We start from the raw sequence: 45,587 nt of genomic DNA, 5'->3' as shown, positions 1-45,587 counted from the left end.
GATCATCCTGAGTTTTAATCTGACTGGCTATTTGATCTACCAGTTTTTCGTTGATTTCAACGCTCATTGTTATTCTCCATTTTGGAGTATTAACGACAAGCGTTTACACAATTTAAATTACATTCCCGAAGAATCGCTTTTATCATTGTGTGCTGAAGTTTTCTTCTTTTTTAAACGTCTCCAGCTTATTCTGTTTCTTACAAAATAACCCTTGATAACGTAGATATCTCTTTTGGTAAGTAAAGTATCAGGAACCCTGCTTCTGCTCAGAAAAAGATACCTTCTCACTTCGTTATTTTCACATTTCTTTATTTCTTCAAGGATTCGTTTTACTGTACAAGCTCTATAGGGCTCCTGAAAATTTATTTTTTTTGAAAAGAATAAGTTATTAATCAAGTGATATCTAACAGCCTGCATGAGCTTGCGATTGGATAATTCATTAGCCCTGAAAAGCCTTCTACCTCGTTTAAATAGCTTTCGCTGTTTCTTTGTCAGCTGCTCATCATAGGTTTTTTTGTTCAATTTCTTCTTTAAATCCTGAAGGTCAATTAACTCCCGCCCTTTAACCTTATTTTCACACTTATCCAGAAGAGGCTCACCAATCAGCTTAAATTTGAAAGCACAGATCAAATCAATATCGTTCAGTTCTTTTCTGCTCCATATCTGGCGAAAAGTATTGAGCAAATTAATACTTCGGTCAGAGAATTTACTATGATCAGAAAAGCCATTAAGCCCTTTGGCATTTCGTATTAATGTCTGTGTAACTGAGCTATCCCCCATAATTCCTGAAGGGCGTGCTCACACAATGACAGGCTTTGAAATAAGCACAGCAGAAGGCTGACCTGATAATCCAGAGCGGTTAATGTTTGAAATAGTAACTGATCCATCAGCCATAACACTTCCTGTGACCTTAAATAGACATACTTTCAGGTTACAGGGATTTTTTTCCATGTACAGCTGATGTCAGTCAAACTGACGGAACTGTTAGTCACTCTTTCGTAGCAAAAAGTCTAATACCATCAGAAAGCAGGAGCGGAAAAATTTCCGCCCCTTTTAATAGTTAACGCTGTGGAGCAGGTAGCAGGTTGATTTCTACACGGCGGTTCTTGGACCGACCTTCAACCGTTTTATTGCTGGCAATCGGGTCTGCAGAACCCCGGCCATAGGCAGCAATGCGGTCGCCGCTGACGCCCTGAAAAGCAATATAGTTAGCAACACTGTCAGCACGGTCCTGAGACAGGGGTACATTAATCTTATCTCCCCCAGTACTGTCGGTATAACCCACCACTTCAATCACGTTACGGTCATACTCCTTGAAGACTTTCGAAACAGAACCAAGCACTGGGTAGAAAGCAGACTTGATATCAGACTTGCTTGAATCGAACGTGATATTGGATGGCATGATCAGCTTCAGTTCATCGCCCTGACGGTATACCTGCACACCGGTTCCCTGCAGCTCAGCCCTCAGTACTGTTTCCTGTCGATCCAGATAGTGGCCATAACCAGCACCTGCAGCACCACCAATAATGGCTCCTTTCAGGGCACCATCACCACCATCAGCAATAGCACCAATGGCAGCCCCCGCCAGAACACCACCAAGGCCATATTTTGTTGACTTGCTGGCCTGTTGTTCACCCGTGTAAGGGTTGGTTGTCTGACAGCCTGCAAGCAGTACCCCCATCAACAGGGTTGCGACGGCAAATAACTTTTTCAATTGCATAATGATCTTCCTTAGCAAATCAGCTTAGAACTTTCTATCAGCTCAAGGCTGCTTAGCCGCGAATAATACTATTTTCCCGGATTTCTTCACCTATTGTGGTATCAGGGCCATGTCCAGCAACCACAACAGCTTCTTCGTCCAGAGTATAGAGCCTTTGTTTGATCGAACGCTCAATGGCTTTGTAATCACCGCCCCACAAATCCGTTCGTCCAATAGACCTGCGGAACAGCGTATCTCCTGCGATTAACAGCTTTGGCTTTTCAAACCAGAAACACATGGAACCAGGCGTATGCCCTGGGGTGTGCATGGCTACACCTTCACAGCATGGCAGCTCTTCATCATCTTTTAACCAGTAATCTGGGTCAGGTACCGGACGGTAAGGAACACCGAACATGCGGCATTGCATTTCAAGGTTATCCCAAAGGAACTTATCCCCCTCATGAAGATAGATTGGAGCACCCGTCTGCTTTTTGATATCGCCACTGGCAAGGAAGTGATCCAGGTGCGCATGCGTATGGATAAGGGCAACAACCTGTAAATCCAGCTCCCGAAGCTTTGCCATAATAACTTCAGGGTCACCACCGGGATCAACGACAAACGCCTTACGGGTTAACGGATCACCAATAATTGTACAGTTGCACTGCAGGGGCCCAACAGGGAAAGTCTGCCGAATAAAGGCTGTTTGGTTTGTCATTTGACCTTCACAGTAGTTTTCTATGTTCGGCCAAGATTCTAATATTATTTTTGAATCAGGTCTTTCCCTTTGTAGGCTGCATTAGTGAAGAAAACTGCTGTTGGATCTTATCCACAATCACAATTTACTTTTTCTGACATTACCGTTAACGAACTTTTGAACCTGGGAAACGGGAATAATCCGGTAGCCTGCCGTTTCCAGTCGTTCATTGCCCAAACCCAAGAACTCCTGAGCCAGAAGCAGTGGGCTACCATGACTGACAACAATTACGAACTGTTTATTCAGATCGCAATCGCTGTCATTCACAATGCTTTGAATAAGGGATTCCATCCTGCCCTGCATCTCAGCACGGGTCTCTCCGCCATAACTTTTGGGGTCTGCTGGGAACCAGAAGTCAGGCTCATTAAATTGGCGATAGTCCTGCCCTTCTCTGTCCCCGATATTCTGCTCAATTGCTCGCAGATCAACTTCTCGAAGAAAACGGGCTATCTGCAATTTACCCATCACAATATCAGCCGTTTCAATGGTTCTGGGTAAGGGAGAAACCACTACTTTACAGACATTGTCACCGTTGATGCCTGCATCAATAAGGCTATCAGATGTTTCCCGAACCTGCTCGCGACCATGCTCCGTGAGTTTTACGGGTTTATACCCGCTATTTTCCGGGTTACTGTTATAAATATGTTCAATATTATGCTCTCCTTCACCATGGCGAATAAGAACTATCCCTCCATCACTGCTTTCTTCTATTACGGGATCCATTGCTGAAGCTTCCATACATACCCCTGCACCAATTATTATCATTGTTAATAGAGTGAGATAAGTTACTTTTTTAATAACAGAGTTCATTTTTTAAAACTAACTAAAAGCGTGGGTTCAGGTACCTGAAACTGAGCGCTCCTTCGCCTTAAATAGGTCAGCTTCCCTCTCTGAAGCCTCTTTTTCTGCATCAGAGGCACACTCGCCTTAACCAAGCCAGCAGGGTCGACCAGGAGAAACTCTTTCTGCCCGGGGTAGGGAAAGTTCCATTCCTGGATGTACTCATCAGCATCATCCGTATCTTCTGTGGAGAAATCCTCAGGGATCAGGGACCACTGATAGATCCACTCTTTTTTTGTCGGCTTTGGCCTTGGCTCAGATATAGACAGTGAAAAGCGGGTTCGTCTCAACACGTTACTACTCCTCAGTAATTCAGCAGGCGTCACTTTATAGAATCATTAGTGTGCAGCTGCACAGGCCTTTGAGGTAGGTAGTGTAGTCAAAAAAACACTGGTCAGAAGTACCAAAAAGCATATTCCTCTCTAAAATAATAGAGGTAAAAACTATTCATTGATTCAATACAAAGCACTCTAAATAATGATAATTAGATGAATGAACCTATCTCTACCAATACAGCCTAAGTAAATACCAAAACAAAATAATAACCAGTAAAAATCGTGTCTATTATCATAATTCAATCCAGTAGACAGATTTCCAAACCTATGCAAACAAGCAAAAAAAACAAGGAAAAACAACCAATTATAAATAGCACTATGATTTTACTCATAGCCGGATTATTCGGGGTCATCACAGGATGGCTTGATCTTAATGAGCTTAATCAGGCCAGTGAGGTTGTATCCGACCTGTTTATTCGGATGCTGAAACTTATCAGCCTCCCAATTATCTTTTTCGCACTGGTTTCAACCCTTTCCGGTATGGGCAATGCTTCCGATGTTAAGCACCTCGGCGGCCAGGTTCTGAAATATACGGTGATCACGACTCTGGTCGCTGCCACTGTTGCCCTGGCTCTATACTTATTCATAGCTCCGGCGGGAAATGTAAGCCCATTAGCCGCAGCTGCCGAGCCTTCAGGCCCCTCAGGAAGTTATTGGTCCTATCTAATTGGAGTGATTCCTTCCAGTTTTATTGAGCCTTTCTATACCCATAATGTGATGGGCGTTTTATTTCTGGCTCTCCTCCTCAGTGCTGCCACTATGGCTCTGGAAAACCGGCACAAGGAGGTTCTGCATTCCTTTTTTGACAGCATGTTTGCTGCCATCATGAAAATGACCGGACTGATCCTCAAGCTCATGCCTCTCGCCGTATGGGCATTCGTTAACCAGTTCATCCATGATCTTCAGGGCCAGGCAATTCTTCAGGACCTTGCTCTCTATTTGCTCTGTGTGCTTTTGGCTAATATCGTTCAAGCTGGTCTGATATTACCCTTGTTTCTGAAATTCAAAGGGATTTCCCCCTGGCAAACCATGAAAGCCATGTGGCCAGCCCTGACAGTTGCTTTTTTTGCAAAATCATCAGCAGCAGCACTGCCCTATGCCGTTGAATGTGCAGAAAAAGACATGAAAGTTCAGAGCAAGGTGGCCCGTTTCAGCCTCCCCCTTTGCATCACTGTTAATATGAATGCCTGCGCTGCCTTCATACTGATTACGGTTCTCTTTGTCTCCCAGAGCAACGGCGTGATATTCTCACCTCTGGAGCTGCTCTCATGGATAGTGATTGCCAGTATTGCCGCCATTGGTAATGCCGGTGTTCCCATGGGCTGTTATATGCTGTCCAGCGCATTTCTGGCCGCTATGGGGGTGCCCCTTCAGCTACTGGTTATTATTCTGCCGTTCTATGCCTTGATTGATATGCTTGAGAGTGCCATTAACGTGTGGTCAGACTCTTGTGTGACCGCCATGGTTAACGCCGACCTGTTATCAGATATGAGTTTGAGAGAGGGAGAGAGTGATAAAGCGACTCAGGTGGATCACAATTAAAGTAATCCACCTTGAATTCTTAACCTTTAACCTGGCTTATCCAGTGTAAAAGCTCAGAGGTGGCGTACACTGCCTCTACGCCTTTGTTCATGTGATCATCACCGGAGCGTTTTTTCGCGTCTTCCACGCTATCCACCCCGATCACTTCATTGATCACGGGCTTTCCGAAGCGCTCTGTTACATCCATAAAACCTTCAAATACACCATGAAGCACCATCTCATCATGGCTGGTGATGCCTTTCAGAACCACCCCAAAAGCCAGGATAGCATCCAGACCCGGGTCTTTTTCAAACAGAATCCGTGCAGCAAGCGGAAGCTCCAGTGAGCCCGGGACTTTGTGAATAGAGATGTTCTCCGGCTTAACATCCAGTGCCAGGAGCTCTTTTTGAGCTCGATTAATCATGGCATCGACACAGTCACTGTGCCAGCTGCTGCCTATAATCGCCAAGCGTGCATGAGGGATTTTGTGAAACTGTTCCGGGGTTTTAGGAAGGCCTGCGCCCATCAGGGATACTCCTTTAAGTAACGATAAAATAATAGTTTGAAGATGAAAGTTAGCTGGCTGCCGGTCTTCCGGCAAACCTGTTTAACGATTAACCCGATGAAGCACTCGGCAAATGCTGCTACAAAGCGTTTTCAGCTCATCGTGGGAAATGACATAGGGAGGCATCACATAAACCAGCTTGCCAAAAGGCCGAACCCAAACCCCCTCTTCAACGAACAGAGGTTGAATTTCGGACATCACCACGGGTTCTTTCAGCTCTACGACACCAATACCCCCCAACACCCGGACATCAGCAACCGCAGGCATTTCAAAACAGGGCATTAAGCCTTCCCTGAGTATTTTCTCAATCGCCGACAACTGACCATGCCATTCGCCCCTGGACAAAATCTCCAGGCTGGCATTACCTGCAGCACAGGCCAATGGATTGGCCATAAAGGTAGGGCCGTGCATAAAAGGGCCGTGTTCAGAAATGGTTTGGCTGACCTCCTCTGAACACAGAGTTGCGGCCATCGTCATATACCCCCCCGTCAGGGCCTTTCCGACACACATGATATCCGGAACAACACCAGCATGTTCACAGGCAAACAGCTTTCCAGTGCGACCAAACCCCGTAGCGATTTCGTCATGAATCAGCAGTACCTCATAGTCGTCACACAACTGGCGCAGACGAACCAGATATTCTGGTGAATAAAAATACATGCCTCCAGCACCCTGAACAATGGGCTCAATAATCACACCCGCCAGCTGATTTCCCAGTCGATCCAGTATCTGACGCAGTTCGTCAATATGCCTTTCTTCAAAAGCTTCACCAAAACGACACTCAGGCCGGGGAACAAAATAATGCTGAGGAAGAATACCGGTAAACCAGTGGTGCATGCCGCCATCGGGGTCACAGACAGACATTCCACCAGTGGTATCCCCGTAATAGCCCCCCCTGACGGTCAGCATCTTATTCTTTTCAGGCCTGTCACGGGCTATCCAGTATTGCATGGCCATTTTGATAGCAACTTCAACAGCCACAGAGCCTGAGTCTGCAAAAAACACCGTTTGAATAGGCTCGGGGGTCATCGCCACCAGCTTCTTAGCCAGATCAATTGCAGGCTTATGAGTCAGGCCACCAAACATGACATGGGAGAAATCATCAATCTGATTCTTTAGTGCCGCATTCATTTCAGGATGGTTATAGCCATGCACCATGCACCACCAGGAAGACATGCCATCAATAACGCGACGGCCATCATTCAGATGCAAATAGACACCATCTGCCCCAACCACCGGGAACATATCCACGCGATTAATGGTCGTACTGTATGGGTGCCAGATATGTTCGGCATCAAAGATCAGCTCTTCCGGGGTTATTAGAGGGCTCAAGCCTGACTCCTTTTGACACGTAATGTGTTTGACCTTTCCGGATGGAGAAGATAATCGCGGCGCTGTTATGTAGCAAGCGTAAACAGCACTTTATACCTATCAAATTTACCAAACCCGTTATGAGAATGGTTGACGGAAGCGTAAGGCATAAGACAAAGGGAAGTGAAGAGCCATGGTTCTGGCGAGGAGCTTCAACACAGATTCAGGCTTCAGACAGTCAGTACAACAGGGATATAGAAAATACGATGGGCATTGTTTACCCCTTATGGCTGTTTTCTTAATCCTAACCTACTCTGCCCCTGTGGATAATTTGAATAGTTCGTTCCAAAATCAGATGATCTTCAAATCCATTCGTCACTATTGATGAGTGTTCTATGAGACATTTTTCAAAAGTGGCTGCAGCTATTGTGGAAGTAATATGCAGGCTCTGTTCGTAAACCAACTGTCGACCCTGGACTTCAGTTACCTCTGTCCAAAGCGCGGGTTGGTGGGTGAAACCTGGCTTGTGGATGTCATGCTGGGTGGCGAGCTTGATGAACAGGGCATGGTGTTTGATTTTGGGCATGTGAAGAAACAGGTTAAAGCAATGCTGGATAGCCTGTCAGACCACCGCCTTCTGGTTCCCCTGAACGCAGAAGAGACCTCCATTACCCATAACAAAGAGCAGTTAGTTGTTCGCTTTCAAACCTGCCATGGGATTATTACCTGTTCAGCACCAGCACAGGCTGTTCTGCTGGTTGATTCAGAGGCTATAACTCCGGAGTTGCTTACCCCCTTTCTGGAGGAGGCCATACACCGGGAACTGCCAGGCAATGTCACAACGGTTGAACTCCGGTTATACCCTGAAGACATTGGCGGGGCTTACTATCATTACAGCCATGGTTTAAAGAAACACGATGGGGATTGCCAGCGGATTGCTCATGGGCACCGCTCCCAAATCAGGGTTTTTGTCGATGAGCAACGGGATCAGGCTCTGGAGGCCTGGTGGGCATCACAGTGGCGTGACATCTATATAGCCACAAAAGAAGATCTACAGGCTTCCTTCCACGAGAGTAACGTGGAGCATTATCGATTCTGCTACACAGCCAACCAGGGGTACTTTGAGATCAGCCTGCCCTGTAGTAACTGCTACTTGATCGATACTGACTCCACTGTTGAACTGCTTGCTACCCACATTGCGCTCTGTTTGGCTGAGCGAAAGCCTGGCAAGACCATTCGGGTCGTCGCTTTTGAAGGGCTGAATAAAGGAGCCATTGCTATGCACTCAGAGCCTTCCGTGGGTAGAGAGTAGTAGCGGTATGCTTTGGTCTAACATTTTTAAATCGATTCCAGACTTTTTCATGGAAATAATAAGCCACGGTATTCACAGCAGGCTCAACCATCGCCAGTGCACCACCGATCATAATATCGCCAGTCATTAGATAACCTACTGAAAACGCAACACAAAAGTGTACTGCTGCAAAAGAAACTGTCTTAGCCATCTTGTCCTCCGGTCTTCGTAATCACTTAATCATTGTTGGCTCTTATTATATGAGAATGATTATCAATAAATAAAATAAAACAAACCTAGTTCATTAATAGTTAAAAGCTATCAATAATCTACTAACCTTTAGGTAATGGCCAAAAGGAGAACGTGCTATGTCGTCGTCACTGACGGATCAGATCAATAATCGCCCAGTCCAACCTGACCCCACCAAAGACCCTGAGATAGGCCCATCAGTCCAGGCTGCTGCCGAGGATAAAGTTGAGGCCAGCTTTACCAGTAAGCTGACCGAGCTCCCCAAAATGCTTGAAATGGATTTTAATAAGGTAGAAAACCTTCTGGCCAATCTGGCCGCTACCAACCCATTTCGTCCGGATATGGCGCTTGGAAAACAGCCAGAAGTTGCGGCCATTGATGCCAGCAATAATGTTCAGTCAGCGCCTGTTGCCCCCGTAGGCGCTGCTGTGGATGCAAGCCATGTCAGCAAACTGAGGCAAGTCAATGACACGCTGGCTGCGTATGACGTTAGGCTTCAGCAGGTATTCGATGAAATGGCACTTTCCCGTTCAGGCAGAAAGCCAGACCCTCGAAGCATAGGGATAGAGTATGAACGGTTGATGACGTTTGTCCGTCAAACTGAATACCATTTAACTCAAGCCATCAAACTGATCCCGGAATCACTCCCAGAGAATACAGGACAGCCAATAGCTCAATTAATGCCGGAGTTTACCCAAAGTCTGGTTCGCTATGACAGTGAGTTTCAGCAGATCTTCGGAGTTATTCAACATGAACTAAAGCAGGCAGAGATTGCCAGTAGAGCTTCAGGATCAGGGTCTCTCGAACATGTATTGCAAAAGGCTGAAGCCACCAGAAATGCTTCAGGGTCCGGATCAGCTCCAGCTGCCTAACCTTTAAGCAGACCTCTGAAAAACAGCACATTCCCATTAAAAGCCGCTGATCACCTTTAGAGATAGCGGCTTACTCCTTTCATTTATTGCTTATTCAGAATTTCATCAACCCCTTTAACAACAGGTTAATGATCTCAACTCTCCTTAATGAACATAAATTTGTGCAGCAATAAAAAACTCATCATTTCTTACTCAATTTCCGTTCTTATCAATACCTGCAGCAGAAAAAGAAAATGGTTAAGTTATGTAAATAATCAGGTAAGCTATGGCCGATCATAAATTTAAAGTACTTTAGTACTACTAAAAAGAGCCCAGCCTAAAAAGAAAAACGCTGGCTCAAAGGACTGCTCAAATGCTTTGTGGATATTTTTTGAGAAAAAGAGTTTTACTCCCTTTATTCTCAATAACGCTGTACACAGCCTCAGCTACCGCCGAAGACAAACCTCCTGTTGCTGTTCAAATACAACCGGTCAAATATCAGGAATATTCACAGCCCATCCAGACCAGTGGAATATTGTCGTACAAATCCCAACAAACGCTCTCGTTTAAGACCTCTGGCCCAGTGACGCAAATACGGGTCGAAGCGGGAAACACCGTCACCAAAGGACAACTGCTGGCCAGTCTTGCACTGGATGAAATCAATGCTCAGGTCGATGAAGCGGAAGCCAGAGTGTCACTGGCCAAAAAAAACCTGAAGCGTTTCCAGCAGCTCCATAAAACCAATGTGCTTTCTCTTGAGAAACTCCAGTCCGCTGAAACCGAGCTGACCATCGCTGAAAGTAAATTGCGCATTGCCAAGTTCAACCGTGCCTATTCAAGCATCCATGCATCTGCAGCAGGCCTGGTATTGCAGCGCCATGTAGAACCCAATGAGCTGGTATCACCTTACCAGCCTATCCTGGTGGTTGCTGATGAAAGCAAAGGATGGGTTATCCGAAGCAGTGTTACGGACCAGGATATTGTTCGTATGGCAATCGGCGACGCAGCTTCTATTTATTTTGATGCTCTGCCGGCTCAGGCGTTCGAAGGAACTGTCACTCAAATGACACCTCTGGCAACGAATACAGGTACTTTCGAGATTGAAATCAGTCTACCTGTCGGTAACTCACAGCTTCGCTCCGGCTTTGTTGGCCAAATTGATATACAGCCCTCCTCAGGTACAAAAGTTGCCCTGATTCCTGTAACTGCAATTATTCAGAGTGAAGTAAACGACCTGAAACAAACCGCAAAGGTCTTTCTTCTGGACCAGCAACAACAGACCGCGGAGCAACGTACCGTCTCCCTCACTTATCTTGACGGACGTATGGCAGCCGTCAGCGATGGTATTCAACAGGGCGAGCCGCTGATTACCACAGGAGCTGGATTGCTCAGGCATGGCGAAAAGGTCAACGTCATTGCCAGTGATGAAGCCTATATAGATACAAAAGTTCAGCAGGAGCAGTAACACCATGAAACTGCCCGCTATCGCCATTGCTCATCACCGATTTACCCTGGTGATCATTCTGCTGATGGTTGCACTGGGTGTGGTATCCCTGAACTCCATGCCCCGCTCGGAAGACCCTCAGTTCAAATTCTCAGCAGCCATGGTCCGGGTTGTTTATCCCGGCACCAGCCCACTGGATATGGAGAAACTGATCGTTGATCCTGTCGAAGAGGCCATTAACGAGCTGGATGACATAAAAGTCCTCAAATCGAATATTGAAGACGGGCTGGCCGTTATCCAGGTCGAGTTTCTGTATGGCACCGATCCACAGGATAAATACGACGATGTTGTTGCAGAAGTATCCCGAATCAGAGACTCGCTACCAGACGACATCGCCGTACTTGCCATTGACCGAATCTCACCGATTGATGTCAATGTTCTTCAGGTGGCAATGACCACCGAGAGCGGAAAAGCTGAACACGATTATCTCACATTAAAATTCCTCGCAGAAAAGCTGGAAAAACAGTTTGAACGAGTACCTGGCGTCAAACGTGCGACTGTTGAAGCACTGCCTGAGCAACAGATTCATGTCAAAGCCAACCTGATCAAAATGAAAGAGCTGGGTATTGGTTTGGAAGATCTGGTTCAGGCTATCCAACGCTCTGGCACCAACCTGCCTGGCGGACACGTACTGGCTGGAGAGCGTCGCTTTACTGTCCGTACCAGTGGTGATTTCCGTACTATCGAGCAGATCAACAGAACGGCAGTTCATTCCGCTCCCGGCAAGATTATCTATGTTGAGGATATTGCAGAGATTGAACTGACCAGCTCACTTCCGACCTATGAGGCTCGATACAATGACTCAAGGGCTGTTTTTATCAGCGTTGTTCAGCGGGAAGGCAGCAATATTTTTGATGTCATGTCAGGTCTGAATGCAGTACTGGATAACTTTCGCAAAGATTTACCTGAAGGTATTGATGTAGTACTTGCCCATGATCAGGCGGAGTCTGTTGATGAACGGGTTTCGCAGTTTTTTGACAGTTTGCTGCAGGGCCTTGTACTGGTTGGCCTGCTCACGCTTTTCCTGCTGGGTGCACGTTCAGCCATTGTCGTTATTCTGGCCATCCCCATTTCCGTGCTGATTGGTCTGGCCTGGTTGGATATTGCCGGTTTTGGCTTACAGCAGATGTCCATTGCCGGACTGGTCATCGCCCTCGGCCTTCTGGTCGATAATGCGATTGTGGTCACCGAAAACGTCAGCCGCTTTCTCAGGGAAGGCCTAAGCCCAAGAGAAGCAGCAGCCAAAGGTGCCAGTCAGGTTGGCTGGGCTGTTGTCAGCGGCACATTGACCACGGTACTGGCCTTTGTCCCGATACTGGGGCTACAGACCGGAGCGGGCATATTCCTCCGGTCCATGCCGGTTACCGTTATCCTGACCCTGATTGCTTCTCTGCTGGTTGCGCTGATGCTGACGCCGCTGCTCGCCAGCCTTTTCCTGAAAAGACATGCAGGCAAACAAACCGAAGATACGACAAATAAAGATCCGGTCTTGCTGCGACTGGTTCAATCGTTTGCTCGTAATGGTTACCGGACAGCGCTTGTTTACTCCCTGAAGCACCCGTGGCAGATATTGACCATTGCCATTATGGTGCTCGCTGGCTCGATACTGCTGGCAGGCCAGCTGGGAGTCAGTATGTTTCCAAAAGCAGAAAAGCCCATGTTCCTAGTGAATATTGAGCTGCCGGAAGGTTCTGGTTTTAATCAGACGCGGGACATGTCGATTCGGGTTGAAGAAATCCTGAAACCATACCCACTGGTTCGCTCCATTGCCACCAATATTGGCAAAGATAACCCACGTATTTACTACAACATTTTCCCTAAACGACAAGTACCGAATTACGCTCAACTGGTAGTGCGGCTTCATACCGGAAAGCTCAGTGAAGTAGAACCATTTGTGGATGATCTGAGAACTCAGTTTGCCCTGATCCCCGGTGCCCGAATTACTGTTAAGGAACTGCTTCAGGGGCCTCCCTATGAAGCGCCGGTTTCCATACGGGTTGTGGGTGATGATCTCAGCAAAGTACTCATTGCTTCACGGGAAGTTGAGCAGATCATGCTCGACACACCTGGCACTGTGAATGTTGACAATCCGATCGATAAACCAAAAATTGATCTGCACGTGAATATCAACCGGGAGAAGGCGGCCATGTACGGCGTGGCCATTCAGTCTATTGATGAAGTCATCCGGGCCAGCCTGGTTGGGATGACGGTCAGCCAGTTCCGGGATGAAGCGGGAGAAGATTATCCAATTATTGTGCGCTATCAAGGCCATCAAACAAGGGCTAGCAGTAATGACTCGGGATACCGTCCCAGAATAGAAGACTTCAACTATATGGTTGTGAAGTCTGCCTCTGGGCAGCTGATTCCCATTCGACAGCTGGTCACTCTGGAAATGAGAAGCGCCCTGCCCCGTTTTCAACACCATATGACAGAACGTATGGCCAGGGTAACAGCAGACCTGAAAGGTGATTATCAGGCTGACCCGGTGACTAACGCCATTGTCGAAAAGCTGGACCAATACGACTGGCCGGAAGGTGTGAGCTATCAGGTAGGCGGGGAACAGGAGCAGCGAAAAGAGTCCTTTGCCGGCATGACCAAAGTATTGCTGATTGCCATGCTGGGCATCTTTGCTGTACTGGTCTTACAGTTTAACTCCTTCTCACAGCCTGCCGTGGTGTTTACTGCCATTCCTTTTGCCGTGACCGGAATGGTCCTAGCTCTCTGGCTGGCAGGATACACTTTCTCGTTTACGGCCTTTATAGGGCTGACCTCTCTGGTGGGTATCGTGGTCAATAACTCCATTATTCTGGTGGATTATGCCAACCTGCTTCGTAAGGGCGGACATAGCCTGAAGGACGCAATCATTGAGTCAGGGCAAACCCGCATGCTCCCAATATTGCTCACCACCATGACGACGATTGGTGGCCTGTTGCCATTGACGCTGTCTAACTCGGTCATGTGGTCCCCCATGGGCTGGACAATTATCGGTGGACTGATGGTTTCCACACTGCTGACCCTGGTCGTAGTACCGGTACTTTACTACCTGTTCAGCAAAATGCAGGGAAAAACCGTATAAGAACCGTAAATATACCCGTACAAACTCTTAAGGCTTGTGTAGAATTATTCTTATAAATGATAAAAACGGGCTTTAGCTATTTGAGCAGCCATAAGCAGTTCAAACGACAGGAAATCGCCGAATTGGTGAGATTTCTATACCCAAAGGATTTGAAGTTGCTACGCGGCGACAAGTCAGTGAAGCCCCGTGAGCTTACGAAGAGTAAGTGATCGGGGAGAGCGAACGCAGCCAACAAAGTAGCAGCTTGAAAGGCGAAGGGTATAAAGTAGATAGCAGCCCCATATAGCCAAGAGGTAACAGTATGTCAGAGCACCCCGTCGATCGCTCAACCTTTGATCAGGTCATGGTTCCCAATTATGCGCCCCAGTCCATGGTGCCAGTGCGAGGGAAGGGGTCACGAGTTTGGGACCAGGAAGGGAAAGAATATCTGGACTTTGCAGGCGGCATCGCCGTCAATGCCCTGGGGCATTGTCACCCGGCACTGATTGATGCCCTGAAAAAGCAAGGTGAAGAACTGTGGCATCTGAGTAATATTTATACCAATGAACCAGCTCTTGAACTGGCTCAACAGTTAATCAACAGCACCTTTGCTGACAAAGTCTTCTTCTGTAATTCCGGCGCAGAAGCCAACGAAGCCGCTTTTAAACTGGCCAGAAAGTACGCCTATGATAACTTTGGTCCGGAAAAGCATGAGATCATCTCCTTCTATCAGTCTTTCCATGGCCGAACGCTCTTTACGGTGACCGTAGGCGGTCAAAAGAAATACTGTGAAGGTTTTGAGCCTGTTCCTGGCGGTGTTCTGCACACGACCTATAACGACCTTGATGCAATGAAAGCACTTATTTCTGACCGCACCTGTGCCGTTGTCGCTGAGCCCATCCAGGGGGAAGGCGGAGTTATTCCTGCCGACCCTGAATTTATGAAAGGCGTCAGAGAACTCTGTGACCAGCATAATGCTCTGCTGGTTTTTGATGAAGTTCAGTCCGGCATGGGCAGAACCGGCAAGCTGTTTGCCTATATGGGTCTTGGTGTAACGCCTGACATTCTTACCAGTGCAAAATCCCTTGGCGGGGGCTTCCCTATTGGTGCCATGCTAACCACTGACAAGGTGGCGGAAAGTTTTGGTTTTGGTACTCACGGCAGCACATACGGGGGTAACCCGCTGGCCTGTGCAGTAGCACTGGAAGTGATCAAAATCATTAATGATCCACAGCTGCTGGATAACGTCAGTAAAAAGCATGACCGCTTCCGGAAACACTTGGAATCCATAAACAGCAAATACGGTATTTTTGCCGACGTCCGTGGTAAAGGCATGCTGATTGGTGCTGAGCTGGTCGAGAAGTATCATGGCAAAGGCAAAGATTTTCTTGCTGCTGCCGCAAATGAAGGGTTGATGATGCTGGTTGCCGGGCCAAATGTCCTTCGCTTTGCACCATCACTCATTATACCTGACGAAGACATTGATGAGGGTATGGCACGCCTGGAGAGAGCGGTTGCTAAAGTAGTTTCCGCCTGAAAGCCCTGAGCACCTCTGCCCTTCAGCAGAGGTGTTTTAGCCATACATATACCCAAAGGATTTCAGGTTGCTACACGTCGGCAAGTAAGTGAAGCCCCGTGAGCTTACAAAGAGTAAGTCATCGAGCCGAGCTGGCGCCCCAGTTAGTGAGTGCAGTCAACAGTGTAGTAGCCTGAAAAGCGATGGGTATAGACCTCAGAATAAATAAAACGAGGCATACCAATATGGTTAAGCCGACAAGTAATATGCTTCCTCAAGAGATTCTCCCCTGGCTGGATTTACTGAATGATCAGCATGATGAAATGCTGGCCAGAACCATTGAACTGGCTGAAATCAACTCTGGTAGCCTGAACCAGAAAGGCGTTAATCAGGTTCTGGAAAAGCTGCAGGAGTTCACCACTCACCTATCAAAAGACTATGAACGTATACCTGTCACCCCGTGGGAGGTCGTAAACGACAGCGGATATATAATTCAACACCCGCTGGGTGATGCCTTAAGAATTCGCAAACGCCCTGAAGCCCCCCTTCAGGTTTTTCTGTGCGGTCATATGGATACCGTTTTCCCGAAAGACAGCCCTTTTCAAAAGGTTCGCTGGCTGGACGATGACACCATCAATGGCCCCGGTGTTACTGACTTAAAAGGCGGTATTCTTGTGATGCTCAAGGCACTGGAAGTGCTTGAGCAAAGCCCATGGGCTGATCAGATCGGTTGGGAGATATTATTTAACCCCGATGAAGAGATTGGCTCACCTGGTTCAGCCCCCTTGATTCAAGAGGCTGCGCAACGGGTCCATCTGGGCATGATATTCGAACCCTGCTTTCCTGATGGCAACCTTGCCGGTCAACGTAAAGGCAGCGGCAACTTTACCGTTGTCAGTCAAGGGAAAGCGGCTCACGCCGGTCGTGAACACCATCTGGGCCGAAACGCCATCCGAGCCCTCTGTGATTTTGTGTCTGCCATGGACGATCTGAATGGTCAGCGGCCAGGCATCACCTTTAACCCCGGCTATATTCATGGTGGTGGCCCGACCAACATTGTCCCCGACCGCTGTATTCACAAGTTCAATATTCGCCTTGAACAACCGGATGATGAACAGTGGTGCCTGCAGAAACTCGGAGAAATCATTGAAGATATAAACAGACGTGATGGCATTCAGCTGGAACTGCACGGCGGATTTACCCGCAAACCCAAAGTGCTTAGCCCTGCCAACGAACAACTGCTCTCCCTGGCCAAAAACATCGGGCATGAGCTGGGCATTCCACTGGACATTAAACCTACTGGAGGTTGTTGTGATGGTAACAACCTTGCTTCTGCAGGTATCCCTAATATCGATACCCTTGGCGTTCAGGGTGGGGCCATTCACAGTGATCAGGAATATTTAAACGTTAAAAGTCTGGTACCGAGAGCACGCCTCAGTGCTGCCCTGTTACTGACATTGGCCTATAACAGCGCAAATGGAGATCGGCTGGATTGGCTAACAGGAGGTGAAAAATGAAACTTACCATTGAGCAGTTACTGGATGCCATGTGGCAGGATTATCTGGCACTGACTCCGGATGCCAAACCTATCCACCAGCTATTTGCCAATCTAAACCAAGGTATGGTGGTCAATGACCATATTGCCCTTCGCACCTTCAATCTCGACAAAGTATCCCTGGATAAAATAGCAAAACCATTTCTTGATGCTGGCTACCAGGCCGTTGATGACTATCACTTCCCAGCTAAAAAGCTATATGCCAAATACTACCAGCATACCAATGACACCCTGCCCAAGGTTTTTATCAGTGAGCTGAAGGTTGAGGAGCTTCCTAAGCACTGTCAGGATATTATCAAAGATTTGGTATCCCAGGTTTCAGAAGACGTGGCAAACCAACAGGGCTTCTGCTATTCCGGTCGCCCCTGGAATATCAGTAAAGAACAGTATCAGAAGCTCGCCAGTGAAAGTGAATATGCCTCCTGGGTCGCAGCCCATGGCTTTCGCCCCAATCACTTTACAGTATCCATCAATCATTTGAGTTCACACCCTGATATTCAAAGTGTCAATCAACTGTTGCAGGACAATGGTTATGTCATGAATACCAGTGGAGGTCTGATTAAAGGGTCACCGGATGTTTTACTGGAACAGTCCTCAACACTGGCCAAAGAGATCGAAGTCAGCTTTACCGATGGTATTTTGAAAATACCCGGTTGCTATTACGAGTTTGCCCTGCGATACCCAATGCCCGGTGGTCAGCTTTACCAGGGGTTTGTGGCAGCGTCTGCGGATAAGATTTTTGAAAGTACCGATATCAGCCCGAAATCCTGAACAGCCCTAGGGGGTGTTACCAACTGGCCATTCAACCAGTTGGTCATACAAGCACTCAGGCAAGGCGAACGGCGCAGGACATGGTGGTTCCCTGTTCAAGGCGTCCAACACGGCATGAGTGGTTGTATGACCAACCCGAAGGGCCTCCCATTATTTGCACCATACAGCGTTGCTCACTGCTCATGTGGAGCAACCACACTACGCAGCTCGCGCCTTGTCTGCCGCAAGTAATGGGTGGCTGGTTGTATGTCCAGTTGGTCCCCCCTAGCAGCTTACTGAATAAGTGGCTTTCAGGAGGTTGAATCCTTATATTTCGTTTACTGAATCTTGAAACAATACCAGTTACACTATGCTGTTTTTTTAGAGAAGACAGTGTAGTTGCTGGCCAGCAGCGTTCAGCCTCCCTCCTTCTATCACCAGATTACCAGCCAGATCAATGATTTAGGCAGCAACCCAATACAGGTAACCCAACTTATGCGAGCCATATCAAAGCCAGAGCTTTTTCTGTTGGTGGCTTTCCTTTTTGTGCTCCCCATGTACGAAGGCCCTAAAAACCTGCTGCTAGTGATTTATATCATTACCTGGTGTGTACAAAGCTGGAGAGCAAAGGATTTTGGCGGCAAGCTTCGCTCCTGGGAATGGGTTCTTGCTCTGTTTCTAGCAACAGGCTTTATCTCAGCCTACACCAATCCATTTGGTTGGGAGAAGCCAATAAGTGGAGCCCTTACGTTCACCAAATTGATTTTGCCGGCAATACTGATTTCAAGAACCTCCATACCAACCCCAAAAGTCACCCTTTTGGGCTCATCAATTATTCTGGGAACCTTAATCGCCGTTCTTGAGTCCTGGTATGTCTGGATTCGTGATGGAGCAGAACACCCTGAACTCAACTCCGTAGGCCACGTAAATCAGTCGGCACTTTACATTGCTATTGCTTTTGGCGTTTCTCTTGCAATATTTATGATGAACAAGGGCTGGAAAAAAGCCCTTCCTCTATTACTGACTCTTTTCTTTGCGGCAGCATTAGTCGTTGCGAAGTCCATGACCGCATTTGGTGTGGCTCTTGTTATGAGTGTTGCAGCTATATGTATACAGCTCAAACCCAATGTGAAAAATACAGCCTCACTGGCACTATCTGTTATTGCAATGGGCACCTTAGTATTTATTGCCAGTGATCATATTTCAGCGTTGAAAAATTTTGAGTCAAAAGCAACATACCACGCTCAAGGTGGTGACACTGGCAGTTCATTCTTAAGCAAAAGAGATGTTATTTTTAACTCCGTAATTTTTGTGCTCCCCGATTTCCCGATGTTTGGTGCTGGCGATCGCCATTTTGATATTGCCACCAGTGAAGAATATATGCAGTCTGTAGCTGCTCAACGGGGAACTCCATACGAAGCTGAGCGCTTTTTCCATACAAACCATGGCCACAATATGGTCTCTTCCGTCCTGCTGAATAGAGGCTATGTTGGATTACTGCTGATTCTAAGCTTTATCTTTATCGCAGCATGGAAACACTTGCAATGGCTTAAGCAATACTACTCTGACCGAAAGCTGGAGCTGGAACCGGTTATCGGAATCATGACAGGTATTTACATCATTGTTGGAGGTATGGGGAACTCAACCCTCTATGTCGAACATGGACAACTGGCTTTCTGTTTGATTGGGCTCTCCCTGGGATACCTTCAGAGAAAATCCGATAGAAAAATCATCGACTCTCAGACCTATAATATTGCTGAGCACTCAATGGAAAAATCCAGCCAAAACTCTGAGGATCATGCTCTCTAGCCGGAATGAACACAATAAGCCAGCAGTGAGTAGTCTACCTTCTGCTGGCATTACATGTTTATTAACCATTATTCTGGCATGAGTGCCGTCATATCTATGAAGACAGCAGGGGCTTGTTTATAAGCTGCTTCATGGTAAAAACAGCAAGGCTTTGCTTATGAAAATTCTTGTGACCAAGTTTCGTAATCTCGGTGATGTTTTACTATCAACACCACTGTTTGCCAGCTTGAAAGCCATCTATCCTGACTCGGAGCTGCATGTTTCCGTTAATGATTTCTGCACTCAGGTAGTAGCCGATAATCCCCATGTGGATAAAGTGATTCCATACTCCCGAGGCAAGAAAAACGAACGAACTTTCTGGCAGCGTATTCGTGCGGAAATAGAATTTTACCTGCAGTTCAAAGGACAGTACGACCTCGTTATTAATCTTACTGAAGGCGATCGTGGCTGTATCATCAGTGCTCTATCAGGAGCATCGCGACGGATGGGCTATATCAAAAAGCCAACATTGATCAATCGGCTTGCTCGTTTTGATACGACGTTCGATAGCCAGAAACGTATCCCTACGGTTCAGAAAGATCTGCAATTTGCTGACGCTATTGATTCGCAGAAAGTAATCAAGAAAGTCACCTTAGGCTGGCGGAAAGATCATGAAGAGATGGTCAACTCACTACTGTCTGAGTTAGGGATAAATGAAGGATTTGTGGTCGTTCACCCGGTATCACGATGGATGTATAAGTGCTGGGACTCGGCCAAAGTTGCTCAATGTATCGACCATATCCAGAAAAAATGGCAAAAACCCGTTCTTTTAACGACCTCTTCCGACTCTAAAGAAGTGGCTATGGCGGAAGAGATCATCAGCTATTGCCAGCAAAAGCCTCTGCAATTACCACAGCCCGTTAATTTGCAGGCCTACGCCTACCTGACATCCAAAGCCTGTATATTTTTTGGTATTGACTCAGCTCCCATGCACATTGCTGCCTCTACAGATACACCAGTAGTTGCACTTTTCGGAGCCAGTGAGCCAAATCTCTGGGGTCCCTGGGATAATAAACAGGGAAATAACTACCAGCTGATGACCGGTGTTCAGCATAATGGCATTCACTGCGTCATATCGAATGACAATATGGAGCTCTACTTTGACGGTGACAGAAAACTATCAAGAGGAATGATGGCCATTTCCCTTCCTCAGGTTCTATCAGAGATTGATAGTGAGCTGGAAAAGCTGTCAAACAGTCATCAGCCAACAGACACTTCAGATACTGTCCAGCTGACTTCTGGTGCAATATAGTAGAGCCAAATTTTTAACTCAGATACTTGATAATGAGCAAACCATCAAATCTTCATTTCATCCTGAATGATACAGGACGCTGGCAGGACATACTGTCCGGCGACTTGCCAACACCCGCAGATATCAAGCACCGGATTATTACCGGAGAAGACATTTGGGTACTACTGACCTACCTGCATTTTCGTCACGCAGGTTATGATGTAACCGTGGGTAGCGAGGCACGTTCAGATAAAATCAATATCATTGATGGTGTTAAATCCCGCCCTAAAAACACCTTTGCTGATTATTTCTATGTAGCCTGCAGAACCGATGCTCACTACCCGGAATTTGGTCACTTTGTATTGCATCAGAACCTGATTCAGACTGGCAAGAGCAACGAAATCTATGTACCTCAATGGCCACAGCCTGGATTGATCCTTCGTGACAGCCAACGTGGCAATGACGTCAAAACTGTGGCATTTTTTGGTCAACCCAAGCGAAATCTGGCGGAAGCATTTCAATCGGAAGCTTTTTTGTCTGAACTGAACAAACGCAATATCGAGTTCATTATTAAAGGAAAGAGCAGCAATAGCGTTGAGTGGCATGATTACTCTAACGTCGATATTGTGATCGCTGTGCGGGATGTACCGGTAGAACTGCTCAAAATCAAACCCGTCAATAAAGCCACCAATGCCTGGCTTGCTGGAGCGTTGTGCATAACAGGTGATGAGCCAGCCATAACCGCAGCATTTAACAGCAATGAAGCGGTTTTACATGCCACAACAGTCGATGGCGTGCTGTCAATCATTGACCGTTTACAGAGACAGCCTGAACTTTTTTCAGAACTTCTAACAGAAGGACAGAAACTTGCCCAGGACTACAGTGAACCTTCTGTTCTTTCTTACTGGATTAGAATGGAGGAGTTTGTAACACCAGAGTTTGAGCAATGGCGTAAAACAGGAAAGGCTGAAAGACTGGTTAACTACTCACGGCGACGAATACTGAATCGAATCAGTAAATCCCAACACAAATGGGCGATCTCCCGGCATATATAACTTATGCCGGGTCCACTATCCAAATACTGGAAAATCTAGCCTGAAAATACCGTTTCCATATCACGCACCATTTTATCTTTAGTGCAGTTGGCCAAAGCATATTCCAAGCTGTAGCCTGCAAACTGCTCTCTCTTTTCAGAGTCACTCACCAATATTTCAAGCGCTTCCCTAACAGTGTCAACATCTCTGGTCTTAACCTGTAAGCCATTCTTCCCGGGATGAAGAACCTCAAGAATGCTGCCAACATCAGTGGATATGATGGGGAGCTTGCACAGCATAGCCTGCATGATTCCCTGAGGCACCCCTTCATTCCCATAAGAAGGAAGACAGAAAATATCCATCGACTGTAGCCAGGGCACTACATTATCCTGGTTACCAGGCATGGTTACCTTATCGGAAATACCAAGTTCTGCAACCTGCTGTTGAACATTGTCAAACTGTGGGCCGTCACCAACAATCAACAGATGTATGTCGCCTCTGGATAACTGTGCAAAAGCATTAATCAGGTATTCATGCCCTTTCCAGGACCTCAGTGTTGCAAGAATACCGATTATGGTTTTATCCACAGGTAAGCCCAGTGCCTCGCGAATTTCATTTTTATTATCAGCCGGTACAAAGCGTGATTGATCGATACCGGTAGGAATCGATTTCATCTTTTCCAGCGGAATACCATTATGACTGTGCAACGTCTGGCGCAGCTGCTCTCCTGTAGTGACAATAAAGTCATTCCCTTTATTGTATAGCCACAATGTACTTCGGTTGTTGTGTACTGCTGTCGATAAATGGCGGGTTCGTACAATTCTTGGTCGATGTTTTTTCCAGGCCAGACAGAGTGAGACCAGCCAGCTATCGGTAGAACTGTGGGTATTAATAACGTCAAAGTTATTCGCTGACAGGTACTGATGCATCGCCCATAAAGAAGATAGCTTCTTTTTCTGAATAGGAAGAGCTACCGCCGGGATACCTCTTTTCAGTGCAGCCTCATAAATTTTTGAATGCTCAGGACAAGCGATGGTCACGTGATGGCCACGCTCAATCATCCCTTCAGACTCAGTCAGGGTTCTGATTTCCTGACCACCCCATCCACAGGATGACTCTGTATGTAAAATGTTCATGCTTTTTCTCAAGTATTCAGTATCTGGCTATACAGAGACAACAGCTGGTTTGTAAGCCGCTCTGAAGTGAATGGTTTAATGGTTTCCCGAGCCATCATGCCCAGGCTCTCGGCATGGCCTTTATCAGAAAAGGCGTTAATGGCAGAGGATAAAGCGGGGATATCCAGTGCATCACAGCAGTAACCATTCTGTCCTTCCTCAATAATCTCTGCCCCACCGCAGCTGGTACTGGTGATCACTCCAAGCCCTGATGCCATCGCCTCCAGAATAACGTTCGGAAAAGGATCATAGATTGTTGGCAGAATAAAGCCGTCAGCAGCACCATAAAAGCGACTGCTGTCACGTTGCATACCCATAAAATGAACACGGTCAGCACACCCGAGATCACGGGCCTTCTGCTGATATTTTCCTTCCTGTTTATCCTGGCCAACAACAATCAGGTGCGCGTTTGTTGCAGCAACGGCCTCGAGTGAAGCTGCCAGTCCTTTCCGTTCAAACCCAGACCCCACAAACAGCATCACTGTTGCGCCAGCGCCAATGCCCAGTTCTTCCCGAACTTTCAAACCTTCAGCCTGTTTCAGAGTCGGATTAAATTTTTCCTGATTAACACTGTTGTAGATGACGTGAACGGACTCTGGATCGATGGCAAACTCCCGGCACACTTCCTCTTTCACCATATGGGAGTTACAAATCACCGCTTTCAACTGTGGATGCTCAAACATCTGCTTCTCCGCATCCATCACATAACGGTGAAAGCGATCGCTTTTCATTCGCTTCGACTGAGCGTCAGAAATGATTCTTGAGCGATGCTCAAGCCAGCATTTATGAACACCATCCCCGGCACGATAAATGGTGCAACCAGGGATGCGCTCATGGCTCTGTACAAGATCAAAACTGGAGAAGTGCTTTTGTGCTGCCCTGGCAAAACCCCGTTCACGGCTGACTCTTCCCCATTTAAACGGGTCGCAAACCTCAACATGAAAAGAAGGGTTCTCTGCCCCCTGCCACTGTCGGGTTAATACGGTAATATCCAGTTGCTGATCTTCTTTTTGTTGAGAGAGCGCAGACAAGGCAGATGCCACAAAACGTTCAGCACCGCCATCGGGTCGATATTTCTGTCTGACAATCGCTAGCTTGATCATAAACTCAGGTGTCCCATCATTAACCGATCTGCTTACGGGTCTTACCCATAGCCCACAGTGCGGCATATTTATTGAAGGTATACTGGGTAACCACCAGTGAAAGGAGTAGCCCATGGCCACCATCAAGGAAGCCTTTTCTCAGTAAAAAGGTTTTAATAAAAGCACCAAGTGCATGGCCAAAAGCAGATCCCAGACCGACTTTCTTACCTTTCAAGAAACGCTCTTCAGCCCAGCTTCGAGCATAAGCCAGTTGCTTCTGCTGAAACTGCATGTAGTCATCACAGGTGCGGTGCAGAAGGTCACCATTTAGATTGATCACCTCGGCTCCGGCAGTATCAACGGATTCGTGCACTAGATTGCTGTTATAGGTTCTTTCGTTATTGAGATAAAGACGCAGGACGCGATCCGGATACCAGCCACAATGCATCATATAACGACCCAGAAACCAGTTACGGCGGGCACAGGAATAGACTTTATTAGCTTGAAGCGGTTTGGACAGCACATCCGAGAGACTCAGCTTGAGTTCATCGGTTACCTGCTCATCCGTATCAAGCATGAACACATAGTCAGATGTTGCATACTGCTGGGCAATCTGACGCTGCCTGCCATATCCCTGCCAGTCAGTGTGCTGATATACCTTTGCGCCACAACGAGTGGCGATCTCAACCGTGTCATCGGTACTGCCAGCATCCAGAAGGATGATTTCATCGGCCCATTGCACGGAATTCAGGCTACTCTCCAGAGTAGCACTGTTGTTTTTGGCAATCAGGACAACAGAAAGGGTATTCGACTGAGACATGAGTGGCCCGGTTCGCTTTGTCAGAAGCTGTCTCGAAGATCCAGCCAGCAAAATAGACGAATCATATCGGCTTTGTGGAACCCAGTAAACGAGACGCTTTCTCAGCCTGACATTTCCGCCCAATCCGCTTTCAGTTAGAATAATCCCACTTAATTTTCCATGGTAACCATTCGGTATGAAAGTCACGGTTTTCGGTATCGGCTATGTCGGTCTGGTACAGGCTGCGGTTCTGGCAGAAGTGGGTCATGATGTTGTCTGTGTCGACATTGATCAAAACAAGGTTGATAACCTGAAGCGCGGCATCATTCCTATCTACGAGCCGGGGCTCGAGCCTATTGTAAAGGAGAACAGTCAGGCTGGACGGCTGCACTTCACTACGGATGCTGCTGAAGGTATAGCCCATGGCACATTACAGTTTATTGCGGTGGGAACCCCACCGGATGAAGATGGTTCTGCCGATTTGCAATATGTCCTCGCCGTGGCCAGTACCATTGCCGAGCACATGAATGACCGGAAAATCATTGTTAACAAGTCCACTGTCCCTGTCGGCACCGCAGATAAAGTGGCTACAAAGGTGACAGAGGTCCTGCAGAAACGAGGCGTTCAACTTGAGTTTTCGGTTGCGTCCAACCCTGAGTTCCTCAAAGAAGGGGCTGCCGTTAATGACTGCATGAGACCGGATCGAATCGTTGTCGGTACCGACAGAGACTATGTTGTTGATACCATGAAAGAGCTTTATGCCCCTTTCAATCGCAACCATGACCGTATGATTTTTATGGATGTTCGCAGTGCTGAACTGACCAAGTATGCAGCAAACTGCATGCTGGCTACCAAAATCAGCTTTATGAACGAGATGGCAGGCCTCGCCGAGAGACTGGGTGCCGACATTGAGATGGTTCGTCAGGGAATCGGTTCTGACCCCCGTATTGGCTTCCACTTTATCTACCCGGGCTGTGGCTACGGTGGCTCCTGCTTTCCGAAAGACGTTCAGGCCCTGAAAAGAACTGCAGAAGAAATTGATTTTGAACCGCTGATTCTGAGAGCAGTAGAAGAGCGAAACGCCCAGCAGAAAAATGTTCTGTTCACCAAGCTGAGTACTCACTTTAACGGTCAGCTCAAGGGTAAAACCATCGCGCTCTGGGGTTTGGCATTCAAACCCAATACGGACGATATGCGCGACGCTCCGAGCCGTGTACTGATGGAAGCGCTCTGGGAAGCCGGGGCAACTGTGCAGGCGTATGATCCAGAGGCTATGGAAGAAGCGCAACGCATTTATGGTCTTCGGGATGATCTGACACTGTCTGGCACACCACAAGCGGCAATAAAAAGCGCTGATGCCCTGGTTATCTGCACAGAGTGGCGCCAGTTCCGTGCTCCCGACTTTGACCAGATAACAGCGTTATTAAAAGAGCCTGTGATTTTTGATGGCCGTAACATGTACGAACCAGAGCGAATGAAACAGAAAGGCTTCACTTACTACGCTATTGGCCGCTAATGCGGGGCTTCTACTCAGTAAAGTGTCTTTTTTAAATAACTTTTGTAATCACAACACCCTCAGGACAAAAATGCCAGACAGCAGAGAAAAAACGTCATGGCCTTTGCGTCCTTTGTGGTTCCACAACAGGTAAACCACGATGAAATATCTGGTCACCGGGGCCGCAGGCTTTATTGGCTTCTTTACCACCAAGCGTCTCTGTGAAATGGGGCACGAAGTCGTTGGCATCGATAATCTCAATGACTATTACGATGTCAGCCTGAAGCATGCCCGGCTCAATGAACTCGCACCTCTGAAAAACTTCCGCTTTGTTGAGCTTGATCTTGCTGATCGTGAGGGTATTGCAGCACTGTTCAAGCAAGAGAAGTTCAATCGGGTTATTCATCTGGCCGCTCAGGCAGGTGTCCGTTACTCCATCGAAAATCCAATGGCCTATATCGACAGCAACCTTGTCGGCCATGCCACCATTCTTGAAGGTTGCCGCAATAATGACGTAGAACACCTTGTCTACGCCTCATCCAGTTCTGTTTATGGCATGAATACCAAAATGCCATTCTCAACCACTGATGCGGTTGACCACCCGGTTTCACTCTACGCTGCGACCAAAAAATCCAATGAGTTGATGTCCCACACCTACTCGCACCTCTATGGTATACCGACCACTGGCCTGAGGTTTTTCACAGTGTATGGACCCTGGGGACGCCCAGACATGGCTTACTTCAAGTTCACCCAGATGGTCAACCGTGGAGAAGCAATCCCCGTCTTTAATGAGGGTAAACTGAAAAGAGACTTCACCTACATTGATGATATCGTGGAAGGTATTGTACGAATTCAGGATGTGATTCCGACAAAGTCAGATCATTTTGACAACACTGACCCAAGCCGAAGCTCAGCACCTTACCGGGTTTATAATATCGGTAATAACCAGCCAGTTGAGCTGATGACCTTTATCACTGCTCTGGAAAATGCGATTGGCAAACAGGCTGAGAAGCAATACCTGCCAATGCAGCCCGGGGATGTCTATGCAACTTATGCCGACGTGAGTGATTTAATGGAAACGGTCGATTTTAAACCATCGACGTCTATTGAAGAAGGGTTACAAAAGTTTGCTCAGTGGTACATGAGCTGGCAAAAATAAAACTCCTGATATAATAAAAACTGCTTATGCCAATCGTGCTTTCTAACTACCGTAATGAGCATGGAGATATGGACGTCAGAACAAGGCAGAATGACGAGTAATAGCAGGGCTACTTGTGCCCTCGGGTATTGCGAGGAATTCTAACGCTGGTCTGATGTTCATATCTCCAGCGCAATAGCATAGTTAGAAAGTTCGATTGGTATTATTACAAAACAGAAGAAGATGTGGAGAAAAGGCTCATGTAAATCATCTGCACCTTCCTTCTTTTCTGTAAACAGCTTAACAAGCTACTGGCAAAAGTCTCTCTATTTAATATCACATCATGCTGCTGTTGCAGCATCAGTTCTGTCATTGGCTTCTCTCAAACGCACTGCTGCCCGATCAATCTCATTGATGTCCTTATCCCTGTGGCGCTCATGCTCATCCAGGGCTCGTCGGTAGCCAGCTTCAATCTGTTCAGAAGTCAGCTCCCCCTCCGCCGGTAGACCAAGCAAATCCCGGTCTACTCTCTCCTGCTCCTGAGCTCTCTGAACAAGCTTCAGCTGCAACTCCCGCTTATTCGTCTCCTTCAAATCTCTTTGTGTTATAAATCGATATAATTGTTCCTGGGCATGCTTAATAAGACTCACCTCACGATCAAATCTCTCTTTTGTCAGCAGCCCTTCATACCAATCGGCTTTTTTTACATTACAGTAAGCTTCAGCCGCCTCATAAATATCGTCCTTTGTAACAACCTCTTTATCCTGATGGATGTCCAGTAGCTGAAATGCTGCGTTGATATTCTCGGGAGGAGGTATGGGAAAATAGTTTGAAGACTTTGTGTTACCAACCAGCCTGTCTTTGATAGGGCGATTAAAATTGTCTTTATGGTAAAGGCGCCCCTCATTCATTTCATGATTGGAGAGAAATAAAAAGTCCAGAGCTACTTTGGCACACCCCAAGACTCTCAAACCAAAAGCGATTCCCGCAGCCACAGCACCTGTAGCCAGTATACTGTAAGGAGACAGAGTAATTAACGAAGAGAAAAAGCCGAGAAGGGTGCCGACAACTCCACCAACCACCATTCGACTACCAAAATAGGTCAATTTGTTTTCTTCACAGCGCTCCCCCTGAAACGGAAGATACCTCAGCCACCGAAAGCTCAGAAAGTCCCCAAGGACAGGCAGCTTCTCTATCGGGATCCTGTCCAACAGCACAGGTAGGCGATCGGTTGGGAATTGATCACTTGAATAGTATCGCAGTACAGCTTCCCCTATAGCTTCACAGGCCATAATAATGATACCGGTCAACGCAGATTTAAGAATGATCGGTAATGCCATCATACCAACCATAAAAGTAGCTCCAGCCATGGCCCAGATAGCCAGATAACCAGCCCAGTTAAATGCATCCAGAACATGCCATAGCGTAGTCTCTACTGCGCAGACAACCCTGTTGAAAAGCGACTTACAACGCTCCGTAAAGGAGAAAGGGTCTTTTTTGATATAAGTCACATCAGGCTCGCGAAGTTCAACATCGCTACTACCAATTGCAGCCTGTACAGAAGAAGAATCACTCAACACGGGAAACTGTGGAGCAACGGGCAAAAGAACAGGTGACTGACTCATAGGTATTTTTTAGAAACTGTTTTCGCTACTTCCTTAACCAAGTGCATGAAGCGGTATAATCTCTTAAGCTAGTAAAGCTAAACTATAGATACACTTTTTCTGTTTGCATGGTCTTTCAATCAATAAAAATTGAGGTAACATTCCCAAGTCTCTTTGCGTCGCGATAACTAACTGATTATTAAAACAAAGGCAGAGTCTGACTATGATTGTTATTCGCCCCATACATGAGCAGGATCGAGAGGCTCTCTGGCAAATCGCCAACCAGACTGGCGCCGGGTTTACCTCCCTGCAGCCTAACCGCCCCATGGTTGATAATAAACTGGCATGGGCACTCACCTCCTTTAAGGAGGCTTCCCGGGAAACATCGTGTAAAAAAAGTGCTTTCGAAGCAGAACAGAAAAATGATCTCTATCTGTTTGTGATGGAAGATACCGAAACCGGTCAGGTTGTAGGTACAGCGGGTATAGAATCCGCCGTCGGGCTTGATGCTCCGTGGTATAACTATAAGGTGAGCAAACAGGTTCATGCCTCACAGCAACTGAATGTCTACACCATGGTAGACACCCTGATGCTCTGTAGCGACCACACAGGCTTTTCAGAATTATGTACCCTCTTTTTACACCCAGATTACCGTCACTCAAAAAACGGCGCCTTTCTTTCCAAGAGTCGCATGCTGTTTATGTCGGCATTTCCAGAACTGTTTGCTGAAGATCTTTTTGCAGAAATGCGTGGCTACTGTGATGATCAGGAAGTTTCTCCTTTCTGGGAATCCTTGGGTCGACACTTTTTTGCCGTTGATTTTGCAGAAGCAGACCGGCAGTCCACCGTCGATAAAGCCTTTATTGCCGAACTGATGCCACGTCACCCTATCTACACGAATTTGTTACCAGATAATGCCAGGGAGGTCATTGGTATTACCCATGAAAGTACGACACCTGCCCGTCACCTGCTGGAATCAGAGGGGTTCCATTACACCGGTTATGTAGACATTTTTGATGCTGGGCCGCTGCTGGAAGCCAGAGTCAAAGATGTACGCTCAGTGAGGGACTCCAGACAGTACAAAGTTAAAATTGTTGACAGCAATACAACGGATGAACGCCGTTGGTTGATGGCCAATAATGAGTTAACCAATTTTCGTTGCATCATGGGCAATCTCTCATACGAAGGGCTTGAGTTCGTCAAAATCACGAAAGAGCAGGCTTCAGCTCTTTATATTGAAGAAGGTCAGTTACTGCGGGTAGTACCTTTATCCAGTTAGCCCAGAGCAAACGCGTAATAGCCAACGAATAAGAGGATGAAAACCATGTCAGAAACAAAAGAACAACAATGCCTCTTCATCAATGGAGAGTGGCTTAAAGCTAATGGTAAGTCCTTTTCATCCGAAAATCCGGGTACAGGCAATGTGCTCTGGCAAGGCGCCAGTGCAACAACAGAACAAGTAGATCAGGCGATAAGTGCCGCTCGGGAAGCCAGTCATAACTGGGCATTTCGCCCTTTTTCAGAACGAGAATCCATAGTAAAGGCTTTTGCCAATGAACTTGAGCAGAATAAAAATGCTCTGGCGGGAATCATTGCCAGAGAAACTGGCAAACCTCTCTGGGAAGCAAAAACCGAAGCTGCCGCTATGGCTGGTAAAATCGCGATATCAATAAAAGCCTACCATGAGCGTACCGGCACTGTTGAAAACGCGATGCCTGTGGGAAAAGCTGTTATACGTCATAAACCACACGGAGTTGTCGCCGTGTTTGGCCCCTACAACTTTCCAGGCCACCTTCCCAATGGGCATATCGTTCCAGCACTTCTGGCGGGGAACACGGTGGTTTTCAAACCCAGCGAGTTAACACCCGCCGTTGCTGAATACACGGTACAACTGTGGCAAAAAGCAGGGCTTCCTGAAGGGGCTCTTAACCTGATTCAGGGAGAGAAAGAAACCGGTATCGCACTGGCTGGGCACCCTGGCCTTGACGGCCTGTTTTTCACCGGAAGCTCAAATACTGGAAAGATGATCCACCAGCAATACGGTGGCCAGCCCGGAAAAATTCTTGCCCTGGAAATGGGTGGTAACAATCCGCTGATTGTCACAGAGATGGCAGATACCAAGGCTGCAGTACACGACACTATCCATTCAGCATTTATTACAGCTGGTCAGCGCTGTACCTGTGCCCGCCGCCTTTTTGTTCCTGCTACTTCCTGGGGTGATCAGTTTGTTGATGCACTCACGGCAGCTACGGCCAAAATCAAAGTAGGCCAATGGGATGATCACGAAACGCCGTTTATGGGAGCCCTGATCTCTGAAACAGCTGCTAAACAGATACTGGCAGCCCAGGAAACGCTGCAAAACCTGGGCGGTAAAAGCCTGCTTTTATCAACACACCTTCAACTCGGAACAGGACTGGTATCTCCGGGTATTATTGATGTGACTGATATCAAAGACCGCCCTGATGAAGAGTACTTTGGCCCACTCCTACAAATTATTCGCTACGATAGTTTTGAAGATGCCGTTGCAGAGGCCAATAACACACGCTTTGGTCTCTCTGCCGGATTGTTCAGTGAAACGCCAGAGCAGTACCAGTACTTTTTGCAGAGAATACGCGCGGGCATCGTTAACTGGAACCGCCCAATTACGGGTGCCAGCAGTGCCGCTCCATTTGGTGGCCCCGGTGACAGCGGAAACCACCGCCCCAGTGCCTACTTTGCTGCAGACTACTGCGCCTACCCGGTGGCCAGCGTAGAGTCGGAGTCACTGTGTATGCCAAAAGACCTCGCTCCCGGGCTCGATTTATAAAAAGCCCCAATGAGTTGAACCGATGATGAAGAAGTAAATAATGAAAACAATAGAAACAAACTTTGATGGGCTGGTCGGCCCTACTCACAACTATGCCGGGTTATCCAGGGGCAACAAGGCCTCAATCAACCATGCAGGCAATGTAGCAAACCCAAAGCAGGCTGCTCTCCAGGGGCTTGAGAAAATGAAAGCCCTCAGTGAACTGGGCTTTGTCCAAGGCGTATTGGCTCCCCAGGAGCGTCCGGACATTACCACACTGAGAAGGTTGGGCTTCACAGGCAGTGACTCACAAATCCTTTCCGATGCGACTCAACAGATGCCTGCCGTTCTGGCAGCCTGCTGCTCGGCTTCCAGTATGTGGACCGCTAATGCCGCGACGGTTTCTCCCAGTGCTGACTGCGTTGATGGCAAAGTACATTTCACTCCTGCCAACTTAATCAATAAATTCCACCGGTCCATTGAGCACGAAGTCACGGGAAATATACTTAAAGCAACGTTTAACAGCCCTGAGCATTTTGTTCACCATCAGTCCCTGCCATCCACTGAATACTTTGGCGATGAAGGTGCCGCAAACCACACCCGTTTTTGCCATGAATACGGCCAGCAGGGTGTTGAGTTTTTCGTTTACGGCAAAGAGGCATTTAACCCGGAAAGTGCATCACCACAGAAATACCCTGCCCGCCAGAGTCTTGAAGCCAGTCAGGCCATCGCCCGCTTACATCAGCTTGATCCAGACAAAGTGGTCTTTGCACAGCAAAACCCTGCGGTCATCGATCAGGGTGTTTTTCATAATGATGTCATCGCTGTTGGCAACCGCAATCTGCTGTTCTGCCATGAACAGGCATTTGTGGATCAGACTGGTGTCTATGAGTCATTAAGAAAGGCGTATGGGCCACAGGACTTCCATATCATTGAGGTGACGGATCAACAGGTTTCAGTAGCTCAGGCGGTAGGCACCTACCTGTTCAATAGCCAACTGCTATCGCTTGGCAATGGCGGCACAATGATTATTGTTCCATCAGAGTGTGAAAATGACCCTGCTGTCTGGAATTACCTGCAAAGCCTGGTTAATAACTCAAGCTGCCCTATTACGGACCTGAAGGTCTTTGATCTTCGCCAAAGCATGAATAACGGTGGAGGCCCTGCCTGCCTGCGACTCAGAGTGGTATTAAATGAGCAGGAACTGGCAGCGACCAATCAGAACTGCCTGATAAACGACCAACTCTTTTCAACCCTCAATAGCTGGGTCAAAAAGCACTATCGTGATCAGCTGTCTGAAAAAGATTTGGCAGACCCTCTGTTACTGACTGAGTCCCGGACAGCCCTGGACGAACTGACCGGCATTCTTAATCTGGGTTCGGTCTACCCATTCCAGAATTAATATCCATCAGCGTATTTAAGTAAAGTTTAATTTTCTACCACACAGACACCAGGGTACGGAGAAGATCTTTCTTTGTGCCTTGGTGTCTTTATGTTGAAAAAATGAAACTGTTAAATTCCGTGATTATTTCCCGCCAAATACCTTTTTATCTTCTGCAATCCTGAATGCCACTGCCGGATGCAGGAAAAGCCGATCAATATAAGCCGCCAGCCGGGGGTACTCTGCAGGCTCAACCTGGACTCCAGCATGGGAGAGATTAATAAAATGAGTGGCCAGTGCGATATCTGCCAACTGAAGATCAGCCCCAAATAGAAAATCCGTTTCCGGCACCTCAGATTCCAGGTAAGCACAGGTCTTTGGCAGCTTGGTTTGCAGAATTTCCTGCACTTTGACTTCGTCAGCAGGCTGATTCACCAGCTTCCTGGCAACACGTTCAAAAAATACCGTTCCCAATACTGGCAACATCACCGTATCGGCATACTCTTCAAACCAGCGGGCCTTCGCCTTTTCTTCGGGAGCTTGTGGGTAGAGAGCACGTTCTGGATAACGGTCCTCAAGGTACTCGCAAATCACCGTTGAGTCTGCAAGCGTCACCTTGTCATCTTCCCAGGCGGGTATTTTTTTCAAGGGACTGATCTTCTCAAAGCCTTCAGGCTTTCTGAAAGGAGTAACCGGCACCAGTTCATGATCAATTTGTTTTAATTCCAGAGTCAACAGAACTTTTCGCACCATGGGCGATAGTGGCACCCCATAAAGCTTACTCATGGTCACATCCTCTATGATTCGTTTTTTCTTCAGCCAAACGCTATCCTACCGTTCATGGCAGCCTTTGCAATATTCACAAAACCAGAGCATGATCTCCCTGCCCTTATCAAGCGAGCCACTGCGCAATGAGCAAAGCACTAAAACATCTCATTCCAGACAATTTTCTCAATGAGTACTGGCAAAAAAAGCCTTTACTGATTCGGCAGGCCATTCCTGATTTCGTCTCCCCCCTTTCTGCTGATGAACTGGCCGGACTGTCTCTGGAAGAAGAGGTTGAATCACGGCTGATCCTTGAAAAAGGAGAAACGCCCTGGGAGCTTCGCCACGGACCGTTTACTGAAGAGACCTTCAGCTCACTGCCAGAAAGTCACTGGACGCTATTGGTTCAGGCGGTCGATCACTGGGTACCGGAAGTGCATGAACTGCTGGAGTACTTTCGCTTTCTGCCCAGCTGGCGCCTGGAAGATATTATGATCAGCTATGCCTCTGACGGTGGGAATGTAGGCCCCCATTACGATCAGTTTGATGTCTTTCTGATCCAGGCAGAGGGTAAACGACGGTGGCAGATCGGCCCCCTCTACAATGACCAGACACCAATGGTTGAAAACACATCGCTGCATATCCTTTCCGAGTTTAACGTTCTTGAAGACTATGTGCTTGAGCCCGGTGATATGCTTTATCTTCCACCTGGCGTTGGTCATCACGGTGTCGCAGAAGGTGAATGCATGACCATCTCGGTCGGCTTTCGGGCTCCCAGCCATCGGGATATTCTGATGCAGTTTACCGATTTTGTATCTGATCAGCTGAGTGAAAGCCTGCGCTATTCGGATGCGGGTCAGCAGCCGGTAAGCAACCCCGGAAGAATAGATGAGCAGGCAATAGACCGGATACAGGCCGTACTTCGCCAATACACCGAAGACAGAAATCTGATTGTTCAGTGGTTTGGCTCAGCCATGACGCAAACCAAGCACCCTCAGGACAGTGAAGATACCATTGAGCAGTGGTCGGAATTAATTTCTGAATTTAGCGCCTGTAATCTAAGAGTCAATGAAGGCTCAAGAATAGCTTTTTATGAGGGTTCATCTTCTGTCGTATTTGTCGATGGCGAGTACCAGCAGTGCAACAATAAACAACTACTCATCTATGCAGAGAAACTTGGCCGTACTCAATATTTACCATCAGAAAATTGGACTTCCTGCGTAGACCCTGAAAGCCAGAAATGGCTGCTGGCACTCGTTAACCAAGGGTCGCTTTACCCAGAGGAAGCGTCTTAAGCTTCCTCTGGGTAAAGTGAGCATTACTAAACCAATGTCTTTAAAACCAGATTCAGAAAAAAGCGGAAAACCATTTCACGATAAATAACCAACCTACTTCTTCCGACTTCTTAAGAATTCTTCTAACCCCTCTATAGGCGGGGGTGGAGGTGGTTGATTATCTTTGCCAGCCCTGACAGAATCAGCCTCAACGCTTTCAGGAATAGTATCATCCTCTGCTGGAGACATAACCTCTACCTCGTCCCGGGCTGGAGGTAAGCTGGAAGTATCATCAGGCTCTTCAACACTATCCCGTCCAGTAAGCGGCTGTAAAACTGGAGAGCCACTTTCAGAATTCAGTGTAGCCCCCATATCCATATTGGGTGACTGTGGACTTGCCTCACGAGGTGATGGAATTGTCCCTGGAGATGACGGGCTTGTCTCAGTTGGTAATGGTCTTATGACAACTGGCGAGTCAACATTCTCCTCACTCTCCCAATAGTCAGAATCAACCACCAACCGGAAATCATCTCCCTGCCTTTGGAGTCCATTATCCTCGGATCTGGGTACTTGTAGTTCATCAGCTAGTTTTCTAATAATCTCAAGAGATAAATTTCCTACCCCTGTAGTAAATACACCGTTGGAGTCTGCATTCGGTGTATCAGTGATACCCAGAACCTCTGCAAGACCAGTGAATGCTTGACCAGAGAACTCCCCACTAGCTATCGCATTATCAAAAATCTGTTCAACTAAAACCCTCTTTCCATCGGTCTCACGTAGTTTCTGAGTAATTACAGGGTTAACCCTATCAGTGAGCCCCAGAAGAGGATATCCCTCTACCGCTTTTCCAATTGCCGCTTTTATAGATTCAGAGGTTTCTTCCTCCAGAATCCTCGCACGTATATCCTCTTGGCCAGCGCTCTTCCAAGAACCATCTCTGGTTTGATAAGCAAACAAGGCTCGGAATAAGCCAACGCCATCCTCATTGAGAACCTCTCCGGCTCCCAAAGGCTGGGGAGGCATTACTGGCGACTGACCCGAAGATACAACTGGTGATGGCCCTGGGGATACCGCTGGCGATTCCTCCTCTGCAACATCCGGTATTGGTAGCTCCTGAGCAACAAGATATCGCTGACACAGCTCACCAAAATTTGGCAGCTTCTTCCATTTTGTACTTGTTGTACTTGGTTCAAGGCCATCTGCTGGTTCTGCTTTGCTAGAACCACCAGGTATTAAGCCATTTACACCACTATAGAAAGGCACTCTTTCTATCATATGGATCTCATGAGGATGCAGGTGCTCCCATAAGTTATATTCTGTAAACAGGCGTATCTCCTGTTCAGACATTTCCTGCAGTGGGTGCGTACTATTTAAACCCTCAGCAATACTGAGTTCAGATACCAGTCCTCTCTGGCCCTGGTCTGAAACTGAAGACGGTGTTTCAACACGGTCTTCCCCAGTAGTGGCTGGCTGAAAATCTGGAATAACGTCTTCTGGAAGGTCAGTTCTTAAAAGCGGACTTGAGACAGTTGAGACATCATCTTCATCGTCATCAAACCCATCAGCTCCTAACACTACACCAAAACCTTCATTCAGCCTTCGAAATCCTGGTTGACCATCATTACTGGATACAGGTACGTTTAGCGCAGCGGGTAGTTCATCGATAATAAGCTTGGACAGAGTTCTCATCTCAAAAGCATAGGGATCATTGCGATCACTGGTCATTAAGTCTGTGACACCCAGCACCTCTGGAAGATGACTGAACGTTCTGTCAGAGAACTTTCCATTCACTATCGCCTTGTCAAAAATTTCCTCGACTAATCGCCCTTCCTTATCCAAATCCTCCATTCTCTGCACTATTGTACGCTGAGCGGTATTGTAAGAATCCAGATCAAGGTACTCATTGGCAGCCTTTTCAATGGCCAGTTTTATCGGTTGAGCGATAGCCTCATCTCTCATCATGGCACGCACTTCAGCTTCAGAATCATACTCCCAACCTCTGTCTCCGGTATGATATGCAAACAAAGCACGGTATAAGCCAAGACCATCATCATTCTTAACCCGAAACATAGTCAACGACTGGGTAGACAAAGACGATACACTATCATCATCTTCAAAACTGACCCTTCTCCCGGACTCTCCCGCTTGATCACCAGCATTGCTACGGGGGCTGGCTTCATCAGCCCTTTCAGGCAAGGCCCCAGGCGGCATGTTTGAACGTTGCGGGCCTGTCCAAGGAGCTACCGGGATGTCAACACCAGAGTCAGCATCCTCATCGTTCTCAAACCTAGGAGGTAAAAAACCTCTAATCTGCTCTTGTACCCGCCCCCATTGATTTACCGTGTCTTCAGGAGCTATATGACTAGTATCTGCGCTTTCCTTTGCATGTGCGTCTACGTTACTTTTCAATGCATCAAGCGCTTGCTGTCTCGCTCTTTCTGTCTTTTTCTTATGGTCGTCCTCGGGTGAGAGTATTTCTCCTTCCCCAAAAGCTGAATCCCCGTCTTCAGAAACAACCGGCTCATGCTCAGGATCATTGGTAGTTACATGTGAAGGAAGTGGTCCTGCTGGCTTGGGAGTACTAGTATTCCTTGGCCTCCCTTGAGACTCCACACTAACGCCTTTGAATTCAAGGTGGATGATTGGATGTTTTATCAACTCAAATTGGTCCTGAAAGCCCTGAATCTCTTGCTCGGAAGAACCGCCACTCTGAGATAACTGATGAAGAAGTCGGTCAAAACTTTCAGTACCGCTGGAAATTTTCTGTTTTATGCTTTCCTCAACATCCTCAGATTGATGTTTAGCTTTCAGTTCCTGTTGATGTTTAGCTTTCAGCTCTTTAACTAAATCCTGAGATTTACCAACCCATGATCTCAAGTCAGATAACGGTAAATCCAAACCTTCCAGCTCGGGCGGAATTAAGCGGACCCTTTCCCCACCAGGCAAATTAAAGGTTACTTTTACATCATCCAACTTATCCTTTTTCAGTTGCTTAATTATTTCCTTAGACGCTTTATTAAATGCCTTAACAACTTTTTCTTCTGGAAGATCCCACTTATCTTCCATTTTTTTCTGCATTTCTTCCAGCGCAAATGCAGTTGCGTCAATATACCTCATCTCTTCTTTTTGCTTGAGGCTTTGTGCAAGAGGTTCCTGATCGTGCAAAAGCTTGTTCAAACTTTTCCTAATTTCTTCAGGACCTCCACCCGACCTGTTTGGAGAAACCGTACTTCCCGGGGCGCTGGCTGGTTGAACATTTTCAGGCAGCCCGCTACTTCTAACAGAATCACCATCTCTGGGAATACTCGTTTCTGCAGGGTGAGGAGAGACACTCTGCTGAGTTGACGTTTTACCTGTCTTTGCAGGGTCTCTATCACCAGTATGTGTTGGGGGTACTGAAGGACCAACTGAGTTGCCTGATGGAGGGGATCCTGGAGTGGTCATAGAAAATCCTTTTAAATCAATATTGATTCAGATAAGAGTCAATTAATATTTTTTAAACACACTAGGTCATTACAATAAATATAACACCAATAAAAAAAACAGAAAAAATCAATAAAAACAAAATATTACAACTCATTGTTTTTTTGACAACTTCAACAGCAAACAAAAAGATAATTTAAAATGTGACACTTGCCTAACAACCATCGTTTCTAATTAAAAATAAACCACCCAATACTTGATAAATAAAAAAAACAAGAACATATTTTTATAAAGGAGTGAATAATCAACAAATATTCACCTTACGTAGAAATACCGCATTCAGGTAATGCCAATGATTAATTTCTTGATCAAAGTATTCTTTATACCTATTGTTTTTTTTGTCCCTGCAGGATGGTTTGGATTTAAGCTTTATGCTGAAACCCAGCTGATTGAAGCAATAAACAAGTATGCACCTCTGGCATCTGATTACGCAGATATAAAGTTTGATGAAGTTAATGTTCATATAACTGGAAAAGTAACAATAACAAAAATAACAGTAATCCCTGCGAAAGCCTTTAAAAGCCCAGTCAATATAGAAAGGCTATCTGTCATCTTCCCCAGCACTTTGACAATGATGAAGACCATGTATGATGTCAGTACTGGAGAAGTCTCAGAACTACCTGATTCATTGCGCTTCCAGTATGATGGAATTCGACTTCCACTAGCCGGTAATGAAGAATTTTATACAGGATTCAATGATACGCGCCAGTTACAACTCAAAGAAGAGCTAGATGGAATAGTAGAGCCTATCTGTGGTGATGAATATATTATCGGCCTGAGTGAATTGAAGCAGATGGGTATTTATACGCTCATTGATGGACACTTCTGGGAATATAATTACACCCCCGAAAATCAGAAAATGGTGGTTCGATTTGGTATCAGTGCCACAAACCTATATAAGGCCTCCATACAGGCAAGCTTTTACAAAAAAGGATCTCCTGCTCTCAATGATTTCATGCAAGTTCCCTCTCTAAGCAGCGCTGAATTCTCCTATCAGGATGAGGGTCTGGTCAAGATGAGCAACCAGTATTGTGCCCATAGTTCTGGAATTTCTACCGAAGAATACATTAACCGTCTAATCGACCTGCCGGACAGCTTTTATTTTTATACAACAGGCATTGTCCCTAACGAAGCGATGAAGAATGCCTATATCAACTTTCTGAAGAATCCAGGTACTGTGACCATCAAGGCACACTTACCTCCCAGCTTCCACCCTCAGGCCTTATCTGTATATGATACTGAGCTCTGGGTTTCATCATTTGGCCTCTCTCTGCAGGTTAACAACAGCACCGTTTCTCCTTTTGAAATCATCACTCCAGCTCATTTTGGCCCGGCTGGGGATACAGATGACCAGGAGATGGCAGAAACCCCTTCCATGAATAACGAATCACCAATCGAGAAGGAATGGAAGCCTCAACCCAGCTATGGTGATGACTCAAAAACCTACATCTTCGTTGATGAAGTGCCTTCAACCGACCAGAAAACGGAAAGACTGAACCATCAACGGTCCAGAGATATTCCTATTTATGAGTTACCTGATCATATTGGCGCCTGGCTAGAGGTCTTTGTCGAGCAGTCGAAAAGTTTCCGAGGAGAGCTGATAGCCGTCGAACGCGAAAGGCTGTTATTGAAAGTTCGATCTGGAGGCGGCAGCATCACAATGCCCATTAAGCTTCATCGCATTAAATCTATTAAGCCCAGGTAAAAAGGCACAAAGTTCAGGTCATAAAAAAACCGGCATTTGTAATCAAATGCCGGTTTTACTTTGAGTTATATAAGCAGTTTAGTCATTACTGACATGGCAGACCAAAGCCAGATCCATTAAAACCCAGCTCATCTACCGGGAAGCATTACATCATGCCGCCCATACCACCCATACCGCCCATGCCGCCCATATCAGGCATAGCTGGAGCATCTTCCTGCGGCTCATCAGCAACCATGGCTGCAGTAGTGATCATCAGGCCTGCAACAGAGGCAGCTGCCTGCAGAGCAGAACGGGTTACCTTGGCTGGATCCAGGATACCCATTTCGATCATATCGCCGTATTCACCGGTAGCTGCGTTGTAACCGAAGTTACCAGAACCAGCCTTAACCTTATCAACAACGACAGACGCTTCGTCACCAGAGTTGGTAGCGATCTGACGGATTGGGCCTTCCAGGGCACGCAGGATCAGCTCAACACCAGCACGCTGCTCAGCGTTAATGGTTTCAACGTTGATGGCAGACAGGGCACGAACCAGGGCAACACCACCACCGGCGACCACACCTTCTTCAACCGCAGCACGGGTAGCGTGCAGGGCGTCTTCAACGCGGGCTTTCTTCTCTTTCATCTCAACTTCGGTAGCAGCACCTACCTTAACGACAGCAACACCGCCAGCCAGCTTGGCTACGCGCTCCTGCAGCTTCTCTTTGTCGTAGTCAGAAGAAGAGTTTTCGATCTCAGCACGGATCTGCTCAACACGGGCAACGATGTCAGCCTGAACGCCAGCACCGTCAACGATGGTGGTGTCTTCTTTAGTGATCTGGACGCGCTTGGCAGTACCCAGGTCGTCCAGAGTCGCAGTTTCCAGAGACAAGCCAACTTCTTCAGAGATCACAGTCGCGCCAGTCAGGATAGCGATATCCTGCAGCATGGCCTTACGACGGTCACCGAAGCCAGGAGCTTTAACCGCAGTTACCTTAACGATACCGCGCATGTTGTTCACAACCAGAGTCGCAAGGGCTTCGCCTTCAACGTCTTCAGCGATGATCATCAGCGGCTTGCCAGCTTTGGCAACGGCTTCCAGAACTGGCAGCAGTTCACGGATGTTGGAGATTTTCTTGTCAACCAGCAGGATGAAAGGTGCTTCCAGATCAGCAGACATTCTTTCCTGATTGTTGATGAAGTAAGGAGACAGGTAACCACGGTCGAACTGCATGCCTTCTACAACTTCCAGTTCGTTTTCCAGACCACTGCCTTCTTCAACAGTGATAACACCTTCTTTGCCTACTTTTTCCATGGCTTCAGCGATGATCTGACCAACCAGCTCGTCGGAGTTTGCAGAAATGGTACCTACCTGAGCGATGGACTTGCTGTCAGTACAAGGAGTAGACAGAGCTTTCAGCTGTTCAACAACGGCGATAACCGCCTTGTCGATACCACGCTTCAGGTCCATTGGGTTCATGCCAGCGGCAACGTACTTCAGGCCTTCGTTCAGGATGGACTGAGCCAGAACAGTAGCGGTAGTTGTACCATCACCTGCCTGATCGTTAGCCTGGGAAGCCACTTCCTTAACCAGCTGGGCACCCATGTTCTGGAACTTGTCTTTCAGTTCGATTTCCTTGGCTACGGAAACACCATCCTTAGTGATGGTAGGAGCGCCAAAGGATTTCTCCAGGAGAACGTTACGGCCCTTAGGACCCAGAGTAGCCTTTACAGCGTCAGCCAGAATGTTGACGCCCTTGAGCATTTCTTTGCGAGCTTCGTCGCCGAATTTAACTTGTTTAGCTGCCATGGTTGGTGACCCTATGCACTATTTGTGAAATCGGAAAATTGCCGTTTGATTGCTGAACAATCAGCCTTCCAGAACGGCGGAAATGTCACTTTCAGACAGAATGATCAGCTCTTCACCGTCAATCTTCACGGTGTTTGAGTCCGCATACTTGCCGAAGATAACCTTGTCACCAACGCTAACGCCAACAGGACGCTTTTCACCATTGTCCAGGAACACGCCATCGCCGACTGCAACCACAACACCCTGATTAGGCTTTTCAGTTGCAGAACCTGGCAGTACGATGCCACCAGCAGAGGTAGTTTCTTCTTCGACACGACGAACGACCACGCGATCACGCAACGGACGGATTTTCATCGATTCTTTCTCCAACAGTTTGCTTATGCCGTGCAACCTTTTACAGGTTGCTCGCTATCAACGTAATGGCAGTGAAATGATGTACTATCGCTTCACTATGGCCCGGTTTACCCGAACCTCCCAAGTATTCACCAGGGATGAAATTCACTTTGGCACTGGCCTTAAATGAAAGTTCAAAGCCTTGCCGAAGTCTTATCAGGTGTTCCACTTAGTATGGGTGGCTGATGCAGTTTTCAAGAGGCTAATGGAAAAAAAACTGACTTTTCCACAAAACTCAGGACTTGCACTCCAGATAGACTGATAAATTCGTTAAATGTTCAGAAATCAAGGCTTATCAATTACGGGCGCTTTTGACTTCCTGAGCCACCATCATCCTCTTCACGGGTATAGTCCCCATCAATGGTGTGGTTAAGATGGGTTTGCTCGTGATGCCATGATGGCTCACGCCGGTACTCAGCCTCGTAGATATTGGTTTGTTGGACCTTAACCCCGCTGACTTTCAGCCAGCGGCGGATCAGCAGCCGACGAACCGGTGGAATCAACAGGAATATCCCCAGAAAGTCGGTAATAAAGCCGGGGATCAACATCAACAGGCCGCCCAGGGCAATGGCCAGATTTTCCAGCATTTCCATAGCGGGCAGTTCGCCTGCAGCCATCTTCTGGCGGGCCCTTAACGTTGTTTTGAAGCCCTGACGGCGAATCACTTCGATACCAATAAATACCGACAGAATAACCAGGGCAACCGCATTCCAGGCACCGATGATGCTACCCACTTTGATCAGCACCACCATTTCCAGGATGGGTAAAAGAATAAACAGTAGAAAGAGGAAGCGCATAAGAGGCCCCGTTAATCATTGGAGCCTCCTATATAGAGGCGGTGTCGTTTTTTTTCAAGGGTTGCCAGCTCAGAGTGGCATCAAGCCGCTTTGGCCATGGCCACCAGCTGCTGGCGAACTTCCATGGCACTGACCGCATTCTCTGGAAATGGAATACGGACCACTTTCCTGCCCAGCAGGATATGCATGCCTTCTGAGTCGACCCCTGCCATTTTTGGACTAACTCCTTCAGGAATAACGACTTTAGCAGCCAGACAATACTTCACCATGGCATCCACATGATCTTCATTCATATGATCAATCATGCCTTTGCCCGCTTCACCAAAGAATGGGTTCGCTTTGCAAAGCAACTCATTTTTCACCCAGAAAATTTTACCAAAACCACCGATAAAGCGAGCCTTCACCAGCTTGATGCGGTAGAAATCGAAGTTATGGGTGTTGCTGTAGTTTCTGGCCTGAGGGAAATAGTTGAAGTAGTGCTCAGCAACGTCTTCAGGGGTTTCTATTTTTTCGGCGTCTCCCATCCAGGTCAGGCGCCCGGCTGTGTGCACGTCATCAGTATCCGTGTCACTGACAATAAGCGAAACTCTTGGGTTTTCTTCGATATTTTTGGTGTGCTGGGCAATCGTACTGATTTGAATGATTGGGCAACCATTCGCGTCCAGGCAATAAGGCATGACAGAACCAAAGGGGTAGCCCGGAACATCCTTGGAGTGCGTCGACAAAATGCCGTGGTATTCCCCCAGCAGCAGTTTTCTGGCCTCACATGCCGCTGCTTCCTTGGTATCCATCATAACTAAACTCCTGTGGGTGTTTATTCATTATCGTTTATTGACAGTGTAACTGTTGAAAAATCAGCCACTGATGATGTGTTGATCGCATTATATGGGAATGAGATTTATTATCAATAACCATTATGGATGTTGTCTTTTATTCCGTTTCGTTTCAGGATGATCACTGTACCGTCCACCAATGAAGTATAAGAACAATTATGAACATCAAAGATAAAAATATCCTGATCACAGGTGCTGCCAGAGGGCTCGGCCTGGCAATGGCCAGCTGGTTTGCAGAGCGTGGTGCCAACATAGGCCTTATCGATCTGGACACCCCCGAACTTCATGAAGCAGCCGAACTCTGTCGTTCAAAAGGTGTTAATGCTGTAGCACTGCCAGCCAATGTTGCTGAAGAGGCTCAGGTTGAAGCAGCGGTCCAGAAAGCCTCAGCAGAACTGGGTCCATTGAATGGCCTGGTAAATAATGCTGGAATTCTCAGGGATGGTCTGCTGATCAAAGCCAAAGATGGCAAAGTGACCGACAAACTCTCCTTCGACAAATGGCAGGCCGTCATAAATGTTAACCTGACTGGTGTATTCCTCTGCGGCCGTGAAGTCGCAGCCAGCATGATTGAAAGCGGCTCACAGGGTGTTATCGTCAATATCGCCAGCATTGCCCGTGAAGGGAACTTTGGACAAAGTAACTACTCTGCCGCCAAAGCGGGTGTTTCAGCCATGACGGTAACCTGGTCCAAAGAGCTGGCCAAATACGGCATCCGTTGTGCAGCCATTGCTCCAGGCGTTATTGAAACGGAAATGACTGGCAGCATGAAGCCAGAAGCCAAAGCCAGATTAACCGCCGGCATTCCGGTTGGACGAATGGGAACACCGGAAGAAATTGCCCAGACCGTTGGCTTTATTTTTGAAAATGATTATTACAATGGGCGAGTTTTAGAGCTGGATGGTGGTTTGAAGCTGTAACAATAATGCCTCCTAGGCATTTGAGCCACCTGGAGGCAAACATCAATAACAAAATCAGTTTGCCTGTTTTTTGATTTTCCAAGCCTTTTGGACTGCCCCTGTGCTAATTCACCTTTGACCCAAGACAAAACTCATACCAATCGTAATTTCTAAATCCTTAACCTGAATCCAGCTATGCTCAGGCATCATTACCAAGCATTTTATCTGGAACAGATGTCTCGTCGACCACAGCTACCCGAAGGTTTTGGGCATGTTGATTT

Annotated in this window: 39 protein-coding genes; 20 read left to right on the top strand and 19 right to left on the bottom strand. The window is 47.2% G+C overall.

Going from position 1 to position 45,587, the window contains the following annotated elements; all coding sequences use genetic code 11:
• Nucleotides 1–117: 117 nt before the first annotated feature.
• From AK963_RS03410 to AK963_RS03390, 5 genes are all read right to left on the bottom strand, one after another.
• Complete coding sequence (locus tag AK963_RS03410; RefSeq protein WP_066014072.1) at nucleotides 118–780, bottom strand: hypothetical protein; 663 nt, start codon at nucleotides 778–780, stop codon at nucleotides 118–120.
• Between the two features lie 280 nt (nucleotides 781–1,060).
• Nucleotides 1,061–1,720: a YiaD family glycine zipper/OmpA-like lipoprotein gene (locus tag AK963_RS03405; RefSeq protein ID WP_066014071.1), complete on the bottom strand. Its 660-nt coding sequence runs from the start codon at nucleotides 1,718–1,720 to the stop codon at nucleotides 1,061–1,063.
• 52 nt (nucleotides 1,721–1,772) lie between these two features.
• Nucleotides 1,773–2,414, bottom strand: a complete 642-nt coding sequence (locus tag AK963_RS03400) for an MBL fold metallo-hydrolase (RefSeq protein ID WP_066014070.1) — start codon at nucleotides 2,412–2,414, stop codon at nucleotides 1,773–1,775.
• A gap of 117 nt (nucleotides 2,415–2,531) precedes the next feature.
• Nucleotides 2,532–3,191: a histidine phosphatase family protein gene (locus AK963_RS03395; RefSeq protein WP_066014069.1), complete on the bottom strand. Its 660-nt coding sequence runs from the start codon at nucleotides 3,189–3,191 to the stop codon at nucleotides 2,532–2,534.
• A gap of 68 nt (nucleotides 3,192–3,259) precedes the next feature.
• On the bottom strand, nucleotides 3,260–3,586 hold the full coding sequence (locus AK963_RS03390; protein WP_066014068.1) for a hypothetical protein: 327 nt from the start codon (nucleotides 3,584–3,586) through the stop codon (nucleotides 3,260–3,262).
• 360 nt (nucleotides 3,587–3,946) lie between these two features.
• On the opposite strand from AK963_RS03390, the gene AK963_RS03385 reads away from it, so the two are divergent.
• Entirely contained in the window at nucleotides 3,947–5,170 is a 1,224-nt protein-coding gene (locus AK963_RS03385; RefSeq protein ID WP_083232426.1) for a dicarboxylate/amino acid:cation symporter, read from the top strand.
• Between the two features lie 19 nt (nucleotides 5,171–5,189).
• On the opposite strand, the gene ribH is transcribed toward AK963_RS03385, so the two are convergent.
• A complete protein-coding gene (gene ribH / locus AK963_RS03380; protein WP_066014066.1) occupies nucleotides 5,190–5,675 on the bottom strand; it encodes a 6,7-dimethyl-8-ribityllumazine synthase in 486 nt (161 codons plus the stop codon).
• A gap of 81 nt (nucleotides 5,676–5,756) precedes the next feature.
• Nucleotides 5,757–7,046, bottom strand: a complete 1,290-nt coding sequence (gene bioA / locus AK963_RS03375) for an adenosylmethionine--8-amino-7-oxononanoate transaminase (RefSeq protein ID WP_066014065.1) — start codon at nucleotides 7,044–7,046, stop codon at nucleotides 5,757–5,759.
• Nucleotides 7,047–7,464: 418 nt separating this feature from the next.
• Here bioA and AK963_RS03365 point away from each other — a divergent pair, with 418 nt between their 5' ends.
• Nucleotides 7,465–8,337: a 6-pyruvoyl trahydropterin synthase family protein gene (locus AK963_RS03365; protein ID WP_066014063.1), complete on the top strand. Its 873-nt coding sequence runs from the start codon at nucleotides 7,465–7,467 to the stop codon at nucleotides 8,335–8,337.
• Here the strand turns inward: AK963_RS03365 and AK963_RS31185 are convergent.
• Nucleotides 8,303–8,527: a DUF2061 domain-containing protein gene (locus tag AK963_RS31185; protein ID WP_083232425.1), complete on the bottom strand. Its 225-nt coding sequence runs from the start codon at nucleotides 8,525–8,527 to the stop codon at nucleotides 8,303–8,305. The two genes, AK963_RS03365 and AK963_RS31185, sit on opposite strands and share 35 nt — an antisense overlap.
• A 157-nt stretch (nucleotides 8,528–8,684) precedes the next feature.
• On the opposite strand from AK963_RS31185, the gene AK963_RS03360 reads away from it, so the two are divergent.
• The 6 genes from AK963_RS03360 to AK963_RS03335 all read left to right on the top strand — a co-directional run bounded on the left by AK963_RS03360 (nucleotide 8,685) and on the right by AK963_RS03335 (nucleotide 17,817).
• On the top strand, nucleotides 8,685–9,437 hold the full coding sequence (locus tag AK963_RS03360) for a hypothetical protein (protein ID WP_066014062.1): 753 nt from the start codon (nucleotides 8,685–8,687) through the stop codon (nucleotides 9,435–9,437).
• A gap of 370 nt (nucleotides 9,438–9,807) precedes the next feature.
• A complete protein-coding gene (locus AK963_RS03355; RefSeq protein WP_175404421.1) occupies nucleotides 9,808–10,881 on the top strand; it encodes an efflux RND transporter periplasmic adaptor subunit in 1,074 nt (357 codons plus the stop codon).
• A 4-nt stretch (nucleotides 10,882–10,885) separates the two neighbouring features.
• Nucleotides 10,886–13,996, top strand: a complete 3,111-nt coding sequence (locus tag AK963_RS03350; RefSeq protein ID WP_066014060.1) for an efflux RND transporter permease subunit — start codon at nucleotides 10,886–10,888, stop codon at nucleotides 13,994–13,996.
• A gap of 301 nt (nucleotides 13,997–14,297) precedes the next feature.
• Nucleotides 14,298–15,512 carry an aspartate aminotransferase family protein gene (locus AK963_RS03345; protein ID WP_066014059.1) on the top strand — a complete coding sequence of 405 codons (1,215 nt, stop codon included), beginning with the start codon at nucleotides 14,298–14,300 and terminating at the stop codon, nucleotides 15,510–15,512.
• 224 nt (nucleotides 15,513–15,736) lie between these two features.
• Nucleotides 15,737–17,008 carry a hydrolase gene (locus AK963_RS03340; RefSeq protein ID WP_083232423.1) on the top strand — a complete coding sequence of 424 codons (1,272 nt, stop codon included), beginning with the start codon at nucleotides 15,737–15,739 and terminating at the stop codon, nucleotides 17,006–17,008.
• Nucleotides 17,005–17,817, top strand: a complete 813-nt coding sequence (locus AK963_RS03335) for a DUF1338 domain-containing protein (RefSeq protein ID WP_066014058.1) — start codon at nucleotides 17,005–17,007, stop codon at nucleotides 17,815–17,817. The genes AK963_RS03340 and AK963_RS03335 overlap by 4 nt, the downstream gene beginning before the upstream one ends.
• Nucleotides 17,818–17,872: 55 nt before the next feature.
• Here AK963_RS03335 and AK963_RS36545 read toward each other — a convergent pair whose 3' ends face one another.
• Nucleotides 17,873–18,001, bottom strand: a complete 129-nt coding sequence (locus AK963_RS36545; RefSeq protein WP_274520493.1) for a hypothetical protein — start codon at nucleotides 17,999–18,001, stop codon at nucleotides 17,873–17,875.
• Between the two features lie 290 nt (nucleotides 18,002–18,291).
• On the opposite strand from AK963_RS36545, the gene AK963_RS03330 reads away from it, so the two are divergent.
• From AK963_RS03330 to AK963_RS03320, 3 genes are all read left to right on the top strand, one after another.
• Nucleotides 18,292–19,605 carry an O-antigen ligase family protein gene (locus AK963_RS03330; RefSeq protein WP_139117223.1) on the top strand — a complete coding sequence of 438 codons (1,314 nt, stop codon included), beginning with the start codon at nucleotides 18,292–18,294 and terminating at the stop codon, nucleotides 19,603–19,605.
• 157 nt (nucleotides 19,606–19,762) lie between these two features.
• Nucleotides 19,763–20,896 carry a putative lipopolysaccharide heptosyltransferase III gene (rfaQ, locus tag AK963_RS03325; RefSeq protein WP_066014056.1) on the top strand — a complete coding sequence of 378 codons (1,134 nt, stop codon included), beginning with the start codon at nucleotides 19,763–19,765 and terminating at the stop codon, nucleotides 20,894–20,896.
• A gap of 32 nt (nucleotides 20,897–20,928) precedes the next feature.
• On the top strand, nucleotides 20,929–21,930 hold the full coding sequence (locus AK963_RS03320) for a hypothetical protein (RefSeq protein ID WP_066014055.1): 1,002 nt from the start codon (nucleotides 20,929–20,931) through the stop codon (nucleotides 21,928–21,930).
• 35 nt (nucleotides 21,931–21,965) lie between these two features.
• Here the strand turns inward: AK963_RS03320 and AK963_RS03315 are convergent, their stop codons facing one another.
• Genes AK963_RS03315 through AK963_RS03305 form a run of 3 tightly spaced genes read right to left on the bottom strand, consistent with a single transcriptional unit; the run spans nucleotide 21,966 to nucleotide 24,986 of the window.
• Nucleotides 21,966–23,045, bottom strand: coding sequence for a glycosyltransferase family 4 protein (locus AK963_RS03315; RefSeq protein WP_066014054.1), 1,080 nt, complete (start codon nucleotides 23,043–23,045; stop codon nucleotides 21,966–21,968).
• 8 nt (nucleotides 23,046–23,053) lie between these two features.
• Nucleotides 23,054–24,187 (bottom strand): glycosyltransferase family 4 protein, encoded by a 1,134-nt coding sequence (locus tag AK963_RS03310; protein ID WP_066014053.1) that lies wholly within the window; start codon nucleotides 24,185–24,187, stop codon nucleotides 23,054–23,056.
• Between the two features lie 19 nt (nucleotides 24,188–24,206).
• Nucleotides 24,207–24,986, bottom strand: a complete 780-nt coding sequence (locus AK963_RS03305) for a glycosyltransferase family 2 protein (protein ID WP_066014074.1) — start codon at nucleotides 24,984–24,986, stop codon at nucleotides 24,207–24,209.
• 175 nt (nucleotides 24,987–25,161) lie between these two features.
• Here AK963_RS03305 and AK963_RS03300 point away from each other — a divergent pair, with 175 nt between their 5' ends.
• Together AK963_RS03300 and AK963_RS03295 are read left to right on the top strand one after the other, a co-directional pair.
• Complete coding sequence (locus AK963_RS03300; protein WP_066014052.1) at nucleotides 25,162–26,481, top strand: UDP-glucose dehydrogenase family protein; 1,320 nt, start codon at nucleotides 25,162–25,164, stop codon at nucleotides 26,479–26,481.
• A 139-nt stretch (nucleotides 26,482–26,620) separates the two neighbouring features.
• Nucleotides 26,621–27,619 carry an NAD-dependent epimerase gene (locus AK963_RS03295; protein ID WP_066014051.1) on the top strand — a complete coding sequence of 333 codons (999 nt, stop codon included), beginning with the start codon at nucleotides 26,621–26,623 and terminating at the stop codon, nucleotides 27,617–27,619.
• 320 nt (nucleotides 27,620–27,939) lie between these two features.
• Here AK963_RS03295 and AK963_RS03290 read toward each other — a convergent pair whose 3' ends face one another.
• Nucleotides 27,940–29,223, bottom strand: coding sequence for a hypothetical protein (locus tag AK963_RS03290; RefSeq protein WP_066014050.1), 1,284 nt, complete (start codon nucleotides 29,221–29,223; stop codon nucleotides 27,940–27,942).
• Between the two features lie 202 nt (nucleotides 29,224–29,425).
• On the opposite strand from AK963_RS03290, the gene astA reads away from it, so the two are divergent.
• The 3 genes from astA to astB are packed head-to-tail and all read left to right on the top strand — an operon-like array spanning nucleotide 29,426 to nucleotide 33,389.
• Nucleotides 29,426–30,481: an arginine N-succinyltransferase gene (gene astA / locus AK963_RS03285; RefSeq protein WP_066014049.1), complete on the top strand. Its 1,056-nt coding sequence runs from the start codon at nucleotides 29,426–29,428 to the stop codon at nucleotides 30,479–30,481.
• A gap of 45 nt (nucleotides 30,482–30,526) precedes the next feature.
• Entirely contained in the window at nucleotides 30,527–32,008 is a 1,482-nt protein-coding gene (gene astD, locus AK963_RS03280; RefSeq protein WP_066014073.1) for a succinylglutamate-semialdehyde dehydrogenase, read from the top strand.
• 40 nt (nucleotides 32,009–32,048) lie between these two features.
• Nucleotides 32,049–33,389 carry an N-succinylarginine dihydrolase gene (gene astB, locus AK963_RS03275; RefSeq protein WP_066014048.1) on the top strand — a complete coding sequence of 447 codons (1,341 nt, stop codon included), beginning with the start codon at nucleotides 32,049–32,051 and terminating at the stop codon, nucleotides 33,387–33,389.
• 123 nt (nucleotides 33,390–33,512) lie between these two features.
• On the opposite strand, the gene AK963_RS03270 is transcribed toward astB, so the two are convergent.
• Nucleotides 33,513–34,154 (bottom strand): glutathione S-transferase family protein, encoded by a 642-nt coding sequence (locus tag AK963_RS03270; protein WP_066014047.1) that lies wholly within the window; start codon nucleotides 34,152–34,154, stop codon nucleotides 33,513–33,515.
• A gap of 125 nt (nucleotides 34,155–34,279) precedes the next feature.
• Between AK963_RS03270 and AK963_RS03265 the strand changes: the two genes are divergently transcribed.
• The gene (locus AK963_RS03265; RefSeq protein ID WP_066014046.1) at nucleotides 34,280–35,428 is read left to right on the top strand and encodes a cupin domain-containing protein; all 1,149 of its coding nucleotides are present in this window, start codon (nucleotides 34,280–34,282) and stop codon (nucleotides 35,426–35,428) included.
• Between the two features lie 93 nt (nucleotides 35,429–35,521).
• On the opposite strand, the gene AK963_RS03260 is transcribed toward AK963_RS03265, so the two are convergent.
• On the bottom strand, nucleotides 35,522–38,584 hold the full coding sequence (locus tag AK963_RS03260) for a hypothetical protein (protein ID WP_139117222.1): 3,063 nt from the start codon (nucleotides 38,582–38,584) through the stop codon (nucleotides 35,522–35,524).
• A 592-nt stretch (nucleotides 38,585–39,176) separates the two neighbouring features.
• On the opposite strand from AK963_RS03260, the gene AK963_RS03255 reads away from it, so the two are divergent.
• Nucleotides 39,177–40,595: a hypothetical protein gene (locus AK963_RS03255; protein ID WP_139117221.1), complete on the top strand. Its 1,419-nt coding sequence runs from the start codon at nucleotides 39,177–39,179 to the stop codon at nucleotides 40,593–40,595.
• A gap of 145 nt (nucleotides 40,596–40,740) precedes the next feature.
• Here the strand turns inward: AK963_RS03255 and groL are convergent, their stop codons facing one another.
• Together groL and AK963_RS03245 are read right to left on the bottom strand one after the other, a co-directional pair.
• Complete coding sequence (groL, locus tag AK963_RS03250; protein ID WP_066014043.1) at nucleotides 40,741–42,384, bottom strand: chaperonin GroEL; 1,644 nt, start codon at nucleotides 42,382–42,384, stop codon at nucleotides 40,741–40,743.
• 60 nt (nucleotides 42,385–42,444) lie between these two features.
• Nucleotides 42,445–42,738, bottom strand: coding sequence for a co-chaperone GroES (locus AK963_RS03245; RefSeq protein ID WP_020581047.1), 294 nt, complete (start codon nucleotides 42,736–42,738; stop codon nucleotides 42,445–42,447).
• 25 nt (nucleotides 42,739–42,763) lie between these two features.
• On the opposite strand from AK963_RS03245, the gene AK963_RS33085 reads away from it, so the two are divergent.
• Nucleotides 42,764–42,907: a hypothetical protein gene (locus tag AK963_RS33085; protein WP_175404420.1), complete on the top strand. Its 144-nt coding sequence runs from the start codon at nucleotides 42,764–42,766 to the stop codon at nucleotides 42,905–42,907.
• 169 nt (nucleotides 42,908–43,076) lie between these two features.
• On the opposite strand, the gene AK963_RS03240 is transcribed toward AK963_RS33085, so the two are convergent.
• Entirely contained in the window at nucleotides 43,077–43,574 is a 498-nt protein-coding gene (locus tag AK963_RS03240; protein WP_066014042.1) for an FxsA family protein, read from the bottom strand.
• An 80-nt stretch (nucleotides 43,575–43,654) separates the two neighbouring features.
• Nucleotides 43,655–44,368, bottom strand: a complete 714-nt coding sequence (locus tag AK963_RS03235; protein ID WP_066014041.1) for a HugZ family pyridoxamine 5'-phosphate oxidase — start codon at nucleotides 44,366–44,368, stop codon at nucleotides 43,655–43,657.
• 197 nt (nucleotides 44,369–44,565) lie between these two features.
• Here AK963_RS03235 and AK963_RS03230 point away from each other — a divergent pair, with 197 nt between their 5' ends.
• The gene (locus AK963_RS03230; protein ID WP_066014040.1) at nucleotides 44,566–45,327 is read left to right on the top strand and encodes an SDR family oxidoreductase; all 762 of its coding nucleotides are present in this window, start codon (nucleotides 44,566–44,568) and stop codon (nucleotides 45,325–45,327) included.
• Nucleotides 45,328–45,587: the final 260 nt, after the last annotated feature.

The organism is Endozoicomonas atrinae (genome assembly GCF_001647025.1).
Lineage (GTDB): Bacteria > Pseudomonadota > Gammaproteobacteria > Pseudomonadales > Endozoicomonadaceae > Endozoicomonas > Endozoicomonas atrinae.
The sequence above is the reverse complement of the archived record's forward strand: the minus strand, read 5'-3'. Positions and strand labels throughout refer to the sequence as shown.

Excerpts from the sequence above, each read along its gene's own strand:
- AK963_RS03410 (WP_066014072.1), bottom strand. The coding sequence starts at position 780 with ATGGGGGATAGCTCAGTTACACAGACATTAATACGAAATGCCAAAGGG.
- AK963_RS03405 (WP_066014071.1), bottom strand. The coding sequence starts at position 1,720 with ATGCAATTGAAAAAGTTATTTGCCGTCGCAACCCTGTTGATGGGGGTA.
- AK963_RS03400 (WP_066014070.1), bottom strand. The coding sequence starts at position 2,414 with ATGACAAACCAAACAGCCTTTATTCGGCAGACTTTCCCTGTTGGGCCC.
- AK963_RS03395 (WP_066014069.1), bottom strand. The coding sequence starts at position 3,191 with ATGGAAGCTTCAGCAATGGATCCCGTAATAGAAGAAAGCAGTGATGGA.
- AK963_RS03385 (WP_083232426.1), top strand. The coding sequence starts at position 3,947 with ATGATTTTACTCATAGCCGGATTATTCGGGGTCATCACAGGATGGCTT.
- ribH (WP_066014066.1), bottom strand. The coding sequence starts at position 5,675 with ATGGGCGCAGGCCTTCCTAAAACCCCGGAACAGTTTCACAAAATCCCT.
- AK963_RS03365 (WP_066014063.1), top strand. The coding sequence starts at position 7,465 with ATGCAGGCTCTGTTCGTAAACCAACTGTCGACCCTGGACTTCAGTTAC.
- AK963_RS31185 (WP_083232425.1), bottom strand. The coding sequence starts at position 8,527 with ATGGCTAAGACAGTTTCTTTTGCAGCAGTACACTTTTGTGTTGCGTTT.
- AK963_RS03360 (WP_066014062.1), top strand. The coding sequence starts at position 8,685 with ATGTCGTCGTCACTGACGGATCAGATCAATAATCGCCCAGTCCAACCT.
- AK963_RS03350 (WP_066014060.1), top strand. The coding sequence starts at position 10,886 with ATGAAACTGCCCGCTATCGCCATTGCTCATCACCGATTTACCCTGGTG.
- AK963_RS03345 (WP_066014059.1), top strand. The coding sequence starts at position 14,298 with ATGTCAGAGCACCCCGTCGATCGCTCAACCTTTGATCAGGTCATGGTT.
- AK963_RS03340 (WP_083232423.1), top strand. The coding sequence starts at position 15,737 with ATGGTTAAGCCGACAAGTAATATGCTTCCTCAAGAGATTCTCCCCTGG.
- AK963_RS03335 (WP_066014058.1), top strand. The coding sequence starts at position 17,005 with ATGAAACTTACCATTGAGCAGTTACTGGATGCCATGTGGCAGGATTAT.
- AK963_RS36545 (WP_274520493.1), bottom strand. The coding sequence starts at position 18,001 with ATGAGCAGTGAGCAACGCTGTATGGTGCAAATAATGGGAGGCCCTTCG.
- AK963_RS03330 (WP_139117223.1), top strand. The coding sequence starts at position 18,292 with ATGCGAGCCATATCAAAGCCAGAGCTTTTTCTGTTGGTGGCTTTCCTT.
- rfaQ (WP_066014056.1), top strand. The coding sequence starts at position 19,763 with ATGAAAATTCTTGTGACCAAGTTTCGTAATCTCGGTGATGTTTTACTA.
- AK963_RS03320 (WP_066014055.1), top strand. The coding sequence starts at position 20,929 with ATGAGCAAACCATCAAATCTTCATTTCATCCTGAATGATACAGGACGC.
- AK963_RS03315 (WP_066014054.1), bottom strand. The coding sequence starts at position 23,045 with ATGAACATTTTACATACAGAGTCATCCTGTGGATGGGGTGGTCAGGAA.
- AK963_RS03310 (WP_066014053.1), bottom strand. The coding sequence starts at position 24,187 with ATGATCAAGCTAGCGATTGTCAGACAGAAATATCGACCCGATGGCGGT.
- AK963_RS03305 (WP_066014074.1), bottom strand. The coding sequence starts at position 24,986 with ATGTCTCAGTCGAATACCCTTTCTGTTGTCCTGATTGCCAAAAACAAC.
- AK963_RS03300 (WP_066014052.1), top strand. The coding sequence starts at position 25,162 with ATGAAAGTCACGGTTTTCGGTATCGGCTATGTCGGTCTGGTACAGGCT.
- AK963_RS03295 (WP_066014051.1), top strand. The coding sequence starts at position 26,621 with ATGAAATATCTGGTCACCGGGGCCGCAGGCTTTATTGGCTTCTTTACC.
- AK963_RS03290 (WP_066014050.1), bottom strand. The coding sequence starts at position 29,223 with ATGAGTCAGTCACCTGTTCTTTTGCCCGTTGCTCCACAGTTTCCCGTG.
- astA (WP_066014049.1), top strand. The coding sequence starts at position 29,426 with ATGATTGTTATTCGCCCCATACATGAGCAGGATCGAGAGGCTCTCTGG.
- astD (WP_066014073.1), top strand. The coding sequence starts at position 30,527 with ATGTCAGAAACAAAAGAACAACAATGCCTCTTCATCAATGGAGAGTGG.
- astB (WP_066014048.1), top strand. The coding sequence starts at position 32,049 with ATGAAAACAATAGAAACAAACTTTGATGGGCTGGTCGGCCCTACTCAC.
- AK963_RS03270 (WP_066014047.1), bottom strand. The coding sequence starts at position 34,154 with ATGAGTAAGCTTTATGGGGTGCCACTATCGCCCATGGTGCGAAAAGTT.
- AK963_RS03265 (WP_066014046.1), top strand. The coding sequence starts at position 34,280 with ATGAGCAAAGCACTAAAACATCTCATTCCAGACAATTTTCTCAATGAG.
- AK963_RS03255 (WP_139117221.1), top strand. The coding sequence starts at position 39,177 with ATGCCAATGATTAATTTCTTGATCAAAGTATTCTTTATACCTATTGTT.
- groL (WP_066014043.1), bottom strand. The coding sequence starts at position 42,384 with ATGGCAGCTAAACAAGTTAAATTCGGCGACGAAGCTCGCAAAGAAATG.
- AK963_RS03245 (WP_020581047.1), bottom strand. The coding sequence starts at position 42,738 with ATGAAAATCCGTCCGTTGCGTGATCGCGTGGTCGTTCGTCGTGTCGAA.
- AK963_RS33085 (WP_175404420.1), top strand. The coding sequence starts at position 42,764 with ATGCCGTGCAACCTTTTACAGGTTGCTCGCTATCAACGTAATGGCAGT.
- AK963_RS03240 (WP_066014042.1), bottom strand. The coding sequence starts at position 43,574 with ATGCGCTTCCTCTTTCTACTGTTTATTCTTTTACCCATCCTGGAAATG.
- AK963_RS03235 (WP_066014041.1), bottom strand. The coding sequence starts at position 44,368 with ATGATGGATACCAAGGAAGCAGCGGCATGTGAGGCCAGAAAACTGCTG.
- AK963_RS03230 (WP_066014040.1), top strand. The coding sequence starts at position 44,566 with ATGAACATCAAAGATAAAAATATCCTGATCACAGGTGCTGCCAGAGGG.